Consider the following 57,671-nt stretch of genomic DNA (forward strand, 5'->3'; position numbering starts at 1 on the left):
GGCGGCCCGCCGTCCGCACAACCGCCCCGGCCCGGCTGGGGTCCGCCGCCGCCCTCGGCCACCGGCGCCTTCCCCGGCTACGGGCACCCGCCCGCCCCCGAGCCGCCCGAGCCCGAGAAGAAGAAGTCGCGCAAGCCGGTCCTCATCGGGCTGGCCGCCTTCGCCGTGGTCTGCATGGTCGGCGGCTCCGTCCTCACCTACGTGGTCATGGACCGCGGCCTGCCCTTCCTGGCGGGCGACTCCCAGCAGGTCGCCGCCGACGACCCCGACGGGCCGCCCGCCGACCCCTCCGAGGCCGAGGAGGAGGCCCCGCCGATGGCCGCGCAGCCCACCGGCGCCCCCAAGGAGGACGCCTCCGGGCCCGGCACCGACCCCGACGCCCCCGCGCCCGGGGACACCACCCTGCTCACCCAGATGGAGATCGTCGACAGCCACCAGGACTCCTGGCTCCCCGGCACCGGCCGCGCCGAGCTGAACGGCGAGGCCCACACCAGGGCCCTCGTCTCCACCGACTGCGGCGGCGACTACGACCCCTGCACCGGCTGGGCCGACTACAACCTGGGCCGCAAGTGGTCGACCTTCACCGCCACCATCGGGGTGGACGACACCTCCAGTGCCTCGGCGACCACCACCTTCACCGTCCACATCGACGGCGAGCCCGAGGTCACCGAGACCCTCGAACTGGGCGAGACGATGGAGGTCGAGGTCGACGTGCGCGACGCCCTGCGCCTGCGCATCGAGGTGGAGAGCGACGCCGGGGGCGTCTACCCCGTCTGGGCCGACCCCACCCTCACCGCCTGATGCGACCCCCCCGGGCCGCTGGGACCCGGTGCCGTGGCCGTCGGCAGGTGACCGCTCCCGTCGCCGGAACCGTCGGGTTCCGGGGCCGGTCCGTGCCCTGGCCGGTCGGCCGGGAGGTCGGGCCGCTGACGGGGCGGCGCGCCCGCCCCGCACGCACCGGTGCCCCGCGGCCGCTTCCGGTCGGCCGCGGGGCACCTTCGCGCATACCTACTCGGCGCGCCAGCCGCCCTGCCGGTCGGCCAGGTTCAGCGCCGTCGTCACCAGGGGCACGTGGCTGAACGCCTGCGGGAAGTTCCCCACCTGCCGCCCGATCCGCGGGTCCCACTCCTCGGCGAGCAGCCCCACGTCGTTGCGCAGCGCCAGCAGCCGCTCGAACAGCTCCCGCGCCTCGTCCTGGCGCCCGATGGACAGCAGCGCGTTCGCCATCCAGAAACTGCACGCCAGGAACGCGCCCTCGTCCCCCGGCAGCTGGTCGGCCGAGTTCTCCAGGTCCGTCCGGTACCGCAGCACGAACCCGTCCACCATCAGGTCCTTGCGCACCGCCTCGATCGTCCCGATCACCCGGGGGTCGTCATAGGGCAGGAACCCCACCTCGGGGATCAGCAGCAGCGCCGCGTCCAGTTCCTTGCTGCCGTAGTACTGCGTGAACGTGTTGCGCTGCGGGTCGTACCCGTACTCGCACACCTCGGCGTGGATGGTGTCCCGCAGGGCCTTCCAGCGCTCGATGGGTCCCTCCTTGCCGAACTCCTCGATGCTGCGCACCGCCCGGTCGGCCGCCACCCACGCCATCACCTTGGAGTGCACGAAGTGCTGGCGCGGCCCGCGCACCTCCCACAATCCCTCGTCGGGTTCGTCCCAGCACCATTCCAGGTAGTTGACCAGGGACCGCTGCAATCCCCACAGGTAGTCGCCGCCCCGGATGCCGTGCCGCCGGGCCAGGTGCAGCACGTCCATGACCTCGCCGTACACGTCCAGCTGGTACTGGCCGACGGCGGCGTTGCCGATGCGCACCGGCCGCGACCCCTCGTACCCGGGGAGCCAGTCGGCCTCCCACTCGGTGAGCCGCCGCTCGCCCCGGATCCCGTACATGATCTGCATCAGCTGGGGCTCTCCGGCGACCGCCCGGACCAGCCATTCGCGCCAGGCCAGCGCCTCGTCGGTGTACCCGGAGCGGATGAGCGCCTCCAGGGTGATGGTGGCGTCGCGCAGCCAGCAGTACCGGTAGTCCCAGTTGCGGACGCCGCCGATCTCCTCGGGCAGGGAGGTGGTGGGGGCGGCGACGATGCCGCCGGTGGGCCGGTAGGTGAGGGCCTTGAGCACGATGAGGGACCGGATGACGGCCTCGCGGTAGGGGCCGTCGTAGGTGCACTGGCCCACCCACTTCTCCCAGAACCGCTCGGTCCGCGACAGCGCCTTCTCGGCGTCGAGGTGGTCGGACTCCTCCACCTGGGAGGGGTGCCAGGTGAGGACGAAGGGGACGCGCTGCCCGGCGCTGACGGTGAAGGTCGTGTCGTGGGTGAAGTTGTGGCCCTGGAGGCTGACGGGGGTGCTGAGCCACACGGCGTCGGGCCCGGCGATCGCCACCAGCTCGCTCCCGGTCCGGTGCACCCACGGGACCACGTGCCCGTAGTCGAACCGCAGGCGCAGTTCGGTGCACATGGTGACCCGGCCGCTGACGCCCTCCACGATGCGCACGATGTGCGGCGCACCGCCGCGGGGCGGCATGAAGTCGATGACCCGGACCGTCCCGGTCTCGGTGTCCCACTCCGATTCCAGGATGAGCGTGTCCCCCCGGTAGCGGCGCCGGGTGGCCCGGGGTTCGCCGTCGGCGGGGCGCAGGGTCCAGTTGCCGTTCTGCTCGTCGCCCAGCAGGGCGGCGAAGCAGGCGGAGGAGTCGAAGTCGGGCAGACACGCCCAGTCGATGGAACCGTCGCGTCCGACCAGCGCGGCGGTCTGCATGTCGCCGATCATTGCGTAGTCTTCAATCCAGCCGGGCACGCGGCTCACCCCCAACACGTCGTCATGAGTCCTTGCGGTCGGCGCGGGCACTCCTGCCTCCGGACGGGGGTGGTGCGGTGCTCCAGACCGGCCCGCTGCGTGCACGCCCGTGTACACGCCCCGTCGGGGTGCTTCTCCCGGCCCGTTCCGGCGGGGCGGTGCCCGCCGCGGGCAGGGGCGCCGTTCGGGTCACGGCCCCTCCCCTCGCGACCACGTGCCGCTTGCCCCTGTACCCGGGTATGTGCCCAGGTGAGGGCTGACACAAAGGTCGGTTCAGGGGAGCCGGCCCGAAACGGTCCTTTTCCGTTCACCGCGGTTCCCCATCTTCCCCCCTCTCCGGTGGGTACGCCACCCGCAATTGCACGTGCACCTGAGAGTGCAGGGCGGTATGTGGTCAATTGTGGGAGTTTGTCAGGCCAGAAGTTATGTCGTGGTGATCAACTAATGTCGACCGGGTCACCGATCGGTCGATCGGATCGGTGTTTCCGGGTGGTTCTCGGACATCCGGAACAAGGGTAGGAAGATCTGGGTGAGCGGGCCGATCGCCACCGCGAACACCAGCGTCCCCACGCCCACCGTGCCGCCCAGCAGGAACCCGGTGATCACCACGGCCACCTCGATCACGGTGCGGGCCAGGCGCACCGACAGCCCCCGGGCGGCCAGGCCGGTCATGAGCCCGTCGCGCGGGCCCGGGCCCAGCGCCGCACCGATGTAGTAGCCGGTGGCCAGCGCGCACGCCAGGATGCCCAGCAGCAGCTCGGCGATGCGGATCCACAGCACCCCGGTCTCGGGCAGCAGCCACAGGAACAGGTCCGCGGTCGCGCCGATCATGACCACGTTGCTCAGGGTGCCGATCCCGGGCTTCTGCCGCAGCGGGATCCACAGCAGCATCAGCAGCGCTCCGACGATGATCGTCCAGGTGCCGATGGACAGCCCGGTGCGCAGGGCCAGCCCCTGGTCCAGCACGGCCCAGGGCATGGCCCCCAGGTCGGACTCGATCAGCAGGGCGACGCTCAGCCCGTACAGGGTCAGGCCGACGTACAACCGCACCAGGCGGCGCAGCCGCGGCCGGGGCAGCGCCGGGGTGACCATCACCCGACTCAACAGGGAGGGACGGTCGGCGGGAGGGAGGTCGGGGGATGCGGGGACCGCGGGGCCCTCCGGCCCGCCGGGGCGGAACTCGTCGGGGCGGGGGTCGCGCCGTTCGTCCACGGACCCGTCCTTTCAGGGCGAAGGGGGGATCATCGGATCAGGTGGTACGGAATCCTCCCGGCTCCACCGCCATCCCCCCGTGCCGCAGTGGTGCCACCTCGGTATCCTGGACCATGTGGCACCGTACTCAAAGTGCCAATTCCAGAAAGTGGCCCCACGGGGTGCGCGGACACCAGCGGGAACGAGTACGAGGGGAGCGGCGCCATGGCGTCACGACAGGGCGGCACGGTCCGAACGGCGGAGCGCTCCACGGCCGGGGGCGGCACCCGCCGGATCAACGGCCGCCTGCTGGCCCGCCTCATCGGCGAGGCCCCGGTGGAGCGCCCCTACTACCTCTCCATCGCCCGGGCCGTCAGCGGCCTGGTGCTGGACGGCCGGGTGCCCACCAACACCCGCCTGCCCGCCGAACGCGACCTCGCCACCGCCCTGGGCGTCAGCCGCAACACCGTCACCGCCGCCTACTCCTGGCTGCGCGACAACCGGTTCCTGGACAGCCGCCAGGGCGCGGGCAGCTGGACCGTGCTGCCCGACACCGGCGCCGGGGACCCCTCCCCGTCGCCGTTCCTGTCCGGGGCCGCCGAGCACATCGACCTGGGTGTGGCCGGGCCCCCGGCGGTGGAGGGCCTGCGCGACGCCGCCTTCCGGGCCGCCGAGCAGCTGGCCGCGCACGTGGGCGGCCTCGGCTACTACCCCTACGGCCTGCCCGAACTGCGCCACGCCATCGCCCGCCGCTACGTCGAACGCGGACTGCCCACCACCCCCGAGCAGATCTTCGTCACCAACGGCGCCCAACAGGGGGTGGCCCTGCTCCTGGACCTGCTGGTCCAGCCGGGCGACGAGGTCCTGGTGGAGTCGCCCACCTACCCGCACGCCCTGGACGCGGTCCGCCGCAGCGGGGCGCGGGTGCGCACGGTGGGGGTGACCCCGCAGGGCTGGGACATGGAGTACCTGGTGGACGCGTTCCGCCAGTGGCGGCCCTCACTGGCCTATCTCATCCCCGACTTCCACAACCCCACCGGCGCCCTCATGGACGACGACGAACGGCGGGTGCTGGTGCGCGAGGCGCGCCGGGCCGGGGCCCACCTGGTGGTCGACGAGTCGATGGCCGAGCTGGCCATCGACTCGGGCGACCTGCCCGCCCCGGTGGCCGCCCACGACACCGACGGCCGGGTCGTCACGGTCGGGTCCGTGGGCAAGCTGCTGTGGGGCGGGCTGCGGGTGGGTTGGGTGCGCACCACCCCGCCGATGGTGGCCCGGCTGATGGCGGTGCGCCAGCGCTTCGACCTGGCGGGGGCGGTGCTGGACCAGCTCACCACCACACACCTGCTCGCCGACGTGATGCGCATCCGCGCCGAGCGCAGCCGTTGGCTGCGCCGCAACCGCGACGCCCTGCTGGCGGCGCTGCGCGACCGGCTGCCCGACTGGCGGCCCAACGTGCCCGGCGGCGGTCTGGTGCTGTGGGCGACGCTGCCGCAGCCGGTGGCGAGCGCGCTGTCGGCGGCGGCGGTCCGGCACGGGGTCCACCCGGCGGCGGGCCCGGTGTTCGGGTCGGACGGGACCCTGGAACGCTACCTGCGGCTGTCCTACACGCGGCCGCCGGACGTGCTCGCCGACGCCGTGGACCGGCTGGCCGCCGCCTACGCCGAGACCCTGGCGCACCCGGCCCAGCCCCACGGCCGGCTGTACGTCTGACCGCGGCCCGGCGGTCCGGCGGCCGGACCGCCGGACCGGGACCCCTCAGGCGGTGAACCGGTGGGCGAAGCGCACGACCTCGCCGATCACCTCGTCGCGGTTGGTCTCGTTGAACACCTCGTGGCGGGCCCCGGGGAAGACCCGGGCGGTGAAGTCCGAGCCGAGGATCGCCTCGATGCCGGTGATGGTCCCCGCGAGCGGCACCAGACGGTCGTCGGAGCCGTGCACCCACAGCAGGGGCAGGTCCCCCAGCGAGCCCGCGTCGAGCCCCCGGTCGATCTCGGTGAGCATCGCGTTCACCGTGGCCTTCTTGAACGGGCCGTGCCAGACCAGTTCGTCGGCCACGTAGGCCTCGCCGACGGCGGGGTCGCGGGAGAGGGTGGCGGGGTCGATGGGGATGTCGGGGATCTCCGGGGCGGCGGCCAGCGCCTCCAGCACCTCCCAGCGGCCCAGCACGGGGCCGGACAGCACCAGCGCGGTCGGCTCCCCGGGGTGGGTCTGGGCGTAGCGGGAGGCGATGAGACCGCCCATGGAGTGGCCGATGAGGACCAGCGGCAGCGATCGGTAGGCGGTCCGGGCCTGGGCGACGACCCGGTGCACGTCCTGGACCACCTCCGCGTAGTCGTCGATGAGGACCCGTTCGCCGGAGGAGCCGCCGTGCCCCCGGTGGTCGGCGCCGTAGACCACCGCTCCGGCGGCCACCAGGTCGGCGGCGACCTGCTCGTACCGCCCCAGGTGTTCGCCGTAGCCGTGGACCAGGACGGCCAGCCAGGTGGGTTCGCCCTCGGCGGGCGCCCAGGCCCGTGCGGCCAGCCTCCCGGAACCGTTCGGCCCGCCGGCCAGTCCCCATTCCCGTGTGGTGATCACCGTGTCCTGCCTCCTCGTCGGCCTGCGCGTCTGCGACCATCGCTGTGATGGTCGCCTGTGGCGTTGGACACCCTAGAACACCGCCCGTGGGTGTTCGCGGGGCCCCGGGCCCGGCGGCCCGGTCATCCGCACCCGTCACCTGCGGTCGCGGCCCGGGCGCCGCGTCCGGAGGATGCTCCGGAAACGGCGGTGTTCTCTCGTGCGCGCCGACGAAATATGTCAAAGGGTGTGATCGGGGCTACTCCCCCCGAAAGCGAATCTTCTACGCTGAACAGATGGGTATCCCTTCGGATGACCCCCGAGTGGTGCAAGCGGCGTTCTGCTCGACGACTTCGACTGGAGAGGGTGACGCCCGTGCTGACCGACTCCTATGGGCGCGTGGCGACCGACCTGCGGGTCTCGCTCACCGACCGGTGCAACCTGCGCTGCACCTACTGCATGCCCCCCGAAGGCCTGGAGTGGCTGCCCAAACCCGAACTCCTCACCGATGACGAACTGCTCCGCCTCATCGACATCGGCGTCACCCGCCTGGGCATCACCGAGGTCCGCTTCACCGGCGGCGAACCCCTGCTCCGCCGCGGCCTGCCCGCCATCGTCGCCGGGACCGCCGCCCTGCGCCCCCGCCCGCACACCGCCCTCACCACGAACGGCATCGGCCTGGCCCGGATGGCCCCCGCACTGGCCGAGGCGGGCCTGAACCGCGTCAACGTCTCCCTGGACACCCTGCGCCCGGAGGTCTTCGAGACCCTCGCCCGCCGCCGCCGGTTCGACGACGTCATCGCGGGCATGGCCGCGGCCGCCGAGGCCGGGCTCACCCCGGTCAAGGTGAACGCGGTGCTCATGCGCGGCGTCAACGACGGCGAGGCCGCCGACCTGCTGCGCTACTGCATCGAGCACGGCTACGAGCTGCGCTTCATCGAGCAGATGCCGCTGGACGCCCAGCACGGCTGGCGGCGCGACGACATGGTCACCGCCGACGAGATCCTCGCCCGCCTGGAGACCGCGTTCGACCTCGCCGAGGCCGACCCGGGCACGCGCGGCAGCGCCCCGGCCGAACTCTTCCGGGTCCTCGGGCACACCTTCCCCGACGGCCGCGAGGCCACCGTCGGGGTGATCGGCTCGGTCACCCGGCCCTTCTGCGGGACCTGCGACCGGGTACGGCTCACCGCCGACGGCCAGATCCGCAACTGCCTGTTCGCCCGCGAGGAGTCCGACCTGCGCACCCCGCTGCGGGAGGGGGCCACCGACGCCGAGATCGCCGAGCGCTGGACGGCGGCGGTCGCCCGCAAGTTCCCCGGGCACGGCATCGACGACCCGGGGTTCCTCCAGCCCGCCCGGCCCATGTCCGCGATCGGCGGCTGACCGGCCTGCCCCGAGGCCCCCTCACGGAAAACCGGTGGACGAACAGCCCCCTTTACGGCTCAATGTTGCGGGGCGCGACCGCGCCCGACCCGTGAGAACAGGCCGTTCGCGAAAGGGAGGTGGCCTGTCATGTCCTATACCGAGATCCCCGGTACCCGGATCCCCATCCGCATGTGGGCCCGCCCGGACGAGGTCGAGGGCGCCGCCCTCGAACAGCTGCGCAACGTCAGCGGCATGCCCTGGGTGCACGGCCTGGCCGTGATGCCCGACGTGCACTACGGCAAGGGCGCCACCGTCGGTTCCGTCATCGCCATGCGCGACGCCGTCAGCCCGGCCGCCGTCGGTGTGGACATCGGCTGCGGCATGACCGCGGTGCACACCGACCTCACCGCCTCCCGCCTGCCCGACGACCTCGCCAAGCTGCGGTCGGCCCTGGAGGCCGCGATCCCCGTGGGGTTCCACTTCCACGACGAGGCCGTCGACCCGGCCGCCGTCCCGGGGCTGCGCAGCACGCGCTGGGACACGTTCTGGCAGGGGTTCGACGACCTCGCCGAGGCCGTCCACCCGCGTCGCGAGCGGGCGCTGCGCCAGATGGGCACCCTCGGCGGCGGCAACCACTTCCTGGAAGTGTGCCTGGACGACGACGACACCGTGTGGCTGGTGCTGCACTCGGGTTCGCGCAACATCGGCAAGGAGCTGGCCGAGCACCACATCGGACGGGCCCGCGCCCTGCCGCACAACCAGGACCTGCCCGACCGCGACCTGGCGGTCTTCCTCACCGGGACCCCGGAGATGGACGCCTACCGCCGCGACCTGTTCTGGGCCCAGGACTACGCCCGCCGCAACCGCGACGTCATGATGGGGCTGGCCTGCGAGGTCCTGGCCGGGCAGGTGCCCGGCACCCGGTTCGGGCAGTGGATCTCCTGCCACCACAACTACGTGGCGGAGGAGACCTACGACGGGGTGGACGTGCTGGTCACCCGCAAGGGCGCGATCCGCGCCGGTGCGGGGGAGTACGGGATCATCCCGGGCAGCATGGCGACCGGGACGTACATCGTGAAGGGGCTGGGAAACGAGGACTCGTTCAACTCCGCCTCGCACGGGGCCGGGCGCCGGATGAGCCGGACCAAGGCGCGCAAGACGTTCACCGCCGCCGACCTGGCCGCCCAGACCGAGGGTGTGGAGTGCCGCAAGGACGCGGGGGTCGTGGACGAGATCCCGGCCGCGTACAAGGACCTGGAGTCGGTGATCGCCGCCCAGACCGACCTGGTGCGCGTGGTCGCGCACCTGCGCCAGGTGGTCTGCGTCAAGGGCTGACGACGGTCGTGGGCCGCCCGCGCCCGGCACGGGGCCCGGTGGCGGCCTGCGGCGGGTCCGGCGCCGTCCCTCAGGGCGGTGTCCCGTAGCGGTCGGCCATCGCGGCGGCGCGGTCGCGCAGGGCGGTGCGCAGCCACCCCGGGGACAGGACCTCCGCGTCCGCGGCCAGCCGCCACAGGGCCCACTCGGCGTGCCGGGGGTCCTGGAAGGCCACCTCCAGCCGCAGCCGGCCGTCCGCCTCCGGGGTCTCCTCCCCGCGGACGGTCAACGCGGTGCCCGCCAGCTCCTCCCGCCGCTCCGGGGCCACCAGGGCGAGCACGGCGACCTGGTCGCCGCCGGTCCGGAACCGTGTGCTGCGCTCCTGCCAGACCCGGTCCAGATCCACCCGGTCCGGCCGCCGCGCCGGTTCGTCCAGCGCCTCGGCGGCCAGGACCCGGGACAGCCGGTAGGTGCGGTCCGCGCCGGCCCTCGTGGCCAGCAGGTAGCCCTGGTCGCGCACGGTGACCAGGCCGATCGGGTCGACCGTGCGCCACTGCGGGTCCCGGCCGGCGGCCGCGTAGCGGATGCGCAGCCGGTGTCCGGCGAACACCGCGCGCCGGATCTCGGCCACCACGGCGTCGGGTACCTCCTCGGCGGCGAGCCGGCGCGCGAGCAGGTCGGTCTCCGGGTCGACGAGCAGCCGCCGGGCCGCCCCGGCCGCGGTGGCCCGGTCGCCCTCCGGCAGCGCGTCGACCACCTTGCGCATGGCCGAGGCCAGCGCCGAGCCCAGGCCGAACGCCTGCGCCCCGCGCCGCGACCCGGCGACCAGCAGGGCGAGCGCCTCGTCGTGGCTCAGACCGGTGAGCTCGGTCCGGAAACCGGGCAGGAGCGCGAAACCGCCGTGCCGACCGCGTTCGGCGTAGACCGGGACGCCCGCCGCGGACAGGGCCTCGATGTCGCGCAGCACGGTGCGCGTGGACACCTCCAGCTCACGGGCGAGCGCGGTCGCCGACAGGCGTCCGTGCCGACGCAGCAACAGCACCAGTGACACCAGCCGATCCGCGCGCATCCGAGAACCCTACCGAAATACATGACAGAGGATGTCGTGATTCGCCGGGAGGCTGGTCGTATGACGAACAAGAAAGCGGCCATCGAGCCGAACGACCTGGGCAGGTACTTCATCGAGCGCGGCAACGCGGGTGACGTCGACGGATTGGTGGCGTTGTACGAGCCGGACGCCGTGCTGGCCTTCCCGCCGGGCAGCCTTGCGACCGGTCACGAGCAGATCCGCGCGGTGTTCGAGCGGTTCGCCGCGGCCGCGCCGGTGCTGGAGCCGGGGAAGCAGCAGCCGGCCCTGGTGAGCGGCGACCTGGCCCTGACGGTGGCCACGCAGGCCGACGGCGACGTGAGCGTCGAGATCGCCCGGCGCCGGCCGGACGGGACCTGGCTGTGGGTCGTGGACCAGCCGGCCCTGAGGTTCTGACGGGGTGACGGCTGCGGGCCCCGCCGTCCGGTGCGGCACCGGACGGCGGGGCCCGCTCCGCGGGGCGGGGCCCCGGGGGCTCCGCCGGGGCGTCAGTAGACCAGCGGGGTGAACTGGGGGGAGGCGAAGGTCCCACCGGTGTGGAAGTCGATGCTGCGGCCGGACGGGATGCCGTACAGGGTGGTGGTCTTGGCGGGGGAGCCGGCCCAGGTCCCGCGGATGGTCACGTGGTAGGACGAGGACGCGGAGGGGATGCCGACCGAGGTGCACCGGCCGGGGCCGACCACGTAGGTGGAGAAGCCGCCGGTGTTGGAGAAGGCGGCCTTGGCCGTGTAGTCGGAGGCCACGTTGCACAGGCGGAAGGTGCCGGCCGCCGCCGCGGCCGGGGCCGCGGTTCCGACCGTGATGCCGAATGCCAGCACCAGGCCCAGGACCAGGGCCAGGGCGAGCGACTTGCCTCGGGAGAGGGCGGCTGTCATGGGACTCCTCGAAGGACGGTGGGTGAGGGGCAGGGGCGCCCCGCGTCTGGGGGCGGTCCGTACTCAACCACATCCGGAGTGTCACGACTAGGTGTTTGTGTGGCTTTTATTTTTTTCTGCGTGTGTTTTCTCAGGATTTCTGTTGTGTTCGTGTGGTGACGTGTTCAGGGTTCCGCGGGGAGGAGAGCCTCGGCGGGCCTTCGGCGGCCCGCACCGCCCCGACCCGGACCGCCGGGGTGGAGGGAGGAGGCCGCTGGGGCCATGCTGGGGACATGAGCACTCTGGACGCGGTGATCCTCGCGGGCGGGGCGGGCACCCGCATGGGCGGCGTCGACAAGCCGGGCCTGGCCGTCGGCGGGCGCACCCTGTTGGAGCGCGTCGCGGCGGCGGTCCGCGACCACGCGCCCGGGGCGCGGATCATCGTCGTGGGCCCCGAGCGGGACTCACCGGAGGCGCTGTACGTGCGCGAGGACCCGCCCGGGTCGGGTCCGGTCCCGGCCCTGCGCGCGGGGCTGCCGCAGGTGCGGGCGGACCGGTTCGCGCTGCTCGCCGCCGACCTGCCCCACCTGACCGGGCGGCATCTGGCCCTGCTCGAACCGAACGCCGTGTTCGTCGACGCCGACGGGCGCGAGCAGTGGCTCACCGGCGTGTGGCGCACCTCCGACGTCCGCGACGCCCTGGCCGCCTACGAGGGCCGGTCCCTGCACGGCCTGCTCGGCCCGCTGGAGCCCCGGCTCGTCCCGGCGCCGGACCCGGAGGCCGTCGCCGACTGCGACACCCCCGAGGACCTGGAGCGCGCCGCCCGCCGCCTGGACGCCTGACGCCGGACCGCCGCCACGGGGATCGGGGTCTCCCCGCCGTGCGGGCCGTGTCGTCGCGGCACGTCCGCCGTCGCGGCCCGGACCTGGGACGGCCATGCCCGGCGGTGCGCGGCCGCCTGCCCCGTCCGTGGTTCCGGCGGTCCCGGACTTGCGCAACGCCCGTCCGGTCCCCCGCCGCCACGGGGGTCGGGGTCTCCCCGCCGTGCGGGCCGTGTCGTCGCGGCACGTCCGCCCTCGCGGGCCGGACCTGGGACGGCCATGCCCGGCGGTGCGCGGCCGCCTGCCCCGTCCGTGGTTCCGGCGGTCCCGGACTTGCGCAACGCCCGTCCGGTCCCCCATCATGAGCGCCATGACGATCAGGAAGGGCGGAATCCGCCCGGGCCGTTGAGCCCCACCGAGCCGACGCGGGCGTCGGCCACCCACCTTCTGTCCACCGTCGAACCCCTCTCCTGCGCCGCGCGGACGCACGCCCTGACGGGCTTCGCCCGCCGACACGCGGGAACCCCGGAACTCTCCGCGGTCGTCCGCGACCTTGAGGATTTCGTCCGGGACTCCGGGTTCGCCCCGCACGCCCAACGGGCGTTCGCCTCCCACCTGGCCCTGGTGTCCCGCGACCTCGACGCGGTCGCCCGCCACCTCGCCTCACCCCACCCGGACCTGCGCCGCGCCGCCCTGCGCGCCGTGCGCACGCTCCCGGTCCCGGACGAGGCGGTGCCCCCCGTCCTGCACGACGCGCCCACCGGGCTGCGCCGCGCCCTCTACCGCACCCTGTTCCACGCCCGCCGCCCGGCCCTGGCCGACCGGCTGCTGCCCACCGTCCGCCGCGACCACGGCGCCCCCGAGGCCGCCGTCCTCCTCCCCGCCTGCTCCGTGCAGGCCGTCGCCGACCACCTGCCCGACCTCGCCCACGCGGTCGGGTCCTGGAGCAGGCTCGCCCGCCGCCACCCCGACACCCTCGTCGCGTACCTGCGCACCCTGGGCGACGAGCCGGTGCGGCGGGCCCTGCTCGCCCTCGACCCGATCCGCCCGGCCGCGGTCGCCGAGCTCGCCTCCGGGAACGAGCGTTGGCGGCCGCACCACTACCCGCACGCCGCCCGCACCAGGGACGGGAACGACGAACGCTTCTACCCCTCCCGGTACCCGGTGACGCCCTACGGCGACCGCAGCGTCCGCTCCCTGCACCGGGCCATGCGCATGTTCCCGGAACGGGCCCGTCCGGTGCTGCGCGCCATGGAACCCGGGACGCGTGCGCGTCACCTGGAGCGTTTCTTCGCGGACCACCACCGTCTTCCGTTCCGCGTGATCCTGGCCCACCTCGACCTGTGCCCCCGCGAGGCGGCCGAACGGCGGGCACGGGTCGTCCTGGCCGAGATCCGCCGCGACCAGCGGTGGCAGCACCGGCACGGCGATCCCCACCTGGACCTGGACGCCCTCGCCTTCCTGCCCTACGCCGAGGTCGCGGACACGCTCGCCGACGCCGCCGCCTCCGGTGACGCGGCGCGCCGGGCCCGCGGTCTGGCCGCACTGGTCACCGCGGCGGGCCGTACGGGGGACCCGGCACTGCTCGCCGACGTCCTGCTCACCCGGGCGGACCGGGCGCGCGCCGAACGCGATCCGGTGCGCCGGGCGCTGCTGCGTTCGGTGGCCGGCCTCCCGGTACCCCTGCTCGGGCAGGCGCTCCCGGCCCTGGAACGGCTGCTCGTCCACACCGTCCAGAGCCGTGACGCGGGCGAGGACACCCGCCGGGCGTTGCGGGACATCGCGATCCGCCTGCTGCGCCACCCGGATTCCGGAGCGGAGGCCCGCTCGTGGGCCCTGGACGTGTACGTCCGCCTGGTCGAGCGGTTCGGCCGGGACGGTCCGGGCCGGGTCGGGCGGCCCCGCAGCAACCCGCCGTGGTGGGCCGGACGGCGCTGGAACACCCCGACCGATCTCGAACCCCACCTGGACCAGGTGCTGCCCGCCGGGGCGGAGACCGAGCTGTACCGGCGGCTGGCCCCGGTGCTGGACGCGGCCCGCGCCCGCGGCGAGCACACCTCCACCGTTCTGGTGGCCGCAGACCTGGGCCGCCGGATCCGGAACCTGCCGGAGCTGCGCGCACACCTGCGTTCGGCGGTGCTGGAGGCCGAGCACCGGGCGGTGGCGAACACCGCGGCCCGGCTCTACCTGTCCGGTCCGGACGCCGCCGCCAGGGCGCGGGACCTGGTCGAGGCCGCCCCGGACACCGTCGGGCTGCCGAGGGTCTGGCCCCTGCTGCTCCGCTCGCAGCCCACCGACACCGTGCTGGCGTCCCTGGCGGCCGCCGACCCCTCCCGGGTCCCGGCCCCGGACCGGCGCGCGGCCCGCCACCTGCCGGCCCGCCTGACCGCGGCCCTGGCCGACCGCCTGGCGGACATCGCGGCCGACCCGGCCGCCGGGACCGTCGAACGGGAACGCGCCCTGCTCCGGCTGGGTGACCTGCCCCGCACGATGCACCGGCTGCGGCCCTACCTGAAAGGCGAGGACATCGTGCTGCGCGAGGCCGCGCTGTCCGCCCTGGGCCGCAGCGGCGACCGGACCCTGGACCTGATCCTGCGGGGTGCGGACGGGCCGCAGTCGCGGGCGGCCGGGCCGGCGCTGTCACGCCAGGCCCTGGCCGCGTCGCCGACGGAGCTCGGACCGGCCCTGGCCGACACCCTCCTGGGTCCGGCCAAGGTCACCGTCCGCAAGGCGGCGGCGCGCCTGCTCGGGCACCACCGGCCCCCGGGCGCGGTCGGACACCTGGTCCGCGCGCTGGACACCGAGGAACTGCACCGCGACGTGCGCGCCGCGGTGGTGGGCGCCCTGGTCCGCTGCCTGGACGACCCGGCGGCGCTCCCGGCACTGGCCCGGCACGCCCCGTCCTTCACCGAGGCCGAACTGCACCTGGCCCTGCTCGCCCCGGGGCTGTCGCGCTGCCCGCCCGAGCACCGGGCGGCCATGGCGGCCCTGGTCGGCGGCCTGCCAGAACCGGATACGCACCACTGGCGGCTGGAGCAGTGGACGGCCCGCTGGCTGCCCTGGGGCGAGCCGCGGGCCGTCGACGCGGTCATCGACGCGCTGTGCGACATGGGCGTGCCCTTCGCCGGGCCGCAGGCGGAGATCCTGGCTTTGTGGGGCCGGGGCATCGCCCTGGAGCGCCGGGCCGAGGTGTTCGGCCGCCTGCTCGACCTCGTCCCGGCCGACGGTCCGCCCGTCCCGGCCCCGAGGGGGGAGGACACCCCGCACCGCCGGCTGCTCTCCCTGCTCCAGCGCTCCGAGGCGGTGATCCGGAACCGGTCGGCGGCCGACCGCCGGGCGGCCGAGGTCCTGGATCTGCTGGAGTCCCGCGACGAGTACGCGACCGAGGCGGCGCGCATCATCGTGGAGCGGATGCGCGAAACGGCCCAGAAGGAGGACGTGCGTCCGGAGGTGTTCGTGGGGCTCGTGCTGCGGTACCTGCGCACGGCCGATCGACGCGGGCGGTTCGGCCGGGAGGACGCGGAGGCGTTCGCGGGGGCGCTGTTCGACCGGTACGGCCGGCCCCCGGTCGAGGACGGGACCGTGGCCGGGATCTGTGCGGGACTCCTGGACGCGGCCGCCCGCGAGGATCCGCCGCTCAGGGAGCGGGCGGGATGGGCCACGCTGGCCGTGGTCGAACGGGCGACCCGGTACCACGGCTGGGCGGACCCCTGGCCCGCGCTGCTCACCCGCGTCGCGGAGCTGGGCGACCCCGCCCTGCGCGCCGCCGCCCGGCGCCTGGCCGCCGACTGACCCGCTCGCCGTCGACCGTTGTCCACAGGCCACGCGAGCGGATGGCGGGCCGTGGCGGTGGTGGCCGAGAATGGATGCGGGGGTGCCGTGTCGCGTCGGTGCAGAGGCACGGCGCCCCCGAATCGACGGTACTCCGCCCGCTGCGCGCCCGCCGCCGGATCCTCACGGCCTGTGGACGACGCACGGGGTCGGGGGTCAGTCCCTCATTTCGTCGAGGGGGAGGGTCTCGCGCAGGAAGCCGCGCAACCGGAGGAAGTTCTCCAGGTAGGCGCGGTGCTCGTCGCAGGCGGTCCACACCTTGCGCCGGTCCGGGGTGTGGACCTTGGGGTTGTTCCACACCAGGGCCCACACCGCCGCGTCGCGGCAGTCGCGCCGCGAGCAGATCACGGTCTCGGCCCGTTCGGAATCACCCATGCTGCCCCCGATGAAGAAAAGCGGATCGCCCGATGGACGGGCGGCAACGGCAGGGTAGGGGAACCGGGCCGGAGAAGACAAAGGCGACGCCGGGTGGCTACGGGGGCAAACCACCCGGCGTCGCATGCGATGTTCCGACGGGGGCTCGAAACATCGTCCCGCGCTCCGACGGGGGACCGGAGCGCCAAGACCCAATGTACACCGCCACCCCCGGGGGTACGTCAAGAGTCAGTTACGACGTTGTCTCGGGAGAGTCCCGGCGAGTGAAGGTCTTAAATACCAGGTCAGGGCTTATATGCCTATTTTGTGAGGGATGCGGGAGCGTGACGGAGGAGACGTCCGTGCCTTCCTGGTCACGGAAATCCCAACAGGGCCCAAAGTCCTTATCCGTACCCGGTCAAGCGTCGCTTCCGTTCCCTTCTCCGGTGCGGCGGGCGAGAACGGGGCCGGTGTGGCGGGCGGTGAATGTGGGGAGGCAGGTGAGCGGGGGCGGGCCCGCGGGGCCGCGCGCAACCGATCAGTCAGGGGGTCCACATGTCCGGCCACACCTACCGGGTCACCGAGATCGTCGGCACGTCGCCCGACGGGGTCACCGAGGCGATCAACAACGGGATCGAACGGGCGTCGAGCACGCTGCGCGGGCTCGACTGGTTCGAGGTCACCGAGATCCGCGGCCACATCGAGGACGGTGGCGTCGCGCACTTCCAGGTGGGCCTCAAGGTCGGTTTCCGCTTGGAGGAACCGCAGGGCTAGGGTGTGCTCGGCGGACGCCTTCGTGTGTCTCGGCGCTCGCGCCGAGTGCGGGGAACGGTCGCGAGGCGGCCTCCCCCGGCATGATCCGCCGAACACGTCCTAGGCGCAATGACCTGACAGGTCAGGTCCCGGCCGAGCGTCGGCGGGGCCGGGCCGGGGGAGTCGTCCCCGGCCCGGCCCCGCTCCGTGTCGGTCGGTGCCGGTCAGCGTTCCTCGGCCGGGTCGCTGCCGCGCTGCACGTCCACGTGCACGTGGTCCAGGTGCCGCAGGATCTCGTTGTCGGGGTCGGCCTCGTAGTCGCGCCACCCCAGCGACGGGTAGTAGGTGCTCCAGATGCGGTCGTCGAAGATGATGACGTCGATCTCGTAGTCGGGCGCGTGCGCGATCAGCCAGTGCGCCATGATCCAGCCCGCCCGCCGGTTGTCCTCGTTGACCGGGCGGTAGAAGATGTCCAGCGCCCGCCCCTCGTAGTGCGCCGACCTCTCGCCGTGGCCGGTGTTGTAGCCGCCGGGCGTGAAGCCGCCCAGGCTGAGACCGGAGAAGTGCTCCTCCACACCCTCCTTGAGCGTCTGCGCCCGAGGGGTCAGGCCCGAGGGCTCCAGGTCGGGTTCTGTGGCCAGGTCGCTGTTCTTGACGGAACGGCAGGTCAGCGAGGGTCCGGCATCGTCCTCGGGGCCGTTCGTCAGGACGTCCATCACGGCGTCGGGAATGTCGTCGGTGCCGGGGGCCTCCAGCGGCGCGTCGTCGCCCTGGGCGACGACCGCGGCCGCGGTGGTGGCCCGCCGGGCCTGTTCGCGCTCCAGGCGGACGGTCTCCTCGCCGGTCCACACGGAGCATTCGGGTCCCCACGGTGTGGAGATCGGGAAGGCGGAGTCGCTCCGCTGGACGACCCAGCGGGTGCCCAGGGCCGCGAGGGCGCCCAGGATGACGAGGATGCCCACGGCCAGGAGGACCCCGTTCCAGCGCCGCCCCCGTCGTACGGGTCTGTGTGCCATGCCCCTTGTGCCCTTCGCTCGTGCCGGGCGGTGGCCGCCCGGCGCGGGTTCCAGAGTGGTCAACTCCCCAGAGGATGCTCAGATTTCCGGCACAGTGGACATTTTTCCCACATTGTCGCGCGCCCACCCGTGGGGACGCGGGGCGGGGAACGCGCTCAGCGCACCGACCAGAGCACCAGCAGGCCGCCCACCAGCAGGGTCACCGCCCAGATCCGGTCCATGGTGACCCCCTTCCACCGCAGCGCGCGGACCCCGAGGAGGTCGTGTGCGACCAGCGCCGCCGCGGTGCAGGCGGCCAGCATCGCCGCGGTGTGCACCCCCGCCGCCCACAACCCGGTGAGCGTGGCGTCCCACAGGTCCCACACCCCGTCCCCCGGCGCGGGCCCCGCCGTACTCCCGTCGGTCCCGTCGGCCCCGGAAGTCTCGCCCGCTCCGCCGGTTCGTCCCGTATCGGCGTCCCCACCGAGCACGGGTGCCTCGTCCGTCTCGGTATCCGCGGCCGTCCCACCGGCCCCGCCCGCCTCGGGGGCATCGGTGCTCTCCGCGGCCCCGCCGGGTTCCGCGGCACCGGTGCCGGCGGAGGGCGGGGCGGCGGCGCCGTGGCCGGTGTGGCCGCCGCCGTGGCCCGTAACGCCATGCGAGGTGCGCCCCGCCAGCACCGGCATGAGCATCAGACCCGCGCCGTGCGCCGACGCCATGACGAACGACCAGGCCGCCAACTGCCAGGGCGGCAGCCGGATCTCCGTCCGGTGGACGTGGCGACGCCACAGCAGCATCACCAGCCCCACCACCACGATCACCCCGCCCCCGACCACGGGGAAGAGCACGGACGCGGTCACCGACCCGGTGACGGTGATCGCCACCGCGGCGGCCGCGACGCTCACCGCGTGACCGGCGGCGATCGGGGGCAGCGCGCGCAGCACCGCGCCGCGACCGCCCTCCTGTAGGCCCCGGGCCACCGCCAGCATCCAGCCCATGCCCGGGTGCAGGCCGTGGAAGGCGCCCAACGCGACGAGGGTCAGAAGCTGAGCGGAGGTCACGGCGTCAGATTCACACGCGCCGGGGGAGCGGGCAACGGGTCGCCGCGGGCTGACCGACAGCGGTCACCTGCCGTGCCCGCGGTTTCCCCCCGGGTCCGAGCGGGCAGTCGCGGCGGACCGCCCGGACCGGCACCGGTCCGCGCCGGGAACGGCGGAGGGCGCCGACCGGAACCCGGTCGGCGCCCTCCGCGGTACTCGGGTCAGGGGCACAGGGCGTTGAGGTCGCTGGCCTCCTCGCCCACCTGGCGGCCCGGGTCGGCCGGGGACGGCTCGTCCAGACCGGTGTACTCCTGCCACTCGGTGCGGTCGTCCTCGGTGCCCTCCTCGCCCGGCACGGCCGGGTCCGACGGGCTCGGGGACCCGGTGGGCAGCTCGTCGCCGTCCGGGCCCTCGGGCGAGAGCGTCTCGACGACCAGGGCCCGGACGGCGTCCCAGTCCGGGTTCGCCGTGTTGACCTGCGGCGGGGACAGCTGAAGCGTGCTCATCTCGCCGGTGTCGGTCACCAGGTCCGCCAGCTCGATGAACGCGGGCACCTTCGACTGCGGGATGTCCGTGCTCAGCGTCCGCTGCGTGGCGCCGGCCAGCTCCCGGTAACCGGTGAGGACGGTGGTCGGCTCCACCTGCTCGGTCACGTACTTGATGAGGCAGCCCTGCCGCCCCATCCGCCCGTAGTCGTCGGTGTTCACCCGCGAGCGCCCGTACCAGAGCGCCTCGTGGCCGTCGAGCACCCGGACCCCGGGCTCCAGGACGCCGCCGTGGACGCCGTAGGGGATGGGGTCCTCGATCGTCACCCGGATCCCGCCGATGGCGTCGATGAGGTCCCGGAAGCCCATCATGTCGACCATCGCGTAGTAGGAGATGTCCAGGTCCAGGTTGTGGCCGATGACGGCCTTGAGGGTGTCGGCCGACGGGTCGGGCACGTGCGGGTTGATCGCCAGCTCCTCGGGCTCCTCGGCGACCGTCTGGTAGACGTCGTTGAGCAGCATGTCGAACCCGTAGGGCTCGGGGTAGCGCTCGGCCAGCGCGCTGTCCTCGGGGAAGCGCACGTTCTCCAGGTTGCGCGGCAGGCCGATCAGCACGGCCTCACCGGTGTGCGGGTCCATGCTGGCGACGATCATCGTGTCCGTGCGGACGCCGTACCGGTTGTCCGCCGAGTCCGAGCCGATCAGCAGCACGTTGACCCGGTCCGCCCCGTCCCAGGGGTCGGCGGCGTTGTGCGGGGGCAGGTCTTCCCGTTCGGGGCCGCCGAAGATGCTGTTGAGCGCCTCGTACGCGGTGTACCCGCCGTGCAGGGCCAGCGCCGAGGGCGCGGCCACCGTCAGGCACAGCAGGACCACCACGGCACCGCTGAGCAGCCGGGCGCCCGTCGACGCCCGACGCGGCCGGGTGATGGCCCACGAGTGCACGATGACGGTCAGCCACAGCACCGCCACGACGAACACGGTGCCCATCGCGGCCATCAGCCAGCCGCTGCGCAGGGCCAGGCTCGCCACGGACGTCAGAGTGTCCGGACCGGAGCGCCCCAGGCTCATCGCCCACACCGCCAGGGCCGCGATCCCGGCCAGGTACAGGCCCAGAATGACCCCGCCCGCCACCCTGCGGCGCATCCGCAGGTGGGCGATACCCGGAAGGGGGACCGCGGCGGCGGTCCACAACAGGGCCCCGGCCGTGCTCGGGCGCGCGGGCGCCCCGTCCTGTTGCTCGTCCTCCGCTGCCACCGACGCTTCCTCTCCAGGGGACGGCGTTCCGGCCCCGTACTGTCCATTGTTCCCCGCCGCCGGACCGTTCGCGGTCATCGGACACCGCCGACGAACGGGTCCTCGCCTCCCGACGGGGGCGTCCGGGACGGAACGCGGGGGACCACGCGGGGGCCTGCGGCGAACCGGGTCGCGCCGTCGGGGCCGGACGCCTCCGCCGCGGGGTTCGTGGTGCCCCCGGGGATGTCGCGCCGACACGTGTGATCAGTGTGGCGCTTTGTCGGGGTTGTGTGCACGGCTACTCCCTCATTAGGGATGTTCTATACAAGTCTGTTATGTGGTGCGGACGTTGCCGATGGGGCATTGAGCGGGCCCTTCCGGCTGTTCAAAGGGGTGAATCAGCCGATTTCTTTCGCGATCGGTAGTGATGGCGGCGCCGTAGCTGCGATGATCTGGCCGCAGGAGGGGGCGTCGTCCGGGGGAAGGGCGGCGTCATGGGAACGAAAGGCACCATTGTGCTCGATGCGGTTGACGCGGCGCTGATGCGCGCGTTGCAGGGGGACGGCAGAGCGACGTTCCAGGCACTGGCCGACGGGGTCGGCCTTTCACGAACGGCGGTGCGCGCCCGCGTGCGCCAGCTGGTCCAGTCGGGGGCGATCAGGATCGTCGGCGTCCTGCACGCCGGTGTGGTGGGCATGGAGGTCCTCGGCCATGTGTCGTTCCGTGTCACGGGTCCGGTGGGGCCCTTGCTGGACGCTCTCGCGGAGCGCGAGGCGGTGACCTTCGCCGCGCAGTCGGCGGGCAGGTTCCCGGCCGTCGCCCAGGTGCGGGTGGCCGATGACGGCGCCCTGACCAAGGAGCTCGCCGAGTTGCGCGCACTGCCGGGGGTGGACGGCGCGGAGGTGTTCCGGGCCGGTTCGGTGTTCAAGGACGCCCACAGCAGCGTGCGCGAACTGCGCGACGCCGAGTTGGACGCCCTGGACTGGCGACTGGTTCGCCGGCTGTTGCGCGACGGCCGGGCCTCGTACGCGGACCTGGCGCGCCAGGTGGGGCTGTCCCAGGCGGCGGCCCGCTCCCGGGTGGTGCGCCTGCTGGACTCGGGGGTGATCCATGTGACCGCGATCGTGGAGCCGACGGCGCTGGGCGCCAACGAGCAGTTGGGGTTCGGCCTGCGCTGCCGGGGGGACGCCGAGGCGCTGGGGACGGGGCTGGCGAACATGTCCCGGGTGTCGTTCCTGGCCAGCGGGTTCGGCCGCTACGACGTGATCGGGACGCTCAGCGCCCCCGACCGCTGCCGCCTGGTGGAGGCGTTGGAGAGCGTCCGCTCGACTCCGGGGGTGGCCGACGTGGAGACGTGGGAGCACCTGTCGGTCCGCAAGGAACGCCGGGGAGGGGACCGCGCGCTGGAGTGGATTCCGGCCTAGGCGTCGGCGGCCGGGAGCCGTGTGCGCCCCGGACCGCCGTTGGCCATCCCACCGCCCGCGCCCCCGGCGGCCCCGCGAAATGTAACCAGCGGTAGCATTTTTACGTGTTTCCGTCCCATATGGCTTGCGTCACGCTTAAGTTACCCGTGAGTATGGAAGGGGCCGGTTCGAACCGGCCACACCGGGCGCGGGTGTAGTGGGAGGCTGACGTGGCGCTTGCGGACACACTGACGGCTGTGGGAACGGTGGCGCTGGCCAGATGCGGCGGCCGCCCCTTCGGCACGCATCTCTTCTCCGTCTGGCCGGGGGCGTCGTTCGCGGCGACCGCCTTCCCGGTGCGCTGCACCCCCGGCGACAACCTCGCCGTCCACGTGGCCGTCGCCCAGGCTCCACCGGGGTCGGCCCTGGTCGTCGACGTCTCCGGGGAACCCGAGTACGGCTACGTCGACGAGATCCTCGCGGTGGCGGCGCGGGCCCGCGACGTGCGCGGCATCGTCCTGGACGGGTGCGTGCGCGACGTCGCCGCCATCGCCCGCTGCGAGCTGCCCGTGTTCGGCGCGGGGGTCGCGGTGCGCGAGGCCCGCCCCGAGTCGGGCGGCTCGGTCGGCGGCCCGATCACCATGACGGCCGCCGGGCCGGTCCCGCTCGCGGTGCGCCGGGGCGACTGGATCGTGGCCGACGACGACGGCGTGGTGTGCCTGCCCCGGGGGCAGGTCGGCGCCATCATCACCGAGACGATGGACAGCATCACCCGCGAGCAGGCGATCATCGACGCCGTGTGCGCGGGGGAGAGCACCCTGGACCTGCTCGGCCTGGACCCGTCCCGGGTCAGCGGCTGGGAGGGCGGAGCGGACGCCCGGGGCCGCCGGGCCGGGGCGCGCCCCCGCCCCCTGGGTTCCCGCCGCGAGGTCCCGGCCCGCGGTGCCGCGGGCGACCCGGGCCGGTCACGGCTGTCCTCCCGGCCCGCGGTGGGCGACTCCTACCGGGATTGAACCCGCTCGGGGCCGCCGGGCCGGGGCGCGCCCCCGCCCCCTGGGTTCCCGCCGCGAGGTCCCGGCCCGCGGTGCCGCGGGCGACCCGGGCCGGTCACGGCTGTCCTCCCGGCCCGCGGTGGGCGATTCCTACCGGGATTGAACCCGCTCGGGGCCGCCGCGCACCGTACGCACCACCGGCCCCACAAAAAACTTCGGTCCCACCGGCCCCGGACACGGCGCGGCCCCGACCCTGGGGAGGGGCCGGGGCCGACGTGCGCGGGGGCGAGGGGCGCCTCACTCCTCGGTGAGCGACAGCAGTTCGTCGATGTAGCAGGTGGCCTCGCGGACCGCGGCCACCGGATCGGCGGCGCGGATGGCCTCGGTGAGTTTGGAGTGGTCGATGCCGTCCCCCGAGGGCGTGGGGTCGACGTCCTCCTTCTGGTTCTGCTCGTAGGCGGTGTGCGCGATGCTCGCGTGCACCACCTGCGCGATGTCGTCGTAGAGGTCGATGAGCAGCGTGTTGTGGGTGGCGTTGACGACCGAGCGGTGGAACGCGAAGTCGGCCTCCACGAACGCGCTCATGTCCCGCTCGCGCCAGGTCGACTCGCGCAGGCCCATCGCCCGGTCGATGTCGGCCATGTCCTCCTCGGTGTGGCGCAGCGCCGCCAGCCGGGCGGCCTCCACCTCCAGGGCCCGGCGCACCTCCAGGTTCTCGCGCAGGCGCGAGCGCTCCAGACGGCGCCGCAGGGCGCCGCCGAGTTCGCTGGAGGCGCGCACGAACGTGCCCGCCCCCTGGCGGATCTCCAGCAGGCCCGCGTGGGCGAGGGCGCGCACGGCCTCGCGCACCGTGTTGCGCCCCACCTCCAACTGCTCGGACAGCTCCGACTCGGTGGGGATACGGTCGCCGATGCCCCACTCACCCGAGTCGATCTGGGCTCGTAACTGACTGATGACCTGGTCGACTAGACCGGTCCGGCGTGTCGAGGCGAGGGGCACGCTTTTACCTCCTAGGGGCGGGTCGCCGGATGACAGGGCCAGCGTACGGGTGCGGTCGGTTAAAGCCGGAGCTTAGACCAGTCACGGACGGGAATCGGCCTCGGACGTCAATGCGTTATCCTCATGCAGTACATCGGGTCATCCTATGAATATGTGAGCCGCCCTACATGAGCACCCGAGTCATTCCCCGAAGCAGCGAGATGAACCCCGTCCCCGCCGCCCCCGCCCGTCCCGGCGCCGGGGCGCTCCTCCTCATCGCCGCCGGCATCGCCCTGGCCGCGCTCAACCTGCGCACCGCCATCACCAGCGTTGGCCCCCTCCTCGACGAGGTCACCGCGGGCGTGGGCATGACGGCCGTGGGCGCCGGAGTCCTCACCACCCTGCCCGTGCTGAGCTTCGCCCTCTTCGGCGGGCTCACCCCCGCCCTGTCCCGCCGCCTCGGGTCGCACCTGCTCCTGCTCCTGGCCCTGGCCGCCGTCACCGTCGGCCTGGCCGGGCGCGCCCTGGCCGACTCCCCGCCCCTGTTCCTCGGGCTGAGCGTGCTTGCCCTGTCCGGCGGCGCGGTCGGCAACGTGATCCTGCCCGCCCTGGTCAAGCAGCACTTCCCGCACCGGGTCGGGCTGATGACCACCGTGTACACCACGGCCCTGGCGCTGGGCACCACCATCGCCGCGGCCGCCACCGTGCCCGTGTACGAGTCGACCGGGCAGTGGCGCGTCGCCCTGGGCTCCTACGCCCTGTTCGGCCTGATCGCCGTGCTGCCGTGGCTGCTCACCCTGCGCCACCGGCCCGCCGCCGGCGACGGCGCCCGGGCGCTGGGTTTCCGCCGGGTGCTCTCCACCGGGGTCGGCCTCCAGGCGATGCTGTACTTCGGCACCCAGTCGTCGATCGCCTACATCATGTTCGGCTGGTACGCGCAGATGCTGCGCGACGAGGGCATGAGCGCCCAGAGCGCCGGGCTGGCCCTGTCGTACCTGACCCTGCTGGGCATCCCCATGTCCCTGGTGCTGCCCACCCTGCTGACCCGGGTGCGCGACCAGCGGCCGTTCGTGCTGATGTTCGCGTTCGCCTACCTCGTGGGCCTGGGCGGCCTGTGGATCTCGCCGATGAACGGCGTGTGGGTGTGGACCACCCTGATCGGCATCGGCATGGGCAGCTTCATCTACGCCCTCACCTCGTTCGCACTGCGCACCCGTACCGGGGAGGGCACGGCGGCGCTGTCGGCCACCAGCCAGAGCCTGGGCTACCTCATGGGCGGCGCGGGACCCTTCCTGTTCGGCCTGCTGCACGAGCTGACCGGGGGGTGGCACGCGCCGCTGCTGCTGGTCCTGGTGCTGGTCCTGGGCAACATCGCGGCCGGTTGGCTGCTGGGGCGCCCCCGCTACCTGGAGGACGCCCTGGCCGCCCGGGACGAGGCCCGGGCCCTCCGGAACCGGGCCTAGGGCGTTGTTCGGCGGATACTTTCGTGCGGCTCGGCGCTTGCGCCGAAAGACACGGGAGGCGGCCTGGCGGCTCCGCGGAGACACCGCGCCGAAGGCGTCCGTTGAGGGTGGCGGTGGGTGACGGGCGGGCGGAATGATCCGTCGAACACGCCCTAGGAGGGCAGCCAGTCCAGGCGGCCGATGAGGTACACCGAGCCGACGAACGCCACGATGTCGATGACGGTGTGCGCCACCACCAGCGGCATCACCCGGCCGTAGCGGTGGTAGAACCAGCCGAACACCAGGCCCATGACCAGGTTGCCGAAGAACATGCCCACGCCCTGGTACAGGTGGTAGAAGGCGCGCAGGACCGAACTGGCCACCACCGCCTTCCACGGGGTCCAGCCCAGCTGCCCCAGCCGGTGCAGCAGGTAGCCGACGACGATGACCTCCTCCAGGATGCCGTTCTTGGCGGCCTGGAGGACGAGCACGGGGACGTCCCACCAGTTGCCCTCCAGAGTGCTGGGGGCGATGGTGACGGTCATGCCCAGCCGCCACGACACCACGTAGACGGCCAGGCCGCCCGCCCCGATCAGGGCCGCCAGCACGGCCCCCGACCGCAGGTCGAACCAGGGGCGGCGCAGGTCGAACCCGATGGTGCGCATCGACTCCGCGGAGCGGTGCAGCAGGTACCCGGCCAGCAGCACCGGGGCCAGGCCCACCGCCACCCGGTACAGCTGCCAGGACAGGTCCAGCCACGGCCGCTGGTCGGCCTGGGGTCGGACGAGGCTGGCGGTGTGCTCGGACAGGGCCTCGGGCGCGGTGAGCACGCCGAGGAAGGAGATGACCGCCGACACCGCCGAGGCGCCCAGGGACAGCACCAGCAGGCACACGATCTCCCAGCGCAGGGTGGCCGCCCCGGGCAGGGCCGGGCCCGGGGCGGGTGCGGCGGCCGGGGCCCGGGTGTCCTCGGCGGTCGGGGTGTCCTCGGCCGGCCGCCGGCCGGAGTGCATCTCGTCTCTCACGCAACGCAATCTATGCGCCCCGCGCGCCCCCTCGGGCTCCGGGGGCGGCCGCCGGCCGCGGCCCCCGCGGCCGCGGCCCCCGCGGGGCGTCTCGGCAGAGCCCCCGTGAGGTCACGGCCGCCCGTCCGGTGGCGTGCGGCGGCTTCCCCGGACGGGCCGACGAATCCCCCGGGGACGACCCGCCGGTGCCGGTCGGCCGGCGGTGCGGACCCGCCGGGGAAGCCACCGCACATCCTCACGGTCAGTCGTCGCCCCCGCCGCCGTAGCCGCCGCCGTCCCCGCCGTTGTCGCCGTCCTCCTGGCCCTGCTCGGCGTCATCGTCGTCCCCGCCGCCGAGATCGCAGGCGGTCGCGCCCATCGACACGGCGCCGGCCAGCGTCAGAGCGGCCAGCAGGGCGCGCAGCGGCGCCCACCACGGGCGCGGGGTGTCGGGAAGTGTCACGGGTCCCTCCGCATCTCCTCCGCCGGGCCGGGTCCGGCCCGTACGGCGCTCAGCTTAGGTCCGGGGGCCCGTTCCGGCCGGGAACACGGCCGTGCCCGGCCCGCCGGAGTCCGCGAACGGGCACGCCGCCCGGACGTCCGCGGGCCGGACCGGGCGTGTCCCGGACATGCTTCGGCGGCCGCCTCCAGGGGATGGGAGGCGGCCGCCGGACAAGCCGCCGGCCATGCGCGTGTGACACGGAGCGCGCATGGCCGACGGCTAGGGGGTGGCGGTCGCCCCGCCCCGCCCCAGCCACGAAAGCGGGGAGAGGCGACCGCCTGGGAAGAGAAGACCAGGGTCAGTGAGCCGCTGAGAACTGGTCTTCCTCGGTGGAGCCGGTGAGAGCCGTGGTGCTGGCCTCGGGGGCGATGGTCGTGCTGATGGTGTCGAAGTAGCCGGTGCCGACCTCGCGCTGGTGGCGGGTCGCGGTGTAGCCGTCGGCCTCCGCCGCGAACTCGGCCTCCTGAAGCTCGACGTACGAGGTCATCCCGTTCTGGGCGTAGCCCTTGGCCAGGTTGAACATCGAGTAGTTGAGCGAGTGGAAGCCCGCCAGGGTGATGAACTGGAACTTGTAGCCCATGTGGCCCAGCTCGCGCTGGAACTTCGCGATGGTCGCGTCGTCCAGGTGCCGCTTCCAGTTGAAGGACGGCGAGCAGTTGTAGGCCAGCATCTGGTCCGGGTACTCGGCCTTGATGCGCTCGGCGAAGTTGCGGGCGACCTCCAGGTCCGGGGTCGCGGTCTCCATCCAGAGCAGGTCGGAGTGCGGGGCGTAGGCCAGGCCGCGGGCGACGCAGGCGTCGACGCCGTTGCGGAAGCGGTAGAAGCCCTCGGCGGTGCGCTCACCGGTGACGAAGGGCTGGTCGCGCTCGTCGATGTCGCTGGTGATCAGCGTGGCGGCCTGCGCGTCGGTACGGGCGATGACCAGCGAGGGGACACCGGCGACGTCGGCGGCCAGGCGCGCGGCGTTCAGCGTCTTGACATGCTGGCTCGTGGGGATGAGGACCTTGCCGCCCAGGTGGCCGCACTTCTTCTCGGAGGCCAGCTGGTCCTCCCAGTGCACACCCGCCGCGCCGGAGGCGATCATGCCGCGCATGAGCTCGTAGGCGTTGAGGACGCCGCCGAAGCCGGCCTCGGCGTCGGCGACGATCGGGGCGAGCCAGTGCGGGGCGCTGTCGTCGCCCTCGGCCCAGGTGATCTGGTCGGCGCGCATCAGGGCGTTGTTGATGCGGCGGACGACGGCCGGGACGGAGTTGGCCGGGTAGAGGCTCTGGTCCGGGTAGGTGTTGCCCGACAGGTTGGCGTCGGCCGCGACCTGCCACCCGGAGAGGTAGATGGCCTTGAGGCCGGCGCGGACCTGCTGGACCGCCTGGTTGCCGGTGAGGGCGCCGAGGCTGTTGACGTAGTCCTCGGTGTGCAGCAGGTTCCACAGGCGCTCGGCACCGAGACGGGCCAGCGTGTGCTCTTCGGTGACCGAGCCGCGGAGCTTGATCACCTGGTCGGCGGAGTAGGTGCGCTCGATCCCGGCCCACCGGGGGTCGGTCTCCCACTCCCGCTGGAGTGCCGCGCTGGCTTCCTGTCGTCGAGCGCTGGTGCTCATGTGCGTTCCCGCCTTACGTGTAGTCCCCAAGGTGTTCGCACCGGTCGAGGGGAGGCCCTGCCCGGGGCCAGGGGGTGAGCCCTGGGCGGTAAGTTCCCCGCCGGTAACTATGATTCTTAGGGAAGATCCAAGGCTTTTCCACTCGAAATCGGGTGAAGATCGTCGTTTCTTTCCGTACCATGAACGCATGGCGTACTTTGGTGCTGAAGAAATACCGTCTTTGACAGGTGACCTGGATCTCGTCACCTTTGGCCAGCGGCTCCGTCATCTTCGTCGAGCGCGCGGCATGACCCTCTCTGACCTGGGAGAACGCGTGGGCAGGGCGCCTTCCCAGCTCTCCCTGCTGGAGAACGGCAAACGCGAGCCCAAGCTCTCCCTTCTCACGTCCCTTGCCTCCGCCCTCGGCGTCTCCGTCGAAGAACTTCTCTCCAAGCAGCCCCCCAGCCGGCGCGCACAGCTGGAGATCGCGGTCGAGGAGGCCCAGCGCGACCCCGTCTACCAGACCCTCAACCTGCCCCACCTCAAGGTCGGCAAGCGGGTCCCCAACGACGTGCTCGAACACATCGTGGGCCTGTACGACGAGCTCAAGCGCCGCAGCGCCAAACCCACCGCCACCCCCGAGGAGGCCCGCCGGGCCAACGCGGACCTGCGCCGCCAGATGCGCGAACGCGGCAACTACTTCGAGCACATCGAGAAGGCCGCCGCCGAGACCCTCGACGCCGTCAACTACAGCGCCGGCGCGCTCTCCCAGGGCCAGATCCTCGCCATCGCCACCCACCACGGGTTCAGCCTCCGCTACGTCCAGGACCTGCCCCGCTCGGTGCGCTCCCTCACCGACCACATCAACCGGCGCATCTACCTCAAGCGCGAGACCACCCTGGGCATGCACAGCCCGCGCACGATCCTGCTCCAGACCCTGGGCCACGTCGTGCTGGGCCACCAGCGGCCCAAGGACTTCGGCGACTTCCTGCGCCAGCGGGTGGAGGCCAACTACTTCGCGGCGGCCGTCCTCATCCCCGAGTCCACCTCGGTCACCTACCTCCAGGAGGCCAAGCACGCCCGTGACCTGTCCGTCGAGGACCTGCGCGACGTCTACTCGGTGTCCTACGAGATGGCGGCGCACCGGTTCACCAACCTGGCCTACCGCCACCTCGACCTGGTCTGCCACTTCATCCGCAACGACGAGACCGGCATCATCTACAAGGCGTACGAGAACGACGGGCTGGTCTTCCCCACCGACGAGACCGGCGCCATCGAAGGCCAGCGCATGTGCCGCCAGTGGTCGGGGCGCCAGGTGTTCGCCTCCCCGGACCGGTACTCGATCTACTACCAGTACACCGACAAGCCCAACGGCACCCACTGGTGCGTGGCGCACGTCGACCCCAGCCGGGAGCGCAACTTCGCCATCACCCTGGGCGTGCCCTACAAGGAGTCGCGCTGGTTCCGGGGTCGGGAGACCACCAACCGCACCAAGTCCAACTGCCCCAACGGCGAGTGCTGCGTGCGCCCGCCGGCGGAGATGACCGCCCGCTGGGAGGGCAACGTGTGGCCGTCGGCGCGCGCCCACTCCCACGTCCTGTCGGCACTGCCCTCGGGCACCTTCCCCGGTGTGGACGAGCACGACGTCTACACGTTCCTGGAGAAGTACGCCCACGAGGACTGACTGTGAGGACGTGCGGTGGCTTCTCCGGCGGCCCCGGCCTGTGGAGGTGCCTGTCGGTGCCGGAGGGTGTTCCGTGCGGGTCTGTCGGCCGAGCGCATCGGTGCCCGGGCCTGTGCCGGGGGAGGGGTGTTCCGTGCGGGGGTGTCGGTTCGCCCGGGGTGGTCCGTGGCGGGTCGCGGGGTCGCGCGGCGGGCCTGTCCGGTGGCCCCGGCCTGTGGAGGTGCCTGTCGGTGCCGGAGGGTGTTCCGTGCGGGTCTGTCGGCCGAGCGCATCGGTGCCCGGGCCTGTGCCGGGGGAGGGGTGTTCCGTGCGGGGGTGTCGGTTCGCCCGGGGTGGTCCGTGGCGGGTCGCGGGGGCGCGCGGCGGACCTGTCCGGTGGCCCCGGCCCGTCGGCGGACCGGCGGCGACCGGCACCGACGCGGAAGGCCCGCCCGGAGGCTCCGGGCGGGCCTTCCTCTCGTCGGCGGGGCCGGTTACAGCTCGACCTCGTCGCCGCCGATGGTCACCACGAGTCGGCCGTCGGAGTCGAAACCCCAGTCCAGCGACCCGGAGTACTGGGAGCAACGGGAACCGTTGGAACCGTCCCAGAACTGGTTCGAGCCGTCGGCGTCGCCCTCGAAGCGGTCGCTGGAACCGCCGTCGCACGAGGTGTTGCCGCGGAACACCGAGTCGCCGCCGTCGAACTGGAAGTTGCGCTCCTCGCTGCCGATGCCCAGGTTGTCCGAGACCGTCATGCTGCCGGGGTTCGAGTTGTAGGTGAACCCGTGCTTGCCGTTGTCGAAGGCGATGCTGTGGTGGATGTGGTGGTCCACCGCGATGTCCGAACCCCCGAGCTTGAACCCGTTGCGGTCGCCGTCCGAGTGCTGGGAGCCGTCCGAGAGCGAACCGTTGCCCAACGCCAGGGAGTGCTCGATGGTCACCTCGCCGATGGGCCCCGTGTCCGACTTCGTGTACAGGTCGTAGCCGTCGTCGATGTTGTTGTACGCCACGGTGTAGCGGAACACGTTGCCGTCCCCGACCGTGAGCTTCGGGGCGAACCCGTCGGCGTCCTCACCGTCGGAGTCGGCGTTGTCGTGCGAGACCGAGCTGACGATCAGGTTGTCCGAGGGCCACTCCGACCGGGGAGCCCCCGCGGTGTACCGCGACAGCTGCAATCCGCTGTCGCGGTTGAACCGGGTGGTCACCCGCTCGATGATGTTGTCGTTGCCGCCCAGCAGGATCCCGTTGTCACCGGCGCGCTCGACGATGAGCCCGTTGATGTGCCACCGGTCGCCGCCGATGGCGAGCCCGCGGTTGGCCGAGTCCTCGCTCTGCGCCGAGAAGTCCAGCACGGGGGTCTCGCCGGGGTAGGCGAACAGCTCGTTGCGGTCGCCCGCCAGGCCGTCGTTCCCCGGCTCGATGTGCACCGTCTCGGAGAGGCCGTAGGTGCCGCCGCGCAGGTAGATCGTCCCGCCGGGCTCGATCCGGTCGATCGCCGAGGTGAGCGTCGTCGGGTCGGACTCGGTGCCGGAGGCGCCGTCGCTTCCGTTCGGGGCCACGAAGAGCTCGTCGCCCGAGGGCTGGGGGGTCTGGCCGCCGTCGCCGTCGTCACCATCCCCGTCCCCGCCGTCGCCGTCTCCGCCGCCACCCGACGGCGTGCCGGCGTAGGTCTCGAACTCGGCGATGCGCGGCGTGCCGTCCGAACCGGTGATCTCGAAGTCGATCTTGCGCAGCGACGTCGGCTCGAAGGTGATGACGCCCGCTCCGCTGCCGGTCGCCAGGACGGTACCGCTGTCGTGGTCGACGACCCGCCAGGAGCCGACGTTGCCCTCGGCCCCGGCCGCCTCGCGGATGTTGATCGTGGACACCGTGGTGTCGGAGCCCCACTTGACCGAGATGCGGCCGGTCGAGCCGCTCGGCGACCAGTAGGTGCCCATGTCACCGTCGATGACGTTCCCGTAGCTGGTCCCGTCGCCCTTGCCGGAGCCGTCGGCGCCGGCACCGATGCTGAGGTTGGTCCCACCGGGGGGATCGGTCGGGTCCGGGTCCGTCGGGTCCGGGTCGGTCGGGTCCGGGTCCGTGGGATCGGGGTCGGTGGGATCGGGGTCGGTCGGCTCCTGCCCCGCGCAGTCGCCGTCCGAGACCTGGTTGCCCTTGCCCGCGCCGGCGATCTGCCCCAGCATCGCGGGCACGCAGTCGGCGTCGTCGAGCTCGTAGGGGTACGGGATGCTCACCGACGTGGTGGACTGCGGGTCGGGACCGGCCGGGTAGTTCTCGTCGCCCTCGTCGGACCAGGTCACGTTGTCGAAGACGTTGCCGCCGACCTGCCAGGAGCCCCGCTCGTTGGTGTAGAAGGTGCCCAGGACGTCCCGGGAGTCCTGGAAGTAGTTGTTCTCCACCTTCGCGCTCGCACCGGCCCGGGAGTTGATCCCGGACTTCACGATGCCGACGTAGTGGTTGTTGTACATGTGCCCGACGCCGCCGCGCAGCAGGGGCGTGCGCGACTCGATGTTCTCGTACACGTTGTGGCTGTACGTGACGAAGCCGTTGGAGCGGTCGCTCTCGCTGGACCCCACCAGGCCGCCGCGGCCGGAGTTGCGCAGGACGCTGTAGGAGAGGGTGACGTACCGGGTGTCGTTCTTCATGTCGAAGAGGGCGTCGTAGCCCTCCGACTCCCCGCCCGACGCCTCCAGGGTGACGTGGTCGACCCAGACGTTGCGGACGCCCGCCTCCATCCCGATGGCGTCGCCGCCGTTCGACGTGGGCGAGCCGGACTTCTTGACGTTCCGGACGGTCACGTTCTGGATGATGATGTTGCCGGACTCCCGGATGTGGATGCCCAGCTCGTCGAACACGGCTCCGCCGCCGACGCCCACGATCGTGACGTTGCTGATCTTCTTCAGCTCGATCACGTCGTCGGCCGTGTCGCAGCCGTCGCCCGACACCTTGGAGGTGTTGCCGTGGTCGATGGTGCCCTCCACCTCGATGATGATCGGGGTGGAGGTGTCGGGCCGCTCGCACAGGGCCTCGTGGATCTGGGTGCCGGTGGTGGCGCGTACCGTCTGTCCGCCCGCGCCTCCGGTGGTCCCGCCGTTCTGTGTCGCGTAGCCGGTGGCCTCACCGGTCTGCGCCGAGGCCTGGGCCGTCGACAGCGTCAGACCGCCGGCGACCAGAGTCGCCGCGGCCAGCGTCGATACCACCCGACGTGTGCTTGATCGTCTCACCGCTTCCCCTTTCTGGGGGACGAGTGTGGGGTGTGTCACCACCGAGAATTAGGGAAAGCGCTTTCCCCGTCAAGAGGGTCAGTCGCCCTTTTTCGGGAAACCCGAATGCCGCGAACTCTTCGCATGTGCGTAACCAGCGATTTCGCCGAATTCGACGCGGAATTTAGGATCGGGTACCAAGAAGTACGCGATCGGTGATGCCGCCCCGCGGTCGTGCGAGGACTCTCATGCGCCGCTCCACCAGTGGTGATGGCTCCGGGCGGTGCTTCGCTCGCCCCTGTCGGCCGGGGCGGGCGCGCCCCGGCCCGCGGAGCGGTCCCCTCCGGGCGGGGTGTGCGAATGTCCGTGTGGGGCGGTTCCGGGCTCCGTTCGGAGGGGCCTCGTGGGTCCGCTCTGCGTTCGGATGTTACGGAAAGCGCTATCCCTCGTGGTGTCCGTCGAGCCCTGCCCGGGCGGGCCGCGCGCTCCGGGGCGGAGGCCGCCCCGGGCGGTGGACTCAGTCGTCCGGAATGAGGGCCAGGGGCCGCGCCGAGTGGTGGATCCACCGGCCCCGGGTCCGGTACAGGCGGGCGCTCTCCCAGCCCTCGCCGGGGCGGCGCCCCAGCCGCAGGGAGGACCAGGACCACCGCCAGCGCAGGAACTCGCCGGTGTGCACGTTGATGCGCTCGCCGTGGTGCAGGCTGGGCCGGAAGGTGACCCAGGTGACCTCCACCCACAGGTCGCCGGGATCGGGGTCGGGCAGGGTGACCGACAGGTGCAGGGGCTCGGAGTCGGGGGAGACCCGGTTCTTGCGGACGCGCGGGCGCAGCCCGGCGGCGGAGGCGCCCCGCAGGGTGCAGACCACGCTGTAGACGGTGCCGCGTCCCTCGGACAGGACGTGGACGTCGACCCGGCCCGGGCGCGGCGGATCGGTGGCGGTGCGCGGCGAGGACGGGGTGATGTGGCGGCGCACCCGCCAGGCGTGCTGCGGGGCCTTGAGCCATTCCAGGCGCCACAGGACGATGCCGGCCGTCGCCGCGACCAGCGAGAAGAGCAGGGTCAGAACCTCCACCCGGCCACGGTAACCCGCCGCGTCCCACCGTCCCGCCCCGGACACACGGGCGGCCCGCGGTGATCGGTGGCCGGGGCGCTGGACTCCGCCACTGCCGCCGGCCCGCCTGCGCCGCCGCCCCGCCGCCCCGACCGACCCATCACAGCGACCGATCCGCCTGCGCCGGACCGTCGGCGGTACCGGGGAGGATGGGGCCGACGAACGGAAGGAACACGGTGAACGTTACGAGCAAAGGCGTCGGTGTGACCGAGGTCGGACCCGACGAGGGGCACCCGGTGCTGCTCCTGCACCCGTGGTGGGGTGTCACCCCGGCGGTACTGGAGTGGGCCGACGCCCTGGCGGCCGCGGGCCGCCGGGTGGTGGTCCCGGACCTGTACGGCGGGCGGGTCGTCGACACGATCGCCGAGGCCGAGGCCCTGGCCGAAGGCCTGGACCACGGCACCGCGCTGGCGGAGCTGGGCGTGATCGCGGACGGGCTGTCCGGCCGGGGGCTGCCCTGGGCGGCGATGGGATTCTCCCTGGGCGCGTTCTTCGCCGCGCGGCTCGCCGGTCGCGGTGCGGCCGGGCCGGACGAGCTGGTGCTGTTCTACGGCGGATGGTCGCCCGGGGGAGGGGTGGAGCGCACCGGGCGGGTGGAGCTGCACCGGGTGCCGGACGACCCGTACTTCACGGAGGATGAGGTGGCGGAGACCGTCGAGGGGTTCCGCCGCGCGGGTGTCGAGCCGGAGGTCCACGTGTACGAGGGGGCGGGCCACTGGTTCGCCGAACGGGGCGCCCCCGGGTTCGACGGGGACGCCCACGCGCTCGCCCGTTCCCGCGTGATCGGGCGGCTGGGCGGATAGCGGATGGCCGCCGGGCGGCCGGCGGCCATCCGGCCGGGCGCCCGTGCCGCTGCGCTCCGCACCCCCGTATCCCGCCCCGCGGTCCCGTCGAGGCCCGGTGTTCCCGTGCCCTTCCCCTGTTCTTCCCCGGTTGGCCGGGGGCGGCGATTGTGCCGGGACACCCTTGGTGTTACCGTTGGTAACACGAGTTGACCTCCCCCCTCCCCCGGAGGGTCCGACAAAGGATGTAAGCGCATGAGTGAGGCCACCGCGCCCGCCTTCAGCCTGGAACCGAGCGAGGACGTCCGCGAGGTCCGGGACTGGGCCCACGGGTTCGCCGCCGACGTCATCCGCCCCGCCGCCGCCGAATGGGACGAGCGGGAGGAGACCCCCTGGCCGATCATCCAGGAGGCCGCCAAGATCGGCCTCTACTCCCTCGACTTCTTCGCCAACCAGTGGCTGGAGCCCAGCGGCCTGGGCATCCCGGTCGCCTTCGAGGAGCTGTACTGGGGCGACCCGGGCATCGCGCTGGCCATCACCGGCACCGGCCTGGCCGCCGTCTCCGTCGCCGCCAACGGCACCCAGGAACAGATCTTCGAGTGGACGCCGCAGATGTTCGGCACCGCCGACGACATCAAGCTCGCCGCGTTCTGCTCCTCCGAGCCCGACGCGGGCAGCGACGTCTCCGCCATCAGGACCCGCGCCGTCTACGACGCGGCCAAGGACGAGTGGGTCCTCAACGGCACCAAGACCTGGGCCACCAACGGCGGCATCGCCGACGTCCACGTGGTCGTCGCCTCCGTCGACCCCGAACTGGGCTCGCGCGGCCAGGCCACCTTCATCGTCCCGCCGAACACCCCCGGCCTGAGCCAGGGGCAGAAGTTCGCCAAGCACGGCATCCGCGCCTCCCACACCGCCGAGGTGGTCCTGGACGACGTGCGCGTCCCCGGCGCCTGCCTGCTGGGCGGCAAGGAGAAGCTCGACGAGCGCATCGCCCGCGCCCGCGAGGGGCAGCGCTCCAAGGGCCAGGCCGCGATGAAGACCTTCGAGGCCTCCCGCCCCACCGTCGGCGCCATGGCCGTGGGCTGCGCCCGCGCCGCCTACGAGTACGCCCTGGAGTACTCCACCCAGCGCGAGCAGTTCGGCAGGCCCATCGGCGACAACCAGGGCGTGGCCTTCCTGCTCGCCGAGATGGCCACCCGCATCGACGCCGCCCGCCTGCTGGTGTGGCGGGCCGCCTGGATGGCCCGCAACGGCAAGGACTTCGACAGCGCGCAGGGCTCCATGAGCAAGCTCTACGCCAGCGAGACCGCGACCTTCGTGACCCAGAACGCGGTGCGCATCCTCGGCGGGAACGGCTACACGCGGGAGTACCCCGTGGAGCGCTGGCACCGCGACGCCACCATCTTCACCATCTTCGAGGGCGCCAGCGAGATCCAGAAGCTCATCATCGGCCGCGCCGTCACCGGACTCCCCGTCCGCTGACGGGAGGTGGGCGGCCCGCGCCGCCCTCCTCCGTGACCGGCCCTCTGTGACCGGCCCGGCGGGGCGCTCCGACGGGGACCCCGGTCCCCGGCCCCGCCCGGGTCCGAAACTTGTGCGGAGCCGTCGTGGCCTGCGGGCCGCCGCCGTTCCGCGGGCGCACCCGCACCGGGCCCTCGCCGCTTCGTGCCCGCGGCGCGGATGTGCCAGGATTCCGGATATGCCCGGCACCGCACCCCCCGCCGACCCGCACCCCGCGTCCGCTCTGGCCGTTCTGAGCGCGCTCCTGGACCGCTCCCTCGCACAGATCGAGGACGCCACCGCGGACGCCCGGTTCCACGACCGGGAGACCGTCCGCGCCACCGCGGACGTCTGGGACGACAACACCCGTGCCCTCTTCGTCTCCGCCCTGGGCCGCACCCGCCGCTCCCGGGACCGGCGCGCCCGCCGGGCCCTGCGGTGGATGGCCGACCTCGGACCCGCACGCCGCGCCTGGATGGCGGCGAGCGCGGCCGAGGCGGGCCATGGGGCCGATGCGCTGCCGAAGCCCGCACAGGAGGACTCCGGCGGTTCCGCCCCCTCGGTCCTCCCGGTGACCGGCGGCGTCGCCGAGGGGCTGGCCGCCGACCACCGCCTGGACACGGCCACGGTCAGCACGTTCTCGGTGGAGCGGCGGGGCACCCGGCTGACCGCCCGGGTCGTCCTCACGGCGGAACGCGCCCGCCGGGAGCCGGAGGGGACCGGCGCGGAGGGCGAGGGGGCGGCCGACCTGGTCGTGCACCTGCCCGAGGTGGACGAGGTCCGCTTCGACACCCGCGACGTTCCCGGCGCCCGCCTGTCCTGCGACCACCACGGGGTCACGGTGGCCTTCGGCGACGGCCTGTTGCGCGGACCCGCCGCCACAGTGGAGGTCCGCGGGGCCTTCCGGGGTTTCGAGCCGCCGGTGGTCACCCGGAGCTGGTCGCCCCCGCCCCCGCCCTTTCCCGAACCCGCCCGAAGACGGGACCGGGGCCGCGAGGTGCGCCCCGTCACGGGGGAGGTCCACGGTCCCGCCGCCCGGGCCGTCTGCCACCTGCTCATCTGGACCATGATGAGGATCCGCTCGTCCGGCGGCCATCCCGGTCGGAGCACCACGACCCCGGTGCCCGCCCTGTGCCGGGCCCTGGCCGGGGCGGGCACGGACATCGCCGCGGCCGCGGCGCACCTCACCCGGGGGCGGCGCGAACGGGCCTTCCGCGACCTGGCCCTGACCTGGGTCCGCCGCGGCGGACCCGAGACGGCCGCCCACTTCGACCGGGCGCTGGACGCGGTGTCCCGCACCTCGGGCGTCGACGAGCTGGAGGCGGCCCGGCGGCTCGTCCGCGAACTGCGCGGGCAGGACGGGGCCCCGGTGCCGCCGACCGCCCCGGGGCGGGAGCCCGACGTGCCCTCCGCCGCCGCCCTGCGCCTGGTCTCCTACACCGCCGGGCGGTCATGGGAGGGCGGCACCCTGGGTCCCGACGCCACCGTCCACCTGGCGGCCCCCGCCGATCCCGCCGACCCGGGCGCGCCCTGGCGGCTGCGGATCCTGCACGCCCACGCGCCCGACCGGGTGCGGGTGTCCACCCCGGCGTTCCGCGGCACCCTGCGGCCCCGCACTATCGACGACCACGACGGCCGCGCCACCCTGGTCGCGGCGGACGGCGCATTGGAGGTCCGGGGCGGCTGGCGCTGACCGGCGGCCCCGCGGTCCGCGCCCGCTACTTCGCCCAGCCCGCGGTGCGCGGGCTGATCGACGCCGGGCCGGCGGGCGATTCGGGGTGCTTCATCGACGTGTTCGACCGCTCCCGGGAGGAGTACGTCGCCGACGCCCGTGACGGGGTCGGCCTCGGCTTCGCCTCCCTGGACCCGGACGGCACCTGGTACGACCCCGACGAACAGGCCGGGGTGCGGGCGCCGGTCACCCAGGAGAGCCGGATCGCCCGCCGCCGCGCCCACCTGGACCGGGTGGTGCCGTTGCCGGACGCGGTGCCCGGCGACGCCTACGTCGTCACGGTGGACCACCACTCCTGACCGGGGCGTCCGCGGCGTTCGGGAACGGGCGGCCGCCGTGCCCGCGGGGAACGACGGAACCGCCCCACCGGGACCGCCCGGCCGTGGTGGCCGCCGCCGCGGCCGCGCGGAACGAGGCGTTCAGGGCCGGGGCGTGAGCAGGCGGAGCGCCGCGTCGGCGGCCGCCTCCTCCGCACGGGCCGGGACGGTCCCGCCCCCCGCCAGGTGCCGGCGCACCAGGGCCAGGGGCAGGTCCACCACCGCCGTCCGCACCCGTTCCAGGGCCGTGTCGGCCGGTTCCCCGGGCGCGCGCAGCCGCTCGGCGACGGCCACGACGGCCGTTCCCAGCCGGGCGTTCCCGCGGTCCCGTCGCTCCCGCGCGTCGGGCGGCCACCGCTCCGCCTCGAAGTCGGCGTCCGAGTACAGCAGGACGCGCGCCCGGTCCGGGGCGGCCCGGCTCCAGGCCAGCACGTGCCGGGCCGCGTCGGCGGCCGCCGCCAGCGGGTCCTGCGCGGCCAGGGCCGCGGAGCACCCCTCCTGGAAGTCGGTCAGCGCGCCCAGCCATACCGCCGCCAGCAGCGCGGGCCGCCCCGGGAACCGGTGGTAGACCGATCCGCTGGGCGCTCCCGCCTCCCGTGCCACGGCCGCCATGGTCACCGCCGCGGGACCGCCCCGGGCCGCCAGCGCGGTCGCGGCGGCCACGAGGACGTCGGAGTCGAAGCGCGCGGGTCTTCCCATGGTGCCGACTTTATGCTGAACTTGGTTTTAGAGACATCCCTCTAAAAAGATGGGAGCGCACCGATGCGCGTCCGCAACCTGCACCAGCGACACCTCGCGGCGACCCCTGAACAGGTCGGCGCCCTGGTCGACGGCCTGTCCTCGCCCGACGACGCCCTCTGGCCCGACGACTGGCCCGCCCTGCGGCTGGACCGGCCCCTGGGGGTCGGCGCGGCGGGCGGGCACGGCCCCGTCCGCTACACCGTCACCGACCACACGCCGGGTCGGCACGTGCGGTTCCGCTTCACGGCCCCGCGCGGGTTCGACGGGTTCCACGAGTTCACCGTCGAACCCGCGGACGGCGGCACCGTGCTGCGCCACCTGCTGGTCATCCGGGCGCACGGCCCGGCCCTGCTCACCTGGCCCCTGGTGTTCGGGCCCCTGCACGACGCCCTGCTGGAGGACGGCCTCGACCGCGCCGAGCGCACCCTCACCGGCACCGTCCGCACACCCGCCCGGTGGAGCCCGTACGTCCGGCTGCTGCGCACGGCGATGGCGCGCGCCGGCCGGGGGCGCCGGAATCCCCTGGGCGATCGGGCGACCCTTCCCTAGGATGGGCGGCGGCGCGCCATCCACCCCCCTCAGGAGACCCGTGTCCCACCTCCCCCTGCTGTTCCTGGACGTCGACGGCCCCCTCAACCCGTTCCGGGCCCCGGCCCAACGCCGACCCGACGGCTACACCACCCACCGCCTGCGCCCCCGGGGCTGGGAGGACTCCCCCAAGCCCCTGCGGGTGTGGTTGCGGCCCGACCACGGCGAACGCCTGCTCGCCCTGCCCTACACCCTGGTCTGGGCCACCACCTGGGAGTACGACGCCAACACGATGATCGGCCCCGTCATCGGACTGCCCGAACTGCCGGTGGTGGAGCTTCCCCACTGGTCCAGCGCCACCGGCGGGCTCTGCTTCAAGACCACCACCCTGGTCGGGTACGCCGACGGGCGGCCCTTCGCCTGGGTCGACGACATGATCACCGACCACGACGCCGACTGGGTGCACCGCCACCACCCGTCCTCGGCCCTGCTGCACCGGGTGGACCCGCGGATCGGGCTGCTCGACACCGACTTCCGGCGCCTGGAGGAGTGGCCGCCCGCCCACCTGGCCGCCGCCCTCCCCGAGGAGGACTGACCCCGGCGGGGCCGCCGACCCGTCCGCCGGAGCGGAGCGGCGGCGTCCCCGGCCGGGCGCCGCTCTTTCCTTCACCCCTGCGCGATGCCACTTCCGGTCCGTGTGCTCCCGGGAGACCCCTGCTCGGTTGTGCTCGCCGGTGGCGGTGGCGGTGGCGGTGGCGGTGGTCGCCCGGCCGGGCGCCGCCCTTTCCTTCGCCCACTGCGCGGTGCGGGTCCCCCCACCGTGTTTCCGGGATGCCCCTGCCCGGCCGCGTCCGCCCCCGGGCGCGGTGGCCCCGGACCGGGCCGGACCCGTGCGGACGGGGTCCGGGGTGACCCGGCGGAGCGCGGGGAACCGACCAGGCGGCCGGTGGATGGTGTCCCACCGAGTGATGCGACTTTTCCGGTCCTGTTCTCACGGACGCACGTCGGCGATGTCCGCCGGGTCGGTGTGCCGCCGCCTTCGGCGACGATCTCATCCCGGTCAGCGGGCCGCCGGCGCGTGATGGACCTTCAGCGCCCACCGGCATCGCGATGACCTGTAAGCCTGTAAGGAGGCGGCCGGGCGAAAGTCGCACCACCCCAGGAGACGTGACCGGCCGGTGCCGTGCGGACGGGGTCCGGGGGCGTCCTGGCGGCGGGAAACGTCCCACCTCTACTCTGGAGTGATGCACGCCACCACGGGCAACGACGCCCCCACCATCACCATCCCCACCACGCACAACGGCCCCGACGGCTCCGGCAACGGCGGCTACAGCGCCGGACTGCTGGCCGCCCGCCTGACCGCCGCCGGCGGCCCGGCCGTGCAGGTCACCCTGCGGGTCCCGCCGCCCCTGGGCCGACCCCTGACCGTCGAAGAGGAGGACGGGGCGCCCGTGCGGCTCATCGACCCCGAGGCCGCCGACGCCAAGGCCCGGCTCGTCGCCGAGGCCGAGACCGTCGCCGCCCCCGACACCCCCGCGGTCCCCGGCGGGCCCGTCGACCCGGCCGCCGCCGCGGACGCCGAGGGCCGCTTCGCGGGCCTGGACCTGCACCCCTTCCCCCGCTGCTACAGCTGCGGACCCGAGCGCGCCGAGGGCGAGGGCCTGCGCCTGTTCGCCGGCCAGGTCCGCCCGGGCCACGGTCCCGACGGGGTCGGCAACACCGTCGCCTGCACCTGGACCCCGCACCCCTGCCTGGACGACGGTTCCGGCACCGTCGGCCTGCCCGACGTGTGGGCCGCCCTGGACTGCCCCGGCGGCTGGTCCAGCGACGTCGCCGGCCGCCCCGCCGTCCTGGGCCGCATCACCGTCCGGACCCTGCACGCGCCCCGGATCGGCCGCACGTACGTGGTCGCCGGCCACCTGGACTCCGTCGACGGCCGCAAGATCCGCACCGGCAGCGCCCTGTACGACGCCGACGGTCAGGTCCTCGCCCAGGCGTGGGCCACCTGGATCGCCCTGCGCGGCTGAGCCCCGCGCCCTGCCGGGCGAGCCCGCCGGGGCCGGGCGCCGCCGACGCCGCGGCCCCCGTGGGATCGCTCCCGGCGCGGGCGCCGGACCCCGCCACACCCTCTAAGCTCGAACGTTGTGGCCTACCAAGACGTGCGGCGGATCCCGATGACCGACAGCGACGACGTCCCCGGCACCGCGCCCGTGTCGGACACCCCTCCGGCACCCCGCGCCCGCGGCGGGCGGCGGAGCGGACGCGGGCGCGACCCCGAGCGCCGCCGCGCCATCCTCGACGCCGCCAACCGGGTCATCCAGCGCGACGGCCCCGACGCCTCCATGATCGCCATCGCCGCCGAGGCCGGGATCAGCAAACCCATCCTCTACCGGCACTTCGGCGACAAGAGCGGCCTGTACCGGGCGCTGGCCTCCCGCCACGTCGACCCCCTCATCGGGCGGATCCGCGACGAGCTGCACCAGCACACCGAGTTCGAGGTACGCGCCCGGGCCACCGTCGGCGCCTACCTGTCGATGATCTCCCAGAACCTCAACCTGTACCGCTTCCTCATGGACCGGGCCACCTCCGAGGACCAGCGCACCCGCAGCGACCTGGGCATGATGGTGCGCCGCCTGGGCGAGGAACTGGCCGAGCTCCTGGTCGGCGAGGGCCGCATCGCCGGGCGGCTGCGCGCCCAGATCGCCGCGCACGCCATCGTCGGGATGGTGCAGGCGGCGGGGGAGTGGTGGCTGGAGCACCCCGAGGTCGGCGCGGAGGAGATCATCGACCACCTCACCGCCGCGGTGGTCGGCGCGGTGCAGGGCAGCAGCGACCAGGCCTGACGCCCCGGGGCCGCACCGCCCGGGGCCCGTTCGGGGAAGCCGTTCGGGAACGGCCCTTGACCTGGAGTGCGCTCCAGGTCCCATGCTTGACCCGTGAAGGACTACTACACCCCCGGGGAGATCGCCGAGCGCTTCGATCTCACCCTCGACACGCTGCGCTACTACGAGAAGGCCGGGCTGCTGCGCCGGGTGGACCGGGCGCCCAGCGGCCACCGCCGCTACCGCACCGACGACGTCGAACTCCTCCACCTCATCCGCTGCCTGCGCGACACCGACATGCCCATCGCCCGGCTGCGCGAGTTCGCCGAACTCGTCCGCTCCGGGGACCACACCATCCCCGAGCGCCTGGACGTGCTCCAGGAGCACAAGAACCGGCTCGACGCCCGCATCGCCGAGCTCATCGACCGCCAGGGCGCCATCGAGCACAAGATCGACTACTACCTCGGCGTCCTCTCCGACCGCGCCGCCCAGACCGCCCACACCCTCAAGGACGAGAACTGATGCGTTACACCGAGATCGGCGGCCGCAAGGCCAGCGCCCTGTGCCTGGGCGCCATGAAGTTCGGCAGCCAGACCGACGACGCCGCCTCCGCGGCCCTGCTGGACCGGTTCATGGAGGCGGGCGGCACCTTCGTCGACACCGCCGACTGCTACCAGTACTGGGTCGACGGCTTCAAGGGGCACGAGAGCGAGGTCTTCCTGGGCCGCTGGCGGCGCGAGCGCGGCATCACCGACGAGGTCGTCATCGCCACCAAGCTCGGCGCCCAGCCCACCGTTCCCGGGGGCGGCCCCGAATCCTGGGAGGGGCTGTCCGCCGAGGCCGTCGCCACCGCCGTCGAACGCAGCCGGCGGCGGCTGGGCGTGGACCGCATCGACCTGCTGTACACGCACAAGGAGGACCCGAACACCCCGCTTGAGGAGACGATGGCGGCCCTGTCCCGGTCCGTCGACGAGGGCGCGGTCGCGCAGCTGGGCATGAGCAACCACCGCACCTGGCGGCTGGAGCGCGCCCGGGCCGCGGCACAGGCCCACGGGCACCGGGTGACCGCTCTGCAATACCGGTACAGCTACCTACAGCCCCGCCACGAGGTGCAGCTGGAGTCCCTGGGGTTCACCCACGTCACCCCCGAGCTGCTGGACTACGTGAGCGCCGAGAACGCCGCCGGGCGCGACCTGGTCCTGACGGTGTACACCCCGCTGCTCGGCGGGGCCTACGCCCGGCCCGAACGCGCCGCCGACCTCGGCCCCGCCTACGACCACCCGGGCACCCGCAACCGGCTGGCCGCGCTCGACGAGGTCGCCCGCCAGACCGGCGCGACCCGCAACCAGGTGGTGCTGGCCTGGCTCATCGGCGGCGGGATCGTCCCCGTGATCGGGGCCAGCCGGGCCGAACAGCTCGACGAGGCGGTGGAGGCCGCCGACCTCGAACTCACCCCGGAGCAGTGCGAGACCCTCGACGCGGCCCACTGACCGGTCCGGACCGGCCGCCGCCCGGGCCCGCCCCGGCGCACCGGGGCGCACCGGGCCCGCCCTGGCGCCCCGGTGCGCCGGGGCGCGGCCGGAAGCGGACACCCACCGGCCCCGCGCGCCGCGGCCGACCCGTACCGGTCCCGGATCCGGGCAGGTCGGACCGGGTAAGGGCAGGTGGGAGCGGACGCCCGGGGTCTCCCACCGCTCCTGGGACACGAGTGACGCCTGAGCAACCGCGGGCCCGCGCCGTGCACATGTTCGCGAACACGGTTTTTACCGGCGTTTGACCGGATACCTTCCCTAGAGGCGGCGGTCGGATCCCACCGCCCCGGCGACCCGCGGGGAGGGGCACTTGCCCGAGAGCACGTACCACCAGATCCACTTCGCCTGGGCCGAACCCACCCTGCTGGGGCGCGTCGGCCCCGGGCCCGCCGCCTCCTCCCTCACCGAGGACGAACGCCTCACCCTGCGCGCCTGGCGCAACCGCCTCCAACCGGCGCTCACCGTCGACTACCGGGTGTGCCTGCCCGATCCGGCCGAGCACCCCGAGACGCTGTGGGTGCGCGCCTACGAGGACGGGCAGGCCGCGCTCGTCTACCGCTGGCCGGGGGACGTCGGGGCCGCGCACGCCTGGGCCATCGTCGGCCCGGCCGAGGGGCTCACCCTGCCGCGCCTCCTGAGCCTGCACGAGAACCCCAACACCCGCCCGCACCGCACCCGCCCGCCCGCGCCGGGGTGGGCGACGATGCCGGTGCTGGACGCCCCCGAACCCTGGGAGCGGTCGGCGGCGCCGGGCGCGGTGCGCGCCCGCGACCGCCGCGCGGCCGACCTCGCCGCCCCGGGCGGGGAGGAGCTGCTGGCGCTGGGGGTCGCCGCGGCGCTGGAGCGGCCCGACCTGCCGGTGCGGGTGTTCCTGGACCCGGGGCGGGCGGACCTGTGGAACGCGGTGCAGCTGCGTTTCCTGTGGGGGCTGCACCGGAGCCTGTACGAGGTGCTGAGCCCGCGCGGGACGAGCCCGGCGCCGGGCTGGGAGTGGTCGCTGTCCACGTACGACCCGGTGCTGGAGGAGAGCCGTCAGCACATCGTCTTCGGGCCGCCGACGGGGGCGGGGCCGCTGCTGCGGATGCCCGGCGCGGAGTTCCGAACGGTGGCCGAACGCCTGGTGGGCGTGCTGCGCGAGGAAGGCGGGGACGCGCTCGCGGACCACCTCGCGGAGCGGGGGGTCCCGGACGCGCCGACGTTCGGAGAGCGCCGCGGCCTCCTCACCGACTGGCTGGACCCCCGCCCGTCGGCCGCCCCGGCGGCGGACGGCGCCGGGGGCGGGGGCCGGGACGCCGCCGCCCGCCCGTTCCCCGACCCGGACGCCGCCCCTGCGGTGGACGAGGCCGGGAGCGGAGGCGGCGTCGAGGGCAGCGCGGACGGCCCGGAGCCCGGAGCCGAAACCGTGCGGGACGACCCGCACCACTCGCCGGAACCACCCGCGGCCACGTCTTTGCCTCCGGTACCCGTGGCCCGCCCGGAGGGAGCCGCGCGTCTGCGCCGCTTCGTCACCGAGGGCATCCCCGGCCCCGCGGAGACCGAAGACCCCACCGGCCCCACCGGCCCCACCGGTGGCGGGGGACCGGGCGACCGCACCGGCCCCGTCGGCTCGGGCGACGATCTGTCGGCGGCCGCGCACCCTACCTCCACGGACGGCGTCACCTCCACAGACGGCGCACGCCTCACGGATGCCGGGGAGTCGGCCGAGGACGCACCTGCGGACGCCCCTGACGGTCCCGGCAGCGGCTCCTCCGCTCCCACGGGCCTCACAGGTACCGGGGATGCGGCTTTCAGCGCCGTCGATGGCGGTGCCTTCCCCGACACCGGCGAACCCTCCGGAGTCCTGGGGGACGACCTGCCGGTGGTGGAGCCCCTGCCCGCCGTTCCCCGCACCCCCACCGATGCCGCACGCCTTGTGGATGACGAGGTTTCCCCCGTCCGCCCCGTCGGCGGCGGTGAGCCGTCCGACTCGGTCGGCCCTGCGGGTGCCATGGATGTCGGGGGTCCGGTCTCCGGCCTTGTCGACGGCGGGGCGTCGGCCGATCCCGACGGCCGTACCGGTCCCGCGGACACGGAGGGCGACCTGCCGGAGGCCGAACCCCTGCCCGCCGTCTCCCGCACCCCCACCGACGCCGCACGCTTCGTGGACGACGAGGCCTCCCCGGTCCACCCCGGCGGCGGTGAGCCGTCCGACTCCACCGGTCCCGCGGACACGGAGGGCGACCTGCCGGTGGCGGAGCCCCTCCCCGGGAGCCCCGGCGACCCTGTCGCCTTCGACGGCTCCGACGGCTCCGACGGCTCCGACGGTCCCGCACGGCCCGTCGACCCCGGCGGTCCTACGGCGGTGCCCATCCCCGCGGGCCGCACCGACCCCACCCGCATCACGGATACCGAGGCGGCGGGAACCGTTCACCCCGCGGACAGCGGGGGCACCGCGGCGGTCGGGGACGAGCTGCCCGAGGCCGAACCCCTGCCCGGTGACACCGGCGGCGGTTCCGCGCCCCCGTCCTCCCCCTTCCCGAGCACCTCCCGTGCCCGAGACCTCCCCGCCCGGGCCTGGGCGGTCTGGGCGGCCGCCGCCGAAGCCGCCTCCGCCCTGCCCGAGGTCGAACCGCCCGGCACCGACGAGACCGGACCCCAGGCTCCCCCCGAGCCCGCGGTCCCCAGCGGCCGGGCCGCCGTGGAGGCGCCGGGCCCCGAGCCCGAAACCGAGGAACCCCTCTGGCCCGGCGTCGCCCCCGTCGCCTCCGGCGGAGCGGACCCGGACGAGGCACTGTGGCCGTCCGCCGCCCCGGACCCCGGCCCCGGGTTCGGCAACGGTGCGGCCGGTCCGTGCCGCCCCCGCATCGCGCCGACGCCGACCGAGCCGACCACCGCCCCCGAGTCCCCGGACCCGGGCACTCCCCGGCCGGAGGAGCGCCCTTCGCGCATCTTCGACGCCCCCGAACCCCGCAGACCGCGCATCGCCCCCGCCGCCGACCCCGAAGCCCCGCAGGACCCCGAAGCCCCGCAGCCCGAAGCCCCGCAGGACCCCGAGCCCCCCGCCCCCGCCCGGCGTTCCCCCTCGCCCATCCGCACCGGCCTCTTCCGCAAGCGGACCACCCGGCGCGACAGCCCCGCCGGCGGTACCCCCAGCGCCGAGGCGCCGGAAACGCCGCGTTCCGACGGCCGGGTCCGCGCCCTGGCCGAGGGCGCCTTCGGGGGCCGCCCCACGCGGTCGACCCCGCAACCCCCGGACCCCGAAGAGTTCCCGCCCGCCGCGGAACGCACCCCGGACGAGGCCCCGCCCCTCTTCTCCGCCGCCGACACCGACGCCCCCGACACCGCCCCCTACCCGGAACCCCCCGACACCCCCGACTACGCCGCCGAGACCGCACCCGAACCCGCCGAGCAGGCCGCCGCGGGGGACAACTGGCCCACCCAGTACGTCGACCTCCCCCTGGCCCGCCTGGAGCGCTGGCTCACCAAGTACGGCCCTGAGGAGGCCCGCGTCGACCTCGTCGACGCCCGCGCCGCGGTGCGCGCCGAACGTTCCGAACTCCAGCGCGTGCGCGACGAACGCGACCACTACCACGCCGAACTCCAGGACTCCCGCCGCGAGGTCGCCCGCCTGGACCGTTCCTGGATCGACCGGGAGGACGACGACGAACCCCCCACCACCGGGCCCCCGCCGCGCCGCTGGCCCGTCCGCGTGCTGGTGGTGCTGCTCCTGTTCGCCTTCCTCATCACCGGCCTGGAGGCCGGGGCCCGCTTCGGGGTCGGCGCCCTCGACCTCCTCGACCCGCTCACCGGCGCCCCCTGGTGGCCGCTCTGATCCCGCCCGGCGGTCCGCCCGGTCCAGCACGCTCCGCCGCGTCCGCCACCGCACCCCGGCAGGCCACGGTGGGACCCCGAGCGGCGGCCCTCCCTCCCCGCGTCCGCGCGGCCGCACCCCGGGCGGCCGACTCCCGGCCCCGACGGCTCCGACACGTCCGCACCGCCGCCACCGGTCACATCCCGGGGCCGTCCGGATCCGCCCGCCGGTCCGCGACGGCGGGGGCCGACCGCCGCCCCTGCCGCAGGCACCCGACCACGGCCTCGGGCTGTGACCTTCCGCTGCCTTGCACCGCCGCTGCCCGCGAGCGGCGCGGCGGGGTGGCGCCCGCTCCTAACCTGGAGGGATGACAGGAACACCGCCGGTCCCCGCCACCCTCCCGCAACCGCTGCTGGAGGCGGTCCACGCCCTTCCCCTGCCCGAGCGGCGGCGCGCCGCCCTCGCCGCGGCCCCGGACGCGCACCTCCTCCTCGACGCCGCGGTGGACCTGGGCGACACCGCCCCCGACGGTGCCCGCGCCCTCCTGGACGCCCTGCGCTCCCACGCCCCGCAGGAGGCGCACCGCCAGTACGCCACCCACGCCCTGGCCACCCTCCTGCGCCGCCGGGGCGACGCGGACACGGCCGACCGGCTCATCGCCGACCTCCTCGACTCCGGCCGCCTCGACCGGGTCCTCGCCCTCCTCCTCGCCGAGGAGTTCGCTGCCGACGGCGCCCTCGAACGCGCCCTGAACTGCTACAACATCGCCTGCCGCAGCATCCTGTCCGGCCCGGCCGAGACCGTCGCCGACCTCAACCGCATCGGCCTGATGCCCCTCCTGGGCCGGGCCGCGGTCCGCGAACGCCTCGGCCTGTCCCCCGACGGCCACGACCTGGCCGCCCGCGAGGCCGACCGCCACCTGCCCGACGCGGCCGCCGAACTCCGGCGCCTGGCGGGTGGGACCACCGCCCCCGACCTCCCCCTCCCCGAGCTCCCCGAGGACTTCTCCGGCGCCTTCCCCCAGGACACCGGCGCCCCCCGCCCGGTCCCGGAGACCGTGCGCGAGAACCACGCCTTCTTCCCCCACCCCGCACTGGGCGAGGCGCGCGAGCGCGGCCTGCTGTCCGCCGACGCCGCCGACCCGGCCGCCCACCACCACACCGTCGAGCGCACCCTGCGCGCCCAGGCCCGCGGCTTCCCGGACGTCCGCCTGGGCACGATCGCGGTCACCCCGGACGAGGTCGCGGCCTTCGCCGCCGAACACGGCCTCGACCCGGCCGACCCGGGCACCCTCCGCGCCTGGGTCTCGGCGGTCCCTGCACCGGACTCCCCGCACGTCGCGCCCTGGCCGCCCGAGCGCAACCACCCCTGCTGGTGCGGATCCGGCCGCAAGTACAAGAAGTGCTGCGGCTCCGCCTCCCTGCGCTGACCCGCCCGGTCGGCCCGGGCCGGGGCAGGGGGACCGCGGCAGGGCGGCACCGCCGCCCTCCTGCCCGATGCCCCTGGAACCCGGAGGCCGCCCGCGGCATCGAACCGTCGTCCCATCGCGACGATCCGGAAGTGAGGTGGCGCCCGTGTTCGGAATCCTGCGCCCCTGTCGCCACACTCTGCCCGATGGGCTGGCCGACGAGTGGACGGCCCACATGTGCGGGCTGTGCCTGGCCCTGCGCGACGACCACGGCCAGGTCTCCCGGATCGCCACCAACTACGACGGTCTGGTCATCTCCGTCCTCACCGCCGCCCAGGCCCCGGAGCAGGCCGGGACCAGGCAGGCCGGACGCTGCCCGCTGCGCGGCATGCGCGGGGCGCGGGCGGCCGACGGCGCGGGCGCGCACCTGGCCGCCGCGGTGTCCCTGATGCTGGCCTCGGCCAAGATCACCGACCACATCGAGGACGGCGACGGCCTCTACGCCCGCCGCGGGGTCCGCGCCCTCGCGGGCCGGACGGCCGAACGCTGGCGGCGCGGCGCCACCGCCTCCGGCGACGGGCTCGGCCTCGACGGCTCCGCCCTCCTCGCGGTCATCGACCGCCAGCGCGAACTCGAACTCTCGGCCGGGCCCGGCACCGACGTCCTCACCGTCACCGCCCCGACCGAGGAGGCCACCGGAGAGGCGTTCGCGCACACCGCCGTCCTGGCGGGCCGCCCGGCCAACACCGGGCCGCTGCGCGAGGCGGGCCGCCTCTTCGGCCGCATCGCCCACCTCCTCGACGCCGTCGAGGACCTGGAGGAGGACCGGGCCCGCGGTGCGTGGAACCCGCTCACCGCCACCGGCACCGGCCCGGACCGGGCCCGTGAACTGTGCGACGACGCGGTGCTGGGCGTCCGACCGGCCCTGGCGGAGACCGCCTTCACCGACGACCGCCTGGTCCGCGCCCTCCTGGTGCGCGAACTCGGCCGCGCCGTCGACCGCACCTTCTCCCGGGCGGGCCACCACCCGCCCGGCCACGGCCACCCGCACCCCGGGCAGCGCCCGCGCCCCGGACAGCACCCGCACCGGCACCCCGGGCAGTACCCGGCCGGCGGCCCGCACCACCCCCACGGCCACCCGGACCGGAACCGCAGGCGCCGCCGCGACGACAGCGGCACCTCCGGCGACGGCTACGACGCCCACTCCTACGGCGGAGGGGACCGCGGCGGCCGCGACAAGGACGGCGGCGGCTGCTGTGAGACGTGCACCTGCGGAACCCCGCGACTGCATCACCCGCCCAAGCGCCGGGGGCCCATCGCCGGCTGCGCGGTGGCGCTGTTCATGTGCTGTAGCTGCCAGTTCTGCTGCCGCGACCCCCACCCGGGCCCCTGGACGGGCAAGCGGCGCGACGCCTGGTGCGACGGGTGCGACTGCCCGGACTGCAACTGCGACGGCGACTGCTGCTGTTGCTGCGACTGACCGCCGCCCTCCGCCACCTCCTCCACGGGCCTTCCACGGGCTCCCCACCGGGGCGTCGCCCCCGGTGACGGGTGCCTCGGGCGGACGGGGAGGACGGCCCTCCCGGAGCGGCCGTGCCCGTCACCCTCGACGGGTACGGGCCCTGTCGGCCGCCCGGCGCGCGGCCGCCGCGACCCGGGCGTCCGGGTGCAGGCGGCCCAGCGCCTCCAGGACCGGCAGGGCCTCGGGGTGGTCGACCCGCCACACCCGCTCCTGCCCGGACAGCAGGAGCTCACCGAGAGCGTCCGGCCCCTCCCCGACCCCGGGGCCGAACAGCTCCCCCAAGTGCTCCTCGCCCAGGGCCAACAGCCCGGACACCGTGTCGATCGTCCACCAGGGGCCGTACTCGGCGAGCAGGTCCCGGTGCTCCCCGGGAGAGGTCCCGGGCAGGGCCATCAGGGCCCCGGCCGCCAGCCCGGTCACCTCCGGGCTCCCGGATCCGAGCAGGGCGCGCAGCTCCGGCGCGGCCCCGTCGCCCACCGCGGCCAGCACCGACACCCCGATGGTGCGGCGCAGCGCCCCCAGCGGTCCGGGCTTGGCGGTCGCGGCGGCGATGTCCCGGACCGCCTCGGCGGCCGTCCGCCCGGCCAGCCACGGACCGATCTCCGCGTCGTGCCACCGCGGGGGCAGCGTGCTCAGCCGGTCGAGGAACCCGGTGGTCCCGGTATCGGCGGCCCGGCCGGCGGCGCCCGTGTCCGCGCTCGCGCCGGCGGACCCGGCCGCGGAACGCGGAGCGGGCACCGCGTCCGCGGCGACCGGCTCCGCACGCGGTCCGTCCCCGGGTGCGAGCAGCCGCGTTCCGTGGCGCCCCAGCGCGGTGAGCACCACCGCGCAGTCGACCGGTTCGGTCGACGTCGTCTCCTGGGCCCCCGGCCACAGCGGCAGCGGCGAGCGTCCGCGGCCGAGCCGGTGCGGGACCAGGAGCCCGGCGGGGGAGACCCCGACCAGCCGGACCGCCCCGGCCCGGGCCAACCGCACCACACCGGCGTACACCGCCTCGGTCACCGTCGCACGGGCCCGCGGCTCCAGCTCCGCCGGGTACCGGTCGCGACGCATGCGCCACGCCAGATCGACCAGCTCCATCAGCGGGACCGCGGCGCCCTCGGGCATCCCCAGCAGCACACGCAGGGCGGCGGGCAGGACCTCGTTCCCGCCGACCTCCCGCCCGGGGATCTCATCACCCCTGACGGCCGACCGGAACAGGGCCTCCCACACGGCCAGGAGCCCATCGGGGTCCCCGTCCGCGAACCCGGCGGCGGGGCGCGCCACCTGGGATTCCACCTCGACGACCCCCAGCTCCACCGCCGCACGCCACAGCGCGGCGAACTCCGGCAGGTCCCGGGCGTCGTTCAGCCGCCGCAACCGGTCGGCGCGGTCGGCGGCGGCCGCCTCCGTGACCGCGGGCCACAGTCCCAGCTCCGCCACCACGGCGCGCACGTCGTCGGCACCGAGCATCCCTGCGCTGGTCAGCGGTCTGCACGGGGCGAGCCACCGGGCCAGGTCCAGCAGGTCGCGCAGGGGCACGCTCCGCGCGGCGGCCCGGGCCGGTCCCGTCCCGTCCGGCAGCGCGAACGCGACGCGGCCGCCCATGCCCCACCCCGACACCGGCAGCGATTCCTCGAAGCCGCCGTACCCGGGCTCGGCCACGACCCCCCGGGCCGAACACTCACCGGCACCCCCGGTGCCACCACCGGTTCCGCCGGTCTCCGCCGCCGGGGATCGCTCACCCCCGGAGACGATCCGCGGCCGGACCGGTCGGCCGCCGTCCGTGCCAGTCCACACCATTGCCGTTCCCCGCTCACATAGCACTTTCCGCGACGACCGCCTCACCGCGCGCAACGACCACCGTTCTACCGTCCGCGGGCCCGTACCGGGGGCGGTTTCGTGCAATCCGCACCCGCTTCCCACCTCCCGCGCGCGAACACACCACCCGAGATGGTGTCCCACCGAGCGGTGTGACTTCGTTCGACCCCCGCGCCCCAAAGGCAACGACATACCGGTCAGTGATCCGTTCTTGTTCGAACATCCGTTGTTCTCGCACCACTCCACGGGACATGACCCCACCCGACGGCCCCGGCCGTGATCCGGTGCGGGGAACCCTGTGAACATCCGGACGGCGCCCGACGCACGGGGATAACGTGGTGGACATGGCCGAAGACACCTCCGTGGACGTGCCCCCGACCCGGCACGACGACGCCCTGATGACCGCCCTGCGAGCCCTGGACCTTCCGGAGGCCGTTCTGCGCGACGCGCAGGCGCACCCACAGGAGCGGAGGGAGATCCTGATGGACGCCGTGGCGGCGGACCTCCTCCCGAACGGCCGACGCGACCAGGCCCTCCGAGTGCTGCGAGCGCTCCGCGAACACCCGCCCACCCCGGAGGACGGCCAGTACGCGGCGATCGAGCTCGCGTACACGCTCCGCGAGAGCGGCGCGCCAGAGGACACGGCCGAGGCCGACCGGATCACCGCCGAACTCCTCAGGCCCGGGAACCTGGAGAAGACGCCCGCGTTCATGCTCGCCGACGAGCTCCGCGAACGGGGCGCCACGGCCGAGGCGCTGCACTGCTACAACATCGCCGCCCGCGCCCACCTGGTCCGCCCCGCCGAGGAGATCGAGGACCTGGGCCCCTACGACCTGGAACTCCTGATGCACCGCGCCGACATGCGCATGCGGCTGGGGTTCGCCCCCGACGCGCACGACGTGACGGCGATCGCGGTGGCGGCCCGGGAGATGGCGCTGGACGACGGGGAACCCGGGTGGGAGGACGACCTCCCACCGGGTGAGGGCGAACCGGACATGCACGTCGAGGTGCTCTTCGCCCGGGAGTCCTTCGAGGAGGCCCGCGACCGGGGCCTGCTCACCGGCGAGACGGCGGAGCACGGTGCCGACGCCTACTACCGCGCGGCCGAGGCGATGATGCGCGGGCAGGCCCGCGAACACCCGGGCACACCGCAGCGGGTGCTCCTGCACGGCGTCGCCGAGATCACGGCGTTCGCCGAGGACGCGGGCCTGGACCCGGCCGAGCGCCGGACCCATCTGGAGTGGGCGCGGGCGACCACCACCGTCGACGGCCCGTGGTCGGCCGCCTGGCCGCCCGGCCGCAACGAACCCTGCTGGTGCGGCTCCACCCGCAAGTACAAGAAGTGCTGCGGTTCCCCGACCCACCGCTGACCCGGCACCGGCCGGGCCCCGTCACCGACCGCGCCCCATCCGGCCGGTTCCGGCCGTGAACCGGGCCTCGCGCCGCTGCCGACCCCCGCGCCACCGGAGCACCGAGCGCCGATGACCGACAGCACCTCGGGCTTCTCGCGGCTCACGGTGCCGGGGGCGGCGGCGCAGACCCTCGACAGGTGGGCCTGGTCCGGACCGGCCGACCGCCGACGGTGCGGCTCCGGCGCGCCGACGTCGCGGGGACGAACCCCGCCCCGGTGGTCCCACACCCGCCGGAACTCCTCGCTGTGCGTCGGCGGCGGTTCGGCCGGGCGGCGGGCACGCGCAGGGGCTCGGGGCCGATACGCCCGTTGGACGTGCCCCGGGGGCGGATCGTGGCCGGCCGGGCGGAAGCAGGTGGTCGCGCTCGTCGAGCGACGGGTGCCGGCCCCTGGGCGATCGAGGCGGGCATCCGGGGGAGGGCCGCGGGCCGTGTTCCCGCCCCGGACGCGAGTGGTGGCCGGCCGACGTGCGGCACAGCGACGCGACCTCCTCGCGCCGCAGCCCGCCGACCCTGCGGCGCCGCCCGCGCGGCGGGCCGACACCGGGGCGTTCTCGGTCGCCGCGGTCGGGATGGCGATCGGCCTGGTCGTCGTCGCGCAGCTCGTGGACCGCTTCGCCGCCCGCCACATCCTCGTGCCGGGGTTCGTGCTGTTCGCGGCCTCCATGGCGCTGATCGGCCTGGTGCCGCCGGTCGAGTGGGTCTACCTCGTCCCGTGCCTCTTCGTGGGCTTCTTCGGGGCCGGGACGGCCGTGCCCGCCACCAGGGCGGTGGTGAGCTGGTTCGACAACAACCGCGCCCTCGCCGTCGGAGTCGTGACGGGCATCATCGGACTGGGCTCGGCCCTGGCCCCGCTGCTGACCGGAGCACTCCTCGAAAGCGTCGGATGGCGGTCGGCGTACGGCCTCATGGCCCTGGTCTCGGTCCTGGTGTCGGTCACGATGGTCACCCTGTTCGTGCGCGCCCGCGCCGAACACCACGTCCGCGGACGACTCGTCCGGGAGACCCGGGCCCAGGGCCGCGACGTCAGCCTCGAACTCCCCGGCCTGATGGTCGGCGATGCGGTCCGCACCCGGCGGTTCTGGGCCATCGCGCTCGGGCTGGGCCTGGTCGGGGTCGTCGTCTACGGCCTCCAGGTCCACCTCGTACCGATGATGACCGACCGCGGGCCGGCCACCGAGCAGGCGGGCACCCTGCTGGTCGTCTTCGGCCTCGCCTCGCTCGTGGGCCGGGTCGCCGGCGGCCTCGTCCTCGACCGCGTGCACGCGACCGTCGTCGGACCGGTCGTGATCCTCGCCCCCATCGCCGGCATGCTCTTCCTGGAATCGCCCTTCACCGGCGCCGCCGTCGCGGTCGCGTTCATCGGCGTCGCCTTCGGCATCGAGGGCGACCTGCTCACCCTGCTCATCACCCGCTACCTGGGCACCCGCCACTTCGGCCGGATCCCGGGCCTGATCCAGACCGCGTTCCTCCTGGACAGCGCGCTGGGGCCGCTCCTCCTCGGGCTGGGCTACGACCTGCTGGGCTCCTACGACCCCGTCATCCCCGTCCTGACGGGCGTCCTCGTCGCCGACGCGGTCCTCATCGCCACCCTGGGCCGCTACGCCCACCCCGCCGTCCACGGCTTCGACCGCCTCGCCGCCCGCGACGAGCTCGCCGCCGCCGAGGTGCTCAGCGGCATCGCCGGGAGCGGCGACCCCATCGCCGGGAGCGGCGACCCCCACGGCTCCCCTGACAGGCCCCGGGCCTGCGGCTGACCATCCCACCCCGTCCGCCCGGGCGGACGGCCGACACCGACCCTCCCAGGAGAGACCATGACCGAACAGAACCCCTGGCCGACCCGGCGGGCGGGACGGGCGACCGTTCTCGCCCAGTTCGGACGCGCCCGAGCCGACCTGATGCAGTGGGCGCTGACCACCGGCGACGCGCTCGCCGACGCGGTCGTCGCCGAGATGCACCGGCTCGGGACACAACAGGACAGGCCCGTGGTCGACCAGGGCATCCGGGAGGGCCTGGCCTCCCTCACCGACCCGCCCCGGCACTGGAGGCGCTGCTGCGGCAGACCGAGAGTCTGCCCGACTACGCGGACGACGCCCTGCTCGACCGGGGACCCCTGCCGTTCCACACCTCGCCGCCGCCGGTGCACGTCATCGCGCTCAACGCCGGTTCCCTGATCCGGGTCTACGGATCACCGTCGATCTCCACGGTGCTGACGACCACCGGGCGGCTGGTCGACTCCGCGCAGCGGCGCATCCAGGAGACCGGGGCGTGGCTCACCCGGGTCATGCTGCCCGGCTGCCTGCGCGTCGGACGGCCGGGCTACGCGGCGACCCTCCAGGTGCGGATGCTGCACGCGCACATGCGCAGGCTCGCGCTGAACCGCGGCTACGACGCCTCGGCCGACGGCAGCCCGACCAACCAGGTCGACCTGGGGCGGACCTGGACGGACTTCACCCTCACCGCCTACACGGCCGAGGCGATCCTCGGTTTCGGGCTGAGCAGCCGCGAACAGGCCGACCTGTACCGCTACCGGTGGTACGTCGCCCACCTGCTGGGGATCGACGAGCGCCTGGTCCGGGGGATCGCGGGCAACGAGGCCGCCGCCCGCCTGGACGCCGTCTTCCAGACCGTGACCGGACCGGCCACGGAGGACTCCGCCGTGCTGGCGGACGCGACCCTGGAGTCGGCGACCTCCGCGCTGCACGGACTGCTCCACGTCCCGCGCGAACCGGCCCGGCCGGCGCTGAACGCCATCGCCCGCCGGATCCACGGCGACGCCGTGTGCCAGGACCTGCGGATCCCCCCTCCCGCTCGCCGACGCCTGGCTGGGCCCGTGCTCTCCGGGCTCGCGCTGGCGCGCGACCGCCGCCGCCGGGACCCGCAGCGCTGGCAGGCCGCGATCGACCGCAACCTGGCGGCCGCCCTCGACCTGGCGGCCCGGCCCGCCCGGCCCACGGCCTACCAGCGCGTCGCCACCGGCTCCGCCGACTGAAGGCACCATCCCGTACCCGCGCCCCGGCCGCGGGCACTGCTCCCCGTCGGCCTTTCCCGGACCGGCCGGGGCGGACCCGACCCGGGCGCCGCCGGAAGCACACCGACTCCAGGACGGTGCCCGCCCCACCTCCCGCCAGAGTCGGAAAGCCCTTCTCCATGGCCGTTTCCGGCCGTTCGGTGGTACTGGCTCCGACATGCGCGCACCGTTAGAGTCACTGCTCGATCACCGCTGAGC

At 74.3% G+C, this 57,671-nt stretch carries 46 protein-coding genes; 29 read left to right on the forward strand and 17 right to left on the reverse strand.

Annotated elements, in window-relative coordinates:
- Nucleotides 1-801, forward strand: an 801-nt coding sequence (locus QJS33_RS12545; protein ID WP_306368112.1) for an NPCBM/NEW2 domain-containing protein, incomplete at its 5' end; no start/stop codon positions are given.
- Nucleotides 802-1,008: 207 nt separating this feature from the next.
- Here QJS33_RS12545 and QJS33_RS12550 read toward each other — a convergent pair.
- Both QJS33_RS12550 and QJS33_RS12555 read right to left on the reverse strand, forming a co-directional pair.
- Nucleotides 1,009-2,814, reverse strand: coding sequence for a glycoside hydrolase family 15 protein (locus QJS33_RS12550; protein WP_306368174.1), 1,806 nt, complete (start codon nt 2,812-2,814; stop codon nt 1,009-1,011).
- 441 nt (nt 2,815-3,255) lie between these two features.
- The gene (locus tag QJS33_RS12555; protein WP_306368175.1) at nt 3,256-3,891 is read right to left on the reverse strand and encodes a YitT family protein; all 636 of its coding nucleotides are present in this window, start codon (nt 3,889-3,891) and stop codon (nt 3,256-3,258) included.
- Nucleotides 3,892-4,215: 324 nt separating this feature from the next.
- Between QJS33_RS12555 and QJS33_RS12560 the strand changes: the two genes are divergently transcribed.
- On the forward strand, nt 4,216-5,703 hold the full coding sequence (locus QJS33_RS12560) for a PLP-dependent aminotransferase family protein (RefSeq protein WP_306368113.1): 1,488 nt from the start codon (nt 4,216-4,218) through the stop codon (nt 5,701-5,703).
- Between the two features lie 45 nt (nt 5,704-5,748).
- On the opposite strand, the gene QJS33_RS12565 is transcribed toward QJS33_RS12560, so the two are convergent.
- Nucleotides 5,749-6,570, reverse strand: coding sequence for an alpha/beta hydrolase (locus tag QJS33_RS12565; protein ID WP_306368114.1), 822 nt, complete (start codon nt 6,568-6,570; stop codon nt 5,749-5,751).
- A gap of 354 nt (nt 6,571-6,924) precedes the next feature.
- Between QJS33_RS12565 and moaA the strand changes: the two genes are divergently transcribed.
- Together moaA and QJS33_RS12575 are read left to right on the forward strand one after the other, a co-directional pair.
- Entirely contained in the window at nt 6,925-7,932 is a 1,008-nt protein-coding gene (gene moaA / locus QJS33_RS12570) for a GTP 3',8-cyclase MoaA (RefSeq protein ID WP_306368176.1), read from the forward strand.
- Between the two features lie 129 nt (nt 7,933-8,061).
- Nucleotides 8,062-9,249: an RtcB family protein gene (locus QJS33_RS12575; RefSeq protein ID WP_306368115.1), complete on the forward strand. Its 1,188-nt coding sequence runs from the start codon at nt 8,062-8,064 to the stop codon at nt 9,247-9,249.
- A gap of 70 nt (nt 9,250-9,319) precedes the next feature.
- Here the strand turns inward: QJS33_RS12575 and QJS33_RS12580 are convergent, their stop codons facing one another.
- Nucleotides 9,320-10,297 carry a YafY family protein gene (locus QJS33_RS12580; RefSeq protein WP_306368116.1) on the reverse strand — a complete coding sequence of 326 codons (978 nt, stop codon included), beginning with the start codon at nt 10,295-10,297 and terminating at the stop codon, nt 9,320-9,322.
- A gap of 60 nt (nt 10,298-10,357) precedes the next feature.
- Between QJS33_RS12580 and QJS33_RS12585 the strand changes: the two genes are divergently transcribed.
- The gene (locus QJS33_RS12585) at nt 10,358-10,711 is read left to right on the forward strand and encodes a nuclear transport factor 2 family protein (RefSeq protein ID WP_306368117.1); all 354 of its coding nucleotides are present in this window, start codon (nt 10,358-10,360) and stop codon (nt 10,709-10,711) included.
- Between the two features lie 92 nt (nt 10,712-10,803).
- Here the strand turns inward: QJS33_RS12585 and QJS33_RS12590 are convergent, their stop codons facing one another.
- A complete protein-coding gene (locus QJS33_RS12590) occupies nt 10,804-11,190 on the reverse strand; it encodes a hypothetical protein (RefSeq protein WP_306368118.1) in 387 nt (128 codons plus the stop codon).
- Between the two features lie 272 nt (nt 11,191-11,462).
- Here QJS33_RS12590 and QJS33_RS12595 point away from each other — a divergent pair, with 272 nt between their 5' ends.
- Together QJS33_RS12595 and QJS33_RS12600 are read left to right on the forward strand one after the other, a co-directional pair.
- Nucleotides 11,463-12,011: a molybdenum cofactor guanylyltransferase gene (locus tag QJS33_RS12595; protein ID WP_306368119.1), complete on the forward strand. Its 549-nt coding sequence runs from the start codon at nt 11,463-11,465 to the stop codon at nt 12,009-12,011.
- A 384-nt stretch (nt 12,012-12,395) separates the two neighbouring features.
- Entirely contained in the window at nt 12,396-15,782 is a 3,387-nt protein-coding gene (locus QJS33_RS12600; protein WP_306368120.1) for a HEAT repeat domain-containing protein, read from the forward strand.
- A gap of 195 nt (nt 15,783-15,977) precedes the next feature.
- On the opposite strand, the gene QJS33_RS12605 is transcribed toward QJS33_RS12600, so the two are convergent.
- A complete protein-coding gene (locus QJS33_RS12605) occupies nt 15,978-16,196 on the reverse strand; it encodes a hypothetical protein (RefSeq protein ID WP_306368121.1) in 219 nt (72 codons plus the stop codon).
- Between the two features lie 534 nt (nt 16,197-16,730).
- On the opposite strand from QJS33_RS12605, the gene QJS33_RS12610 reads away from it, so the two are divergent.
- A complete protein-coding gene (locus QJS33_RS12610) occupies nt 16,731-16,949 on the forward strand; it encodes a dodecin (RefSeq protein WP_306368122.1) in 219 nt (72 codons plus the stop codon).
- 203 nt (nt 16,950-17,152) lie between these two features.
- Here QJS33_RS12610 and QJS33_RS12615 read toward each other — a convergent pair whose 3' ends face one another.
- The 3 genes from QJS33_RS12615 to QJS33_RS12625 all read right to left on the reverse strand — a co-directional run bounded on the left by QJS33_RS12615 (nt 17,153) and on the right by QJS33_RS12625 (nt 20,702).
- Nucleotides 17,153-17,944, reverse strand: coding sequence for a hypothetical protein (locus tag QJS33_RS12615; protein ID WP_306368123.1), 792 nt, complete (start codon nt 17,942-17,944; stop codon nt 17,153-17,155).
- Nucleotides 17,945-18,099: 155 nt separating this feature from the next.
- Nucleotides 18,100-18,984: a cell wall anchor protein gene (locus QJS33_RS12620; protein WP_306368124.1), complete on the reverse strand. Its 885-nt coding sequence runs from the start codon at nt 18,982-18,984 to the stop codon at nt 18,100-18,102.
- Nucleotides 18,985-19,184: 200 nt separating this feature from the next.
- Nucleotides 19,185-20,702 carry an LCP family protein gene (locus tag QJS33_RS12625; protein ID WP_306368125.1) on the reverse strand — a complete coding sequence of 506 codons (1,518 nt, stop codon included), beginning with the start codon at nt 20,700-20,702 and terminating at the stop codon, nt 19,185-19,187.
- 494 nt (nt 20,703-21,196) lie between these two features.
- On the opposite strand from QJS33_RS12625, the gene QJS33_RS12630 reads away from it, so the two are divergent.
- Nucleotides 21,197-22,105, forward strand: a complete 909-nt coding sequence (locus QJS33_RS12630) for an Lrp/AsnC family transcriptional regulator (protein ID WP_306368126.1) — start codon at nt 21,197-21,199, stop codon at nt 22,103-22,105.
- 236 nt (nt 22,106-22,341) lie between these two features.
- Nucleotides 22,342-23,097 carry an RraA family protein gene (locus tag QJS33_RS12635; protein WP_306368127.1) on the forward strand — a complete coding sequence of 252 codons (756 nt, stop codon included), beginning with the start codon at nt 22,342-22,344 and terminating at the stop codon, nt 23,095-23,097.
- 276 nt (nt 23,098-23,373) lie between these two features.
- On the opposite strand, the gene QJS33_RS12640 is transcribed toward QJS33_RS12635, so the two are convergent.
- Nucleotides 23,374-24,075 (reverse strand): FadR/GntR family transcriptional regulator, encoded by a 702-nt coding sequence (locus QJS33_RS12640; RefSeq protein ID WP_306368128.1) that lies wholly within the window; start codon nt 24,073-24,075, stop codon nt 23,374-23,376.
- 167 nt (nt 24,076-24,242) lie between these two features.
- On the opposite strand from QJS33_RS12640, the gene QJS33_RS12645 reads away from it, so the two are divergent.
- Complete coding sequence (locus QJS33_RS12645; RefSeq protein WP_372339647.1) at nt 24,243-25,517, forward strand: CynX/NimT family MFS transporter; 1,275 nt, start codon at nt 24,243-24,245, stop codon at nt 25,515-25,517.
- A gap of 152 nt (nt 25,518-25,669) precedes the next feature.
- Here the strand turns inward: QJS33_RS12645 and QJS33_RS12650 are convergent, their stop codons facing one another.
- The 3 genes from QJS33_RS12650 to aceA all read right to left on the reverse strand — a co-directional run bounded on the left by QJS33_RS12650 (nt 25,670) and on the right by aceA (nt 28,599).
- Nucleotides 25,670-26,509: a CPBP family intramembrane glutamic endopeptidase gene (locus QJS33_RS12650; RefSeq protein WP_306368178.1), complete on the reverse strand. Its 840-nt coding sequence runs from the start codon at nt 26,507-26,509 to the stop codon at nt 25,670-25,672.
- Nucleotides 26,510-26,762: 253 nt separating this feature from the next.
- The gene (locus QJS33_RS12655; protein WP_306368129.1) at nt 26,763-26,963 is read right to left on the reverse strand and encodes a hypothetical protein; all 201 of its coding nucleotides are present in this window, start codon (nt 26,961-26,963) and stop codon (nt 26,763-26,765) included.
- Between the two features lie 337 nt (nt 26,964-27,300).
- Nucleotides 27,301-28,599, reverse strand: coding sequence for an isocitrate lyase (gene aceA / locus QJS33_RS12660; RefSeq protein ID WP_306368130.1), 1,299 nt, complete (start codon nt 28,597-28,599; stop codon nt 27,301-27,303).
- Between the two features lie 220 nt (nt 28,600-28,819).
- On the opposite strand from aceA, the gene QJS33_RS12665 reads away from it, so the two are divergent.
- Nucleotides 28,820-30,262, forward strand: a complete 1,443-nt coding sequence (locus QJS33_RS12665; RefSeq protein WP_306368131.1) for a helix-turn-helix domain-containing protein — start codon at nt 28,820-28,822, stop codon at nt 30,260-30,262.
- A gap of 473 nt (nt 30,263-30,735) precedes the next feature.
- On the opposite strand, the gene QJS33_RS12670 is transcribed toward QJS33_RS12665, so the two are convergent.
- Both QJS33_RS12670 and QJS33_RS12675 read right to left on the reverse strand, forming a co-directional pair.
- Nucleotides 30,736-33,465 (reverse strand): polysaccharide lyase family 1 protein, encoded by a 2,730-nt coding sequence (locus tag QJS33_RS12670; protein ID WP_372339648.1) that lies wholly within the window; start codon nt 33,463-33,465, stop codon nt 30,736-30,738.
- 496 nt (nt 33,466-33,961) lie between these two features.
- Nucleotides 33,962-34,516 carry a hypothetical protein gene (locus tag QJS33_RS12675; RefSeq protein WP_306368133.1) on the reverse strand — a complete coding sequence of 185 codons (555 nt, stop codon included), beginning with the start codon at nt 34,514-34,516 and terminating at the stop codon, nt 33,962-33,964.
- A 242-nt stretch (nt 34,517-34,758) separates the two neighbouring features.
- Between QJS33_RS12675 and QJS33_RS12680 the strand changes: the two genes are divergently transcribed.
- From QJS33_RS12680 to QJS33_RS12695, 4 genes are all read left to right on the forward strand, one after another.
- Nucleotides 34,759-35,358 (forward strand): dienelactone hydrolase family protein, encoded by a 600-nt coding sequence (locus QJS33_RS12680; RefSeq protein WP_306368134.1) that lies wholly within the window; start codon nt 34,759-34,761, stop codon nt 35,356-35,358.
- 234 nt (nt 35,359-35,592) lie between these two features.
- Complete coding sequence (locus QJS33_RS12685; protein WP_306368135.1) at nt 35,593-36,822, forward strand: acyl-CoA dehydrogenase family protein; 1,230 nt, start codon at nt 35,593-35,595, stop codon at nt 36,820-36,822.
- 217 nt (nt 36,823-37,039) lie between these two features.
- The gene (locus tag QJS33_RS12690; RefSeq protein ID WP_306368136.1) at nt 37,040-38,533 is read left to right on the forward strand and encodes a hypothetical protein; all 1,494 of its coding nucleotides are present in this window, start codon (nt 37,040-37,042) and stop codon (nt 38,531-38,533) included.
- Between the two features lie 44 nt (nt 38,534-38,577).
- Complete coding sequence (locus QJS33_RS12695) at nt 38,578-38,871, forward strand: hypothetical protein (protein WP_306368137.1); 294 nt, start codon at nt 38,578-38,580, stop codon at nt 38,869-38,871.
- Between the two features lie 120 nt (nt 38,872-38,991).
- On the opposite strand, the gene QJS33_RS12700 is transcribed toward QJS33_RS12695, so the two are convergent.
- Nucleotides 38,992-39,588, reverse strand: a complete 597-nt coding sequence (locus QJS33_RS12700) for a TetR/AcrR family transcriptional regulator (protein ID WP_306368138.1) — start codon at nt 39,586-39,588, stop codon at nt 38,992-38,994.
- 63 nt (nt 39,589-39,651) lie between these two features.
- On the opposite strand from QJS33_RS12700, the gene QJS33_RS12705 reads away from it, so the two are divergent.
- The 9 genes from QJS33_RS12705 to QJS33_RS12745 all read left to right on the forward strand — a co-directional run bounded on the left by QJS33_RS12705 (nt 39,652) and on the right by QJS33_RS12745 (nt 51,190).
- Nucleotides 39,652-40,179: an SRPBCC family protein gene (locus QJS33_RS12705; RefSeq protein WP_306368139.1), complete on the forward strand. Its 528-nt coding sequence runs from the start codon at nt 39,652-39,654 to the stop codon at nt 40,177-40,179.
- A 40-nt stretch (nt 40,180-40,219) separates the two neighbouring features.
- Complete coding sequence (locus QJS33_RS12710; protein ID WP_306368140.1) at nt 40,220-40,753, forward strand: hypothetical protein; 534 nt, start codon at nt 40,220-40,222, stop codon at nt 40,751-40,753.
- Between the two features lie 649 nt (nt 40,754-41,402).
- Nucleotides 41,403-42,185, forward strand: coding sequence for a hypothetical protein (locus QJS33_RS12715; protein ID WP_306368141.1), 783 nt, complete (start codon nt 41,403-41,405; stop codon nt 42,183-42,185).
- A 147-nt stretch (nt 42,186-42,332) separates the two neighbouring features.
- Nucleotides 42,333-43,001: a TetR/AcrR family transcriptional regulator gene (locus QJS33_RS12720; RefSeq protein WP_306368179.1), complete on the forward strand. Its 669-nt coding sequence runs from the start codon at nt 42,333-42,335 to the stop codon at nt 42,999-43,001.
- 93 nt (nt 43,002-43,094) lie between these two features.
- Nucleotides 43,095-43,502, forward strand: a complete 408-nt coding sequence (locus QJS33_RS12725; protein WP_306368142.1) for a MerR family transcriptional regulator — start codon at nt 43,095-43,097, stop codon at nt 43,500-43,502.
- Nucleotides 43,502-44,470 (forward strand): aldo/keto reductase, encoded by a 969-nt coding sequence (locus tag QJS33_RS12730; protein ID WP_306368143.1) that lies wholly within the window; start codon nt 43,502-43,504, stop codon nt 44,468-44,470. Before QJS33_RS12725 ends, QJS33_RS12730 begins: the two co-directional genes overlap by 1 nt.
- Before the next feature lie 352 nt (nt 44,471-44,822).
- Nucleotides 44,823-48,323: a hypothetical protein gene (locus QJS33_RS12735; RefSeq protein ID WP_306368144.1), complete on the forward strand. Its 3,501-nt coding sequence runs from the start codon at nt 44,823-44,825 to the stop codon at nt 48,321-48,323.
- A 346-nt stretch (nt 48,324-48,669) separates the two neighbouring features.
- On the forward strand, nt 48,670-49,731 hold the full coding sequence (locus tag QJS33_RS12740; RefSeq protein ID WP_306368145.1) for an SEC-C metal-binding domain-containing protein: 1,062 nt from the start codon (nt 48,670-48,672) through the stop codon (nt 49,729-49,731).
- 145 nt (nt 49,732-49,876) lie between these two features.
- Entirely contained in the window at nt 49,877-51,190 is a 1,314-nt protein-coding gene (locus tag QJS33_RS12745; RefSeq protein WP_306368146.1) for a DUF5685 family protein, read from the forward strand.
- A 120-nt stretch (nt 51,191-51,310) separates the two neighbouring features.
- On the opposite strand, the gene QJS33_RS12750 is transcribed toward QJS33_RS12745, so the two are convergent.
- A complete protein-coding gene (locus QJS33_RS12750) occupies nt 51,311-52,876 on the reverse strand; it encodes a hypothetical protein (protein WP_306368147.1) in 1,566 nt (521 codons plus the stop codon).
- 500 nt (nt 52,877-53,376) lie between these two features.
- On the opposite strand from QJS33_RS12750, the gene QJS33_RS12755 reads away from it, so the two are divergent.
- From QJS33_RS12755 to QJS33_RS12770, 4 genes are all read left to right on the forward strand, one after another.
- Entirely contained in the window at nt 53,377-54,402 is a 1,026-nt protein-coding gene (locus QJS33_RS12755) for an SEC-C domain-containing protein (protein WP_306368148.1), read from the forward strand.
- A 495-nt stretch (nt 54,403-54,897) separates the two neighbouring features.
- Nucleotides 54,898-56,199 carry an MFS transporter gene (locus tag QJS33_RS12760; protein ID WP_306368149.1) on the forward strand — a complete coding sequence of 434 codons (1,302 nt, stop codon included), beginning with the start codon at nt 54,898-54,900 and terminating at the stop codon, nt 56,197-56,199.
- A 57-nt stretch (nt 56,200-56,256) separates the two neighbouring features.
- Nucleotides 56,257-56,616 carry a hypothetical protein gene (locus QJS33_RS12765; protein ID WP_306368150.1) on the forward strand — a complete coding sequence of 120 codons (360 nt, stop codon included), beginning with the start codon at nt 56,257-56,259 and terminating at the stop codon, nt 56,614-56,616.
- Complete coding sequence (locus QJS33_RS12770; RefSeq protein WP_306368151.1) at nt 56,583-57,434, forward strand: oxygenase MpaB family protein; 852 nt, start codon at nt 56,583-56,585, stop codon at nt 57,432-57,434. Before QJS33_RS12765 ends, QJS33_RS12770 begins: the two co-directional genes overlap by 34 nt.
- The last annotated feature ends 237 nt before the right edge of the window (nt 57,435-57,671 follow it).

This window comes from Nocardiopsis sp. CC223A, from assembly GCF_030766825.1.
Taxonomy (GTDB): domain Bacteria; phylum Actinomycetota; class Actinomycetes; order Streptosporangiales; family Streptosporangiaceae; genus Nocardiopsis.

Excerpts from the sequence above, each read along its gene's own strand:
- QJS33_RS12555 (WP_306368175.1), bottom strand. The coding sequence starts at position 3,891 with ATGGTCACCCCGGCGCTGCCCCGGCCGCGGCTGCGCCGCCTGGTGCGG.
- QJS33_RS12705 (WP_306368139.1), top strand. The coding sequence starts at position 39,652 with ATGCGCGTCCGCAACCTGCACCAGCGACACCTCGCGGCGACCCCTGAA.
- QJS33_RS12645 (WP_372339647.1), top strand. The coding sequence starts at position 24,243 with ATGAGCACCCGAGTCATTCCCCGAAGCAGCGAGATGAACCCCGTCCCC.
- QJS33_RS12580 (WP_306368116.1), bottom strand. The coding sequence starts at position 10,297 with ATGCGCGCGGATCGGCTGGTGTCACTGGTGCTGTTGCTGCGTCGGCAC.
- QJS33_RS12730 (WP_306368143.1), top strand. The coding sequence starts at position 43,502 with ATGCGTTACACCGAGATCGGCGGCCGCAAGGCCAGCGCCCTGTGCCTG.
- QJS33_RS12585 (WP_306368117.1), top strand. The coding sequence starts at position 10,358 with ATGACGAACAAGAAAGCGGCCATCGAGCCGAACGACCTGGGCAGGTAC.
- QJS33_RS12650 (WP_306368178.1), bottom strand. The coding sequence starts at position 26,509 with ATGCACTCCGGCCGGCGGCCGGCCGAGGACACCCCGACCGCCGAGGAC.
- QJS33_RS12700 (WP_306368138.1), bottom strand. The coding sequence starts at position 39,588 with ATGGGAAGACCCGCGCGCTTCGACTCCGACGTCCTCGTGGCCGCCGCG.
- QJS33_RS12715 (WP_306368141.1), top strand. The coding sequence starts at position 41,403 with ATGCACGCCACCACGGGCAACGACGCCCCCACCATCACCATCCCCACC.
- QJS33_RS12720 (WP_306368179.1), top strand. The coding sequence starts at position 42,333 with ATGACCGACAGCGACGACGTCCCCGGCACCGCGCCCGTGTCGGACACC.
- QJS33_RS12690 (WP_306368136.1), top strand. The coding sequence starts at position 37,040 with ATGCCCGGCACCGCACCCCCCGCCGACCCGCACCCCGCGTCCGCTCTG.
- QJS33_RS12605 (WP_306368121.1), bottom strand. The coding sequence starts at position 16,196 with ATGGGTGATTCCGAACGGGCCGAGACCGTGATCTGCTCGCGGCGCGAC.
- QJS33_RS12575 (WP_306368115.1), top strand. The coding sequence starts at position 8,062 with ATGTCCTATACCGAGATCCCCGGTACCCGGATCCCCATCCGCATGTGG.
- QJS33_RS12615 (WP_306368123.1), bottom strand. The coding sequence starts at position 17,944 with ATGGCACACAGACCCGTACGACGGGGGCGGCGCTGGAACGGGGTCCTC.
- QJS33_RS12595 (WP_306368119.1), top strand. The coding sequence starts at position 11,463 with ATGAGCACTCTGGACGCGGTGATCCTCGCGGGCGGGGCGGGCACCCGC.
- QJS33_RS12560 (WP_306368113.1), top strand. The coding sequence starts at position 4,216 with ATGGCGTCACGACAGGGCGGCACGGTCCGAACGGCGGAGCGCTCCACG.
- QJS33_RS12755 (WP_306368148.1), top strand. The coding sequence starts at position 53,377 with ATGGCCGAAGACACCTCCGTGGACGTGCCCCCGACCCGGCACGACGAC.
- QJS33_RS12590 (WP_306368118.1), bottom strand. The coding sequence starts at position 11,190 with ATGACAGCCGCCCTCTCCCGAGGCAAGTCGCTCGCCCTGGCCCTGGTC.
- QJS33_RS12610 (WP_306368122.1), top strand. The coding sequence starts at position 16,731 with ATGTCCGGCCACACCTACCGGGTCACCGAGATCGTCGGCACGTCGCCC.
- aceA (WP_306368130.1), bottom strand. The coding sequence starts at position 28,599 with ATGAGCACCAGCGCTCGACGACAGGAAGCCAGCGCGGCACTCCAGCGG.
- QJS33_RS12685 (WP_306368135.1), top strand. The coding sequence starts at position 35,593 with ATGAGTGAGGCCACCGCGCCCGCCTTCAGCCTGGAACCGAGCGAGGAC.
- QJS33_RS12765 (WP_306368150.1), top strand. The coding sequence starts at position 56,257 with ATGACCGAACAGAACCCCTGGCCGACCCGGCGGGCGGGACGGGCGACC.
- QJS33_RS12740 (WP_306368145.1), top strand. The coding sequence starts at position 48,670 with ATGACAGGAACACCGCCGGTCCCCGCCACCCTCCCGCAACCGCTGCTG.